The 57671-nt window shown below is 59.6% G+C and carries 51 protein-coding genes and 1 riboswitch (2 of these 52 only partly in view); of the genes, 10 read left to right on the forward strand and 41 right to left on the reverse strand.

Annotated elements, in window-relative coordinates; genetic code table 11:
- The 4 genes from gcvP to ACQZ48_RS12245 form a co-directional block, all read right to left on the reverse strand.
- On the reverse strand, positions 1-1899 hold the 5' portion of the coding sequence (gene gcvP, locus ACQZ48_RS12230) for an aminomethyl-transferring glycine dehydrogenase (protein WP_191217601.1). The gene continues 966 nt to the left of window position 1, outside the view; the window shows 1899 of its 2865 coding nt (coding positions 1-1899); the start codon lies at positions 1897-1899; its stop codon lies off the left edge, out of view.
- Complete coding sequence (gcvH, locus tag ACQZ48_RS12235; RefSeq protein ID WP_137410279.1) at positions 1899-2261, reverse strand: glycine cleavage system protein GcvH; 363 nt, start codon at positions 2259-2261, stop codon at positions 1899-1901. Before gcvH ends, gcvP begins: the two co-directional genes overlap by 1 nt.
- Before the next feature lie 28 nt (positions 2262-2289).
- Entirely contained in the window at positions 2290-3429 is a 1140-nt protein-coding gene (gene gcvT, locus ACQZ48_RS12240) for a glycine cleavage system aminomethyltransferase GcvT (protein WP_191217600.1), read from the reverse strand.
- Between the two features lie 151 nt (positions 3430-3580).
- Positions 3581-3668: riboswitch (glycine riboswitch) on the reverse strand.
- Between the two features lie 158 nt (positions 3669-3826).
- Positions 3827-4012 (reverse strand): DUF3008 family protein, encoded by a 186-nt coding sequence (locus ACQZ48_RS12245; protein WP_191217599.1) that lies wholly within the window; start codon positions 4010-4012, stop codon positions 3827-3829.
- Positions 4013-4184: 172 nt separating this feature from the next.
- Between ACQZ48_RS12245 and ACQZ48_RS12250 the strand changes: the two genes are divergently transcribed.
- A complete protein-coding gene (locus ACQZ48_RS12250) occupies positions 4185-4565 on the forward strand; it encodes a hypothetical protein (protein ID WP_077982929.1) in 381 nt (126 codons plus the stop codon).
- A gap of 87 nt (positions 4566-4652) precedes the next feature.
- A complete protein-coding gene (locus tag ACQZ48_RS12255) occupies positions 4653-5630 on the forward strand; it encodes a copper chaperone PCu(A)C (RefSeq protein WP_191217598.1) in 978 nt (325 codons plus the stop codon).
- A 234-nt stretch (positions 5631-5864) separates the two neighbouring features.
- On the opposite strand, the gene ACQZ48_RS12260 is transcribed toward ACQZ48_RS12255, so the two are convergent.
- The gene (locus tag ACQZ48_RS12260) at positions 5865-6167 is read right to left on the reverse strand and encodes a hypothetical protein (RefSeq protein WP_137410284.1); all 303 of its coding nucleotides are present in this window, start codon (positions 6165-6167) and stop codon (positions 5865-5867) included.
- A gap of 204 nt (positions 6168-6371) precedes the next feature.
- Between ACQZ48_RS12260 and crcB the strand changes: the two genes are divergently transcribed.
- The 6 genes from crcB to ACQZ48_RS12290 all read left to right on the forward strand — a co-directional run bounded on the left by crcB (position 6372) and on the right by ACQZ48_RS12290 (position 10492).
- The gene (crcB, locus tag ACQZ48_RS12265) at positions 6372-6749 is read left to right on the forward strand and encodes a fluoride efflux transporter CrcB (RefSeq protein ID WP_137410285.1); all 378 of its coding nucleotides are present in this window, start codon (positions 6372-6374) and stop codon (positions 6747-6749) included.
- Between the two features lie 66 nt (positions 6750-6815).
- Positions 6816-7805 carry an RluA family pseudouridine synthase gene (locus ACQZ48_RS12270; protein WP_035264040.1) on the forward strand — a complete coding sequence of 330 codons (990 nt, stop codon included), beginning with the start codon at positions 6816-6818 and terminating at the stop codon, positions 7803-7805.
- A gap of 6 nt (positions 7806-7811) precedes the next feature.
- A complete protein-coding gene (locus tag ACQZ48_RS12275) occupies positions 7812-8480 on the forward strand; it encodes an HAD family hydrolase (protein ID WP_077982321.1) in 669 nt (222 codons plus the stop codon).
- A gap of 29 nt (positions 8481-8509) precedes the next feature.
- On the forward strand, positions 8510-9304 hold the full coding sequence (locus tag ACQZ48_RS12280) for an ATP12 family chaperone protein (RefSeq protein ID WP_191217597.1): 795 nt from the start codon (positions 8510-8512) through the stop codon (positions 9302-9304).
- Positions 9305-9364: 60 nt separating this feature from the next.
- Positions 9365-9853, forward strand: coding sequence for a hypothetical protein (locus ACQZ48_RS12285; RefSeq protein ID WP_142912206.1), 489 nt, complete (start codon positions 9365-9367; stop codon positions 9851-9853).
- A 249-nt stretch (positions 9854-10102) separates the two neighbouring features.
- A complete protein-coding gene (locus tag ACQZ48_RS12290) occupies positions 10103-10492 on the forward strand; it encodes a RidA family protein (protein WP_142912207.1) in 390 nt (129 codons plus the stop codon).
- A 59-nt stretch (positions 10493-10551) separates the two neighbouring features.
- Here ACQZ48_RS12290 and fghA read toward each other — a convergent pair whose 3' ends face one another.
- From fghA to ACQZ48_RS12305, 3 genes are read right to left on the reverse strand one after another with little or no spacing between them, the layout of a single operon-like run.
- Positions 10552-11385: an S-formylglutathione hydrolase gene (gene fghA / locus ACQZ48_RS12295; RefSeq protein ID WP_448728844.1), complete on the reverse strand. Its 834-nt coding sequence runs from the start codon at positions 11383-11385 to the stop codon at positions 10552-10554.
- Positions 11386-11415: 30 nt separating this feature from the next.
- The gene (locus ACQZ48_RS12300; protein WP_137410290.1) at positions 11416-12075 is read right to left on the reverse strand and encodes a DUF1345 domain-containing protein; all 660 of its coding nucleotides are present in this window, start codon (positions 12073-12075) and stop codon (positions 11416-11418) included.
- 25 nt (positions 12076-12100) lie between these two features.
- Positions 12101-12556, reverse strand: coding sequence for a YaiI/YqxD family protein (locus ACQZ48_RS12305; RefSeq protein ID WP_448728845.1), 456 nt, complete (start codon positions 12554-12556; stop codon positions 12101-12103).
- Between the two features lie 166 nt (positions 12557-12722).
- Between ACQZ48_RS12305 and ACQZ48_RS12310 the strand changes: the two genes are divergently transcribed.
- Entirely contained in the window at positions 12723-13175 is a 453-nt protein-coding gene (locus tag ACQZ48_RS12310; protein WP_077982315.1) for a DUF5680 domain-containing protein, read from the forward strand.
- 291 nt (positions 13176-13466) lie between these two features.
- Positions 13467-14204, forward strand: coding sequence for a hypothetical protein (locus tag ACQZ48_RS12315; RefSeq protein ID WP_448728882.1), 738 nt, complete (start codon positions 13467-13469; stop codon positions 14202-14204).
- Between the two features lie 6 nt (positions 14205-14210).
- On the opposite strand, the gene ACQZ48_RS12320 is transcribed toward ACQZ48_RS12315, so the two are convergent.
- The 33 genes from ACQZ48_RS12320 to ACQZ48_RS12480 all read right to left on the reverse strand — a co-directional run.
- Entirely contained in the window at positions 14211-15638 is a 1428-nt protein-coding gene (locus ACQZ48_RS12320) for an ISNCY family transposase (protein WP_448728846.1), read from the reverse strand.
- Between the two features lie 660 nt (positions 15639-16298).
- Complete coding sequence (locus ACQZ48_RS12325) at positions 16299-17375, reverse strand: rolling circle replication-associated protein (RefSeq protein ID WP_448728847.1); 1077 nt, start codon at positions 17373-17375, stop codon at positions 16299-16301.
- A 164-nt stretch (positions 17376-17539) separates the two neighbouring features.
- Positions 17540-18040 carry a M15 family metallopeptidase gene (locus ACQZ48_RS12330; RefSeq protein WP_448728848.1) on the reverse strand — a complete coding sequence of 167 codons (501 nt, stop codon included), beginning with the start codon at positions 18038-18040 and terminating at the stop codon, positions 17540-17542.
- On the reverse strand, positions 18006-18647 hold the full coding sequence (locus ACQZ48_RS12335) for a hypothetical protein (protein ID WP_448728849.1): 642 nt from the start codon (positions 18645-18647) through the stop codon (positions 18006-18008). The genes ACQZ48_RS12330 and ACQZ48_RS12335 overlap by 35 nt, the downstream gene beginning before the upstream one ends.
- 3 nt (positions 18648-18650) lie before the next feature.
- Positions 18651-20099, reverse strand: a complete 1449-nt coding sequence (locus ACQZ48_RS12340; RefSeq protein WP_448728850.1) for a hypothetical protein — start codon at positions 20097-20099, stop codon at positions 18651-18653.
- 417 nt (positions 20100-20516) lie between these two features.
- On the reverse strand, positions 20517-21329 hold the full coding sequence (locus ACQZ48_RS12345) for a hypothetical protein (RefSeq protein WP_448728851.1): 813 nt from the start codon (positions 21327-21329) through the stop codon (positions 20517-20519).
- Positions 21330-21425: 96 nt separating this feature from the next.
- Entirely contained in the window at positions 21426-21623 is a 198-nt protein-coding gene (locus ACQZ48_RS12350) for a hypothetical protein (RefSeq protein WP_448728852.1), read from the reverse strand.
- 145 nt (positions 21624-21768) lie between these two features.
- Complete coding sequence (gene arsH, locus ACQZ48_RS12355) at positions 21769-22515, reverse strand: arsenical resistance protein ArsH (RefSeq protein WP_191217593.1); 747 nt, start codon at positions 22513-22515, stop codon at positions 21769-21771.
- Positions 22472-22894 (reverse strand): arsenate reductase (glutaredoxin), encoded by a 423-nt coding sequence (gene arsC / locus ACQZ48_RS12360; protein WP_191217592.1) that lies wholly within the window; start codon positions 22892-22894, stop codon positions 22472-22474. The genes arsH and arsC overlap by 44 nt, the downstream gene beginning before the upstream one ends.
- A gap of 2 nt (positions 22895-22896) precedes the next feature.
- Complete coding sequence (gene arsB / locus ACQZ48_RS12365) at positions 22897-23955, reverse strand: ACR3 family arsenite efflux transporter (protein ID WP_077982310.1); 1059 nt, start codon at positions 23953-23955, stop codon at positions 22897-22899.
- Complete coding sequence (locus ACQZ48_RS12370) at positions 23955-24482, reverse strand: arsenate reductase ArsC (protein WP_077982309.1); 528 nt, start codon at positions 24480-24482, stop codon at positions 23955-23957. The genes arsB and ACQZ48_RS12370 overlap by 1 nt, the downstream gene beginning before the upstream one ends.
- An 83-nt stretch (positions 24483-24565) precedes the next feature.
- Positions 24566-24919, reverse strand: coding sequence for an ArsR/SmtB family transcription factor (locus tag ACQZ48_RS12375; protein ID WP_137410292.1), 354 nt, complete (start codon positions 24917-24919; stop codon positions 24566-24568).
- Positions 24920-25020: 101 nt separating this feature from the next.
- Positions 25021-26250 (reverse strand): thioester reductase domain-containing protein, encoded by a 1230-nt coding sequence (locus ACQZ48_RS12380; protein WP_191217591.1) that lies wholly within the window; start codon positions 26248-26250, stop codon positions 25021-25023.
- Between the two features lie 13 nt (positions 26251-26263).
- Entirely contained in the window at positions 26264-27031 is a 768-nt protein-coding gene (locus tag ACQZ48_RS12385) for an SDR family NAD(P)-dependent oxidoreductase (protein WP_191217590.1), read from the reverse strand.
- The gene (locus ACQZ48_RS12390) at positions 27028-28392 is read right to left on the reverse strand and encodes an aspartate aminotransferase family protein (RefSeq protein ID WP_217004753.1); all 1365 of its coding nucleotides are present in this window, start codon (positions 28390-28392) and stop codon (positions 27028-27030) included. The genes ACQZ48_RS12385 and ACQZ48_RS12390 overlap by 4 nt, the downstream gene beginning before the upstream one ends.
- Before the next feature lie 26 nt (positions 28393-28418).
- Positions 28419-30083 (reverse strand): PfaD family polyunsaturated fatty acid/polyketide biosynthesis protein, encoded by a 1665-nt coding sequence (locus ACQZ48_RS12395; RefSeq protein ID WP_448728853.1) that lies wholly within the window; start codon positions 30081-30083, stop codon positions 28419-28421.
- Positions 30080-34243, reverse strand: a complete 4164-nt coding sequence (locus ACQZ48_RS12400; protein WP_448728854.1) for a hotdog fold thioesterase — start codon at positions 34241-34243, stop codon at positions 30080-30082. The genes ACQZ48_RS12395 and ACQZ48_RS12400 overlap by 4 nt, the downstream gene beginning before the upstream one ends.
- A gap of 142 nt (positions 34244-34385) precedes the next feature.
- Complete coding sequence (locus tag ACQZ48_RS12405) at positions 34386-36347, reverse strand: SDR family NAD(P)-dependent oxidoreductase (RefSeq protein ID WP_448728855.1); 1962 nt, start codon at positions 36345-36347, stop codon at positions 34386-34388.
- 48 nt (positions 36348-36395) lie between these two features.
- On the reverse strand, positions 36396-39704 hold the full coding sequence (locus tag ACQZ48_RS12410; RefSeq protein ID WP_448728883.1) for an acyltransferase domain-containing protein: 3309 nt from the start codon (positions 39702-39704) through the stop codon (positions 36396-36398).
- Positions 39689-41209 (reverse strand): beta-ketoacyl synthase N-terminal-like domain-containing protein, encoded by a 1521-nt coding sequence (locus ACQZ48_RS12415; protein WP_448728856.1) that lies wholly within the window; start codon positions 41207-41209, stop codon positions 39689-39691. The genes ACQZ48_RS12410 and ACQZ48_RS12415 overlap by 16 nt, the downstream gene beginning before the upstream one ends.
- Before the next feature lie 404 nt (positions 41210-41613).
- Positions 41614-42273, reverse strand: a complete 660-nt coding sequence (locus tag ACQZ48_RS12420) for a TetR/AcrR family transcriptional regulator (protein ID WP_448728857.1) — start codon at positions 42271-42273, stop codon at positions 41614-41616.
- Between the two features lie 136 nt (positions 42274-42409).
- On the reverse strand, positions 42410-43189 hold the full coding sequence (locus ACQZ48_RS12425; protein WP_448728858.1) for an amidohydrolase: 780 nt from the start codon (positions 43187-43189) through the stop codon (positions 42410-42412).
- Between the two features lie 23 nt (positions 43190-43212).
- Positions 43213-43977, reverse strand: coding sequence for a 4'-phosphopantetheinyl transferase family protein (locus ACQZ48_RS12430; RefSeq protein WP_137410296.1), 765 nt, complete (start codon positions 43975-43977; stop codon positions 43213-43215).
- Positions 43974-47096: an efflux RND transporter permease subunit gene (locus ACQZ48_RS12435; RefSeq protein WP_448728859.1), complete on the reverse strand. Its 3123-nt coding sequence runs from the start codon at positions 47094-47096 to the stop codon at positions 43974-43976. The genes ACQZ48_RS12430 and ACQZ48_RS12435 overlap by 4 nt, the downstream gene beginning before the upstream one ends.
- Entirely contained in the window at positions 47093-48172 is a 1080-nt protein-coding gene (locus ACQZ48_RS12440; protein WP_448728860.1) for an efflux RND transporter periplasmic adaptor subunit, read from the reverse strand. The genes ACQZ48_RS12435 and ACQZ48_RS12440 overlap by 4 nt, the downstream gene beginning before the upstream one ends.
- A gap of 265 nt (positions 48173-48437) precedes the next feature.
- Entirely contained in the window at positions 48438-49739 is a 1302-nt protein-coding gene (locus ACQZ48_RS12445) for an MFS transporter (protein ID WP_448728861.1), read from the reverse strand.
- Between the two features lie 492 nt (positions 49740-50231).
- Positions 50232-52013 (reverse strand): chloride channel protein, encoded by a 1782-nt coding sequence (locus ACQZ48_RS12450; RefSeq protein WP_448728862.1) that lies wholly within the window; start codon positions 52011-52013, stop codon positions 50232-50234.
- 21 nt (positions 52014-52034) lie between these two features.
- On the reverse strand, positions 52035-52859 hold the full coding sequence (locus tag ACQZ48_RS12455) for an MBL fold metallo-hydrolase (protein WP_191218286.1): 825 nt from the start codon (positions 52857-52859) through the stop codon (positions 52035-52037).
- Between the two features lie 2 nt (positions 52860-52861).
- Positions 52862-53644: a TatD family hydrolase gene (locus tag ACQZ48_RS12460; RefSeq protein ID WP_191218285.1), complete on the reverse strand. Its 783-nt coding sequence runs from the start codon at positions 53642-53644 to the stop codon at positions 52862-52864.
- Between the two features lie 11 nt (positions 53645-53655).
- A complete protein-coding gene (metG, locus tag ACQZ48_RS12465) occupies positions 53656-55206 on the reverse strand; it encodes a methionine--tRNA ligase (protein WP_448728863.1) in 1551 nt (516 codons plus the stop codon).
- Positions 55207-55317: 111 nt separating this feature from the next.
- Positions 55318-56343, reverse strand: coding sequence for a DNA polymerase III subunit delta' (locus tag ACQZ48_RS12470; protein ID WP_137410304.1), 1026 nt, complete (start codon positions 56341-56343; stop codon positions 55318-55320).
- The gene (gene tmk / locus ACQZ48_RS12475) at positions 56336-57010 is read right to left on the reverse strand and encodes a dTMP kinase (RefSeq protein ID WP_137410305.1); all 675 of its coding nucleotides are present in this window, start codon (positions 57008-57010) and stop codon (positions 56336-56338) included. Before tmk ends, ACQZ48_RS12470 begins: the two co-directional genes overlap by 8 nt.
- Before the next feature lie 137 nt (positions 57011-57147).
- Positions 57148-57671, reverse strand: the 3' portion of a protein-coding gene (locus tag ACQZ48_RS12480) for a D-alanyl-D-alanine carboxypeptidase family protein (protein WP_077982293.1). It continues 649 nt past the right edge of the window; 524 of the gene's 1173 nt are visible here — the last part of the coding sequence; the start codon falls outside the window, past its right edge; it ends in the stop codon at positions 57148-57150.

The raw sequence follows: 57671 nt of genomic DNA on the forward strand, positions 1-57671 counted from the left end.
TGCACGGAAATCATCGATATCGATGTCGCCGTTATCGCGTGCCTTCACCGGCACCACCTTCATACCGGCCATCTGCGCCGAGGCCGGGTTGGTGCCATGGGCGGACGTTGGAATGAGGCATATATCGCGATGGCTGTCGCCATTGGCCAAGTGATAGTTGCGGATGGTCAGAAGCCCCGCATATTCCCCCTGCGCGCCGGAATTCGGCTGCATGGAGAAGGCGTCGTAACCGGTGACCGAGCACAGCTTTTCCGAGAGGTCGTCAATCATCTCCTTGTAACCGAGCGCCTGATTGGCCGGCACGAAGGGATGAATGTCGGAAAATTCCGGCCAGGTGATCGGCAGCATTTCGGCCGTTGCGTTGAGCTTCATGGTGCACGAACCGAGCGGGATCATTGAGCGGTCCAGCGCCAGATCACGGTCCGAAAGGCGACGGATGTAACGGGTCATCTCGCTTTCGGCACGGTTCATGTGGAAGATCGGATGCGTCATGTACTGGCTGGTACGCAGCAGTTCCTTCGGCAGGCGATATTCCGGCTCGAAATCCGAGATCGAGAAATTGCCGCCGAATGCGCGCCAGACCGCCTCAAGCGTCGCGGGACGCGTGCGCTCGTCAAGGCTCATGCCGATCTTGGTCGCGCCGACCTTGCGCAGGTTCACACCTTCCGCAACGGCCGAGCGCAGGATGACGCCCTGCATATGACCGACTTCGACGGTGATCGTGTCGAAGAAGGTTTCCGGCTCGATGACGTAGCCAAGTTTTTCCAGGCCCTTGGCCATCAAAACGGCCTTCTGGTGGGTCTGCTGGGCAATCGCCTTGATGCCTTGCGGGCCGTGGAAGACGCCGTACATGGAGGCCATGACGGCCAGCAGCACCTGCGCCGTGCAGATGTTGGAAGTGGCCTTTTCGCGACGGATATGCTGCTCGCGCGTCTGCAGCGACAGGCGATAGGCGCGATTGCCGCGCGCATCGACCGAGACGCCAACCAGACGGCCGGGCATGGAACGCTTATGTGCGTCCTTGACCGACATGTAAGCCGCATGCGGGCCACCGTAACCGACAGGAACGCCGAAACGTTGCGAGGTGCCGATGGCGATGTCAGCACCCATTTCGCCGGGAGATTTCAGCAGCGTCAGCGCCAGCAGATCGGCGGCGACGGCGGCGATCGCGCCCGTCTGGTGCAGACGGGAAATCAGGCCCGAGAAATCGCTGACATGGCCGTGTGTGCCGGGATACTGGAAGATCGCGCCGAACACGTCGACGGGATCGAGATCGGTGAACGGGTTGCCGACGATCACCTTCCAGCCCAGCGGGGCCGCGCGGGTCTCGATCAGCGCAATGGTCTGCGGATGGCAATTGGCGTCCACGAAGAAGGCGGTCGCCTTGGATTTCGCGACGCGTTGGCACATGGACATGGCTTCGGCGGCCGCCGTCGCTTCATCGAGCAACGATGCATTGGCGACATCGAGACCGGTCAGATCGCAGACCATAGTCTGGTAGTTCAAGAGCGCCTCAAGGCGGCCCTGGCTGATTTCCGGCTGGTAGGGCGTGTAAGCCGTGTACCAGGCCGGGTTTTCCAGAATGTTGCGCTGGATGACCGGGGGCGTGATCGTGCCGTAATAACCCTGGCCGATCAGCGAGGTCAGTACCTGGTTCTTGTTGGCCGTTTCGCGCAGGCGGTCGAGCGCCTCGCGTTCGGTCAGCGCGGCACCCCAGGTCAGCGGCACCTTCTGGCGGATGGAGGAGGGGACGGTGGCGTCGATCAGTGCGTCGAGGCTCTTATAGCCGACAACCTTCAGCATCTCCGCCATTTCCGACGGCGACGGCCCGATGTGACGCCGGTTGGCGAAATCATAGGGCTGGTAGTCGGTAAAATGGAATTCGGTGGGCGTCGTCATTACGCGATCAGCTCCTTGTAGGCTGCTTCGTCGAGCAGCGTCTCGGCATCGGCCGGATTGGAGAGTTTCAACTTGAAGAACCAACCGGCACCCTGCGGGTCGGAATTGACCAGCGAGGGATCGTCGACAATGGCCTGATTGATCTCCACCACTTCGCCATCCAGCGGACAATAGACATCGGAAGCCGCCTTAACGGATTCAACGGTCGCTGCGTCGCCATCCTTGGAGAAGGTGGCGCCCACTTCTGGCAATTCGACGAAGACGAGGTCGCCAAGCTGTTCGGCGGCGTGGCTGGTAATGCCAACGGTGGCGACGTCGCCTTCGAACTTCAGCCATTCGTGTTCTGCGGTAAATTTCAGCATCGTGTTCTCTCCGGAGATGGAATGAGGATTAGCGTTTATAAGTGGGCTTGATGAAGGGCAGGACGGCGACGGTGACGGGCAAATATTTGCCACGCACTTCCGCGAAGATCGCCGTGCCGGGAGCCGCGTAGGAAACAGGCACGTAACCCATGGCGACGGGGCCTTCGACCGAGGGGCCGAAACCGCCTGAGGTGACTTCACCGATTTCCGTCTTGCCTTCGGCATCCGCAAAAAGCTTCGAATGGCCGCGCACCGGGGCCTTGCCTTCCGGCTTCAGACCGACACGCCGGCGCGATGTGCCGTCCTTGAGTTCGCCGAGAATGCGTTTCTCCCCCGGAAAACCGCCTTCGCGATCACCGCCGGCGCGGCGCGCCTTCTGGATCGCCCATTCGAGCGAGGCTTCGATGGGGGAGGTCGTGGTATCGATATCGTTGCCATAAAGACAAAGGCCAGCTTCCAAACGCAAGCTGTCGCGCGCGCCAAGCCCGATGGCTTCGCAATCGGGATGTTCGAGCAGGGCCTTGGCGATCTCTTCTGCCTTGTCCACAGGCACGGAGATTTCAAAACCGTCCTCGCCGGAATAACCGGAGCGGGAGACGATGCAGGGCACATCATGCAACGGCACTTCCTGCACATCCATGAATTTCATGTCGGATACGCCTGTCCAAAGCTCCGCCAGCACCTCTTCCGCGCGCGGTCCCTGAAGCGCGATCAGCGCCCGGTCATCGAGAAGCGTTATTTCGCAAGCATTGGAAAGATGCGCCTTCATATGGGCAACATCGGCATCCTTGCAGGCGGCGTTGACGACGACGAACAGGTGATCACCGCGATTGGTGATCATCAGATCATCCAGAATACAGCCGTTTTCATCGGTGAAGAAACCGTAACGCTGGCGGCCTTCCTTGAGGCCGAGAATATCCGCCGGCACCAGTTTTTCGAGGGCGAGCGCGGCATCTTCATTGTTGCCGGACTTCGCCTTCACGATCACCTGGCCCATATGGGACACGTCAAACAGGCCGGCTGAGGTGCGGGTCTGAAGATGCTCCTTCAACACACCGGCCGGATATTGCACCGGCATGTCGTAACCGGCAAAGGGCACCATGCGGGCGCCAAGCGATAGGTGCAGGGAATGCAGCGGCGTGGTTTTCAGCGCGGCGGTATCGTCCAAGGACGCCTCCAGGGTTGCGCGATATATCGCGCGGGCTCAGGTCATGGCGCGATGCGCCGGTTCAAGAGCCCCCTCTGTCCTTGTCGCCTGAGATTGTTATCCCTTCGGCGAGCCGTCCTTTAGATCAAGGTGGCTTCTCTCCAGAGTTCCGTCGTCACCGCTGGTCCTTTTGCCTGAGAGTTTCCGGGGCGGTTGCTCCTTCGGCACCGCATTGAAGCGGTTTCTCCCAACGGTGATGCGCGCTCATTATCTTCGAAGCCCGGCTATTGGCAAGGACCAAATGACGCATCTGAACAGATTCTTGCTCCATCTGCGTCATCGTCATAGCAGCCGTCTCGCCGAAAGGTTTGCAGATGCGTTTCAACGACCGGAATTCGGCCAGCGTAAAGATGCAATGCTAATCGGATTTTTTCTCCGGCAAGCCCTTCCGTTTCGTCGAGGCAAAATCCTCAAGTTCCTTTTCTGTCATATACTTCTCCATGCTTTTTGAAGCGCCTTGTAAACTTGATTTTTTCACTTCGCCGCGTTTGGCGGCGAGAGCTGCACCCGCGGCTTTCTGCTGGGCTTTCGATTTGGCTGGCATGGTTGCCTCCTTTGAAACGATGGCTCCAGCAGAAAAATGCCGGCTTGCATTGATTGTTCCCTCGCAACTATCGAGCCTGCGGCAAAATTCCCCTTTGAAATCGGCAGGAAAGCGAGATATCGCGTAGAGTATGGATACAGATCGAAAGAGACGGCTGGCAGAATTGGAGAAGATGCTTCGCATTTTCTGCGCTGCTCTGATGTTGTCGCTCGGTTTTGCCCACAAGCCCGCGCTTGCCGTCAGCTCTCAGGTTGTCCTTGACGAGAGTTACCGGCTGCCGGACGGCACCTTTGCGGAAATCTGTTTTGGTCATGGCGACGGCGTCAACGCTTCCCATACCAAGGAAGGCCCCGCCCATTCCCGCGACGCCATTCTGTTTTGCGAGGCCTGCCTCCTGGCCTCGTCCATTCTTCTGCCGACGCCTGATATGGCTGGCTGGCTGAGAACTGAATTTGCCTGGCTCGACAATCGCCTGCCTTCGGAATGGAGCTTCCGCTCCGTGCTGACGATCCAGAAACCCGCTGCGCGCGGCCCGCCAACCCTGTCCGACTGATTATTCGTTTTACGGTATCATCGCCGCCTTTGGCGGCACGGAGCGGCTGCGCGGACCCAGAGGGAGAGCAGTCGCAGGGACAAGCAAATGAAAACTACCAAGATCATCACATGCAGCCTTTTCGTCGCTTCGGTATCGACCGCGCAGGCTTTCGCCCACGCCACCTTCGTTGACGGTTCCGCCGAACAGGAAAGCACCGTCGTCGCGGCCCTCCAGGTGCCGCATGGCTGCGACGGCGGGCTCGCCACGACCGAAGTTCAGATCAAGCTGCCGGAAGGATTCATTTCCGCCAAGCCGCAGCCCAAGGCCGGCTGGGAACTGGAAATCATCAAGGGCGACTACCAGAAGACCTACAAGAACCACGGCAAGGAGATTAAAAGCGGACCGGTCGAGATCCGCTGGAAAGGTGGCAACCTGCCGGACGAGTTCTACGACACTTTCGCCGTGCAGGGCAAAATCTCCGGCGTTGAAGTGGGGCAGGACCTGCCGTTCAAGGTGACGCAGCTTTGCGACGACAAGGGCAAGGTCTCCTGGGATGAAGTCGCAGCCGCCGGTGTCGATCCGCATTCGCTGAAAAGCCCGGCGCCGACCATCAAGGTAACCGCGAAGTCGGAACATGCCGGTGGGCACGATCATTCCGCCATGGCCATGGATATGGATGTCGTGAAGGCCGGCAACCTCGAAGTATCCGATGGCGCAACCAAGGCGATGCTGCCGGGCCAGCCGGTCGGAGGCGGTTACGTCACCATCAAGAACACCGGCGACAGCGACGACAAGCTGGTTGGGGTCGAATCCTCTTCCGCCGGTCGCGCTGAAATCCACGAGATGGCCATGGTCAACGACGTCATGAAAATGCGCAAGCTTGATAAGGGTATCGTTATTCCCGCCGGCCAGACGGTGGAACTGAAGCCCGGCGGCCTGCACATGATGTTCTTCGATGTTAAAAAGCCTTTTGCCGAAGGCGACAAGGTGCCGGTGACGCTCATCTTCGAAAAGGCCGGCAAGGTCGAGATCGTGCTTTCGACGGGTGCAGCCAAGGGCGGCGGCGACCACCAGCATAATTGACCGATGAAAAACGGCTACCGGAACGCGTGACACGTCCGGTAGCCGCAAATTTTGATCTATCGTTTTTGTTCTTCGGCGCCTTGGCGGAAAAGGCAGGGGTCGCCCACGTGATTTTCCGGAACCCGGTCGTAAATCTCTAGAAGATCAGTCTGGCACCAGGCTGAATGTGGGGATCCCGTCTATATGTCGAAAAAATGAAGAAACAACATTAAAATACCTACGTATCCACCTGATCTATAAATTACTTTCAGATTTTGATGTAAGGCTGTTTTCCTCGTAAGCCTCCACGGCCTGCTCCAGTGTCGCCTGCGGCTCCTGACGCTGGCTGCTTGCTATCAGGAAATAGAGGGTGAGGGCCGGCGGCTTGATCGTCGTCATCAGGCCCCTGAGCTGGAAATCGTCGCCGTTTTCGGCCTTGCGCGCCAGTTCGTGAATGGCCTCTTCAATTTCACTCTTGCGCGGCGTGCGTTGCGGCGGTTTTACGGCCTCGAGTGCATAGGCCGCTGTATTCGCGGAAACGGAAAGAACCTGTGTCATCGAACCTCCGGTGATCTTAGCCGACCCTGAAAAACCGGAGATTAGCAGCTGCCCATTGTTGGAAGGCTAAATCGCGGAGCTGCAATTTAATCGTATTTTAATAACCGAAAGCACGGGACTTTGGGGTTTCGCCAGCAGTTCTCATGGTCTAAAAATGCCTTGGACCGCGCGGCCCGACGATTTCTTCCGGAGACACAATTTCCCATGATCAATATCGCCCTTGTCGCCGCAGGCGGCGCAATCGGTTCCGTGTTCCGTTATCTGGTCGGGGTCTTGTGTATGCGGTTGGCCGGACCGAATTTTCCATGGGGAACCCTTGCTGTGAACGTGGCCGGATCTTTCCTGATCGGTCTGCTGGTCGAGCTCGTGGCAAGGCGGTTGAATGCATCGATGGAAATGCGCCTGTTTCTCGTCACCGGCGTGCTCGGCGGCTTTACGACGTTCTCGTCGTTTTCGCTCGATGCGGTCTCGCTGTTCGAACGCGGCACACTCGGGCTTTCCGCCGTTTACGTGCTTGCAAGCCTTGTGGTTTCCATCGCTGCGGTTTTCGCCGGGCTGGCCTTGGGCCGCAGTTTGTTCTAAAGGCTTGGTCCAAACGGCGCGCTGGCGAACAGAGCGCGCGATCAGGACAGAAAGACTGGAAATTTCATGGCAGGTATCGAGCACATCAAGGTCGGGGCCGACGAGGCCGGTATGCGCCTCGATCGCTGGTTCAAGATTCATTATCCGGGACTTGGTTTCGGGCAGTTGCAGAAGCTTCTGCGCTCCGGCCAGGTGCGTGTGGACGGCGGCCGGGTGAAGACGGATGCGCGCGTGCAGCCGGGACAGATGGTGCGCGTTCCGCCGGTCGATTCCGATCTCAAGGTCAAAAGCGGCCCGATCGGATCGAAGGATCTCAAACATTCCGAAGATGGCGAGCTTCTCGCGCGCATGCTGCTGCATGAAGACGACAAGGTCTTCGTTTTCAACAAGCCGGCCGGCATCGCCGTGCAGGGCGGCTCCGGCGTCACCCGCCATATTGACGGGCTGCTGGAAGCCTGGACCAACCAGAAGGGCGAAAAGCCGCGTCTGGTACACCGCCTGGACCGCGATACGTCGGGCGTGCTGGTGGTTGCCCGCACCCGCGGCGCTGCGCAGAAGCTGACCGCCGCCTTCCGCGAGCGCGACACCAAGAAGACCTATTGGGCGCTGGTCAAGGGCGTGCCCCGCAAGCATCAGGACAAGATATCCACCTGGCTCGTCAAGGAACAGACGATGGATGGCGACCGTATGCGTATCGCCAAACATGGCGAGGAGGGGGCCGATCACGCCGTCTCCTATTACCGCGTCATCGATACCGCCGCGCAGAATCTCGCCTGGCTGGAAATGGAACCCTATACCGGCCGCACCCATCAGCTTCGCGTGCACGCGCTGCATATGGGCCACCCGATCATCGGCGATCCCAAATATTACATCGACGATCCGAACTGGGATTTTCCGGGCGGCATCCAGAAGCGCCTACATCTGCATGCGCGCCACATCGATATTCCGCATCCGAATGGCGGTCGGCTTCGGGTCAGCGCACCCCTGCCGCCGCATATGGTGCAAACCTGGAACCTGCTCGGTCTCGACGTGGCCGATGGCGATAGGGAAGACTGACAGCCCATGAAACTGGTTCTTTTCGATTGCGACGGAACGCTGGTGGATAGCGCCGGCCTGATCCATGCCGTCATGGCAGACACTTTCGCTGATTTCGGCAAGCCGCGCCCCGATATCTCCGAAACCAAGGCGATCATCGGACTGACGCTCGATATTGCCATCGCCCGCATGCTCGGCAAGACACATGTGGATGACGAGGCGCAGGCGATGACAGAACGCTACAGGGAAATCTATCATCCCCTGCGGGAGCGCTCGGAAATGACCGTGCCGCTTTTCGACGGTATCGCCCCGCTGATCGATGCGCTTTCGAAACGTGACGATGTGCTGATCGGGGCGGTGACCGGCAAGGGCCGGCGCGGTCTTACCCATATACTGCAGACCCACGGCCTCGCCGATCACTTCATCGTTTCGCGTACGGCGGATGATTGCCCCTCCAAACCGCATCCGGCCATGGTGATGGAATGCTGCCATGAAACCGGCATGGTTCCGGCCGATACTGTCGTAATAGGCGATGCGATTTACGACATGCAGATGGCCAAGGCTGCGGGCGCAAAAGCCATCGGTGTCGCCTGGGGCTATGCCTCGGTCGACGATCTCTGGAAGGCGGGCGCCGATGCGGTCGTCAACCACCCGCGCGAAATTCAGGCCTATGTTCCGGCCGATATTCTTGAATAACCTTTCTATCCGACTGACGAGGACGTGCCATGCGTGATCTCCTGAACGACCTTTCGGAGGGCCTGAGCCATCCCGACCCGATCCTGCGCGCGCAGATCCAGATGCAGAAGCCTCTGCCGAAGCGGTTCTACAAGGATGTCACCGTCGGCGAGGTGGAGGAGGGCGGCTTTACCATCCTTCTCGATGGCAAGCCGCTGCGCACCCCCGCCAAGAAGCCGCTGACCGTCCCGACGCGCGCGCTGGCGGAACTGCTTCGCGATGAATGGGATGCCCAGAAAGACGTGGTCAATCCGGTTGTCATGCCCGTCTCGCGGCATGTGAACACGGCCATTGATGGCGTCGCCAACGACACGCAGGCGGTTTTTGAGGACGTACTTCGTTTTTCTTCTTCCGATCTCCTCTGCTATAGGGCCGGCGACCCGGAAGCGCTGGTTGCGCGGCAGACGGACCACTGGGATCCCGTGCTGGACTGGGCGGCCAATGTGCTCGGCGCGCGTTTCCTTCTCGTAGAAGGCGTGATGCATCAGGACCAGCCGCGCGAAGCCATCGCCGCTTTTGCGGTAACGCTGAAGAAATACGACACACCGATTGCGCTTGCCGCTCTTCACACCATGACGTCGCTGACCGGCTCAGCCATTTTGGCGCTGGCGCTGGCGGAAGGGCACCTGAAGCTGGAAGAAACATGGGCGCTCGCCCATCTGGACGAGGACTGGACCGCCGAGCAATGGGGCGAGGACGAGGAGGCGCTGGAGCGCCGCGCCGTCAGGCTTGTCGACATGCGCGCGGCCCTCAATGTTCTGGAGTCGCTGAAGAGCGCCTCTTAACGCTTTTCTAACCCTGATCGTCGAACATGTGGCTACCTCACGTTAGGGGAGCCGCTGATCATGATTACCACGCTAAAACGCCTTGGCATTCTTGTGCTGGCGTGTTTCGTGCTCATGTCTTTCAGGCTGGAACCGGAAGCGACTAATACCGACCGGCTGCTTTACGACGTGCGCGGCGCGTTCGTCGCGGCACGCCCGGATGTCGCCCCGGCGCTGATGCAGTCCATCCATGCGCAGGTGCAAAATGCGATCAAAACCACGGCGCGTGGAGAAACAAGGCCGCGCGTGGTGCTGACCATCCGACTTGCATCCGTTACACGCGGTCCCTTCCTGTTCGGGGAAAGGGCGTCAGCCAAGGTTATCGTCCGCGCCGCCGCCGTTGCGACGGGAGAGGTAATTGCAGAAGCCAAATTCACCGCCACCGTCGTCAGCTTCGACGATCAGTCAATAGAGCAGGAACTTGCCTATGGCGTCGCCGAACGCGTGATCCGCGAATTCAGGCTGAACCGGCGCGCTCCGACGACGCTTGCGACGGCTCTGTTTCCATAAGCAGGACACAAAAGGCGAGGGCGTGACGGCTATTCGTCCGCATCTCAGCTTCAGAAATATCTCAAGCTTCAATCGGGCGCATCTTCTGTGCCTCTAAGTTCACATACGCCGCGTATACATAATTGACATGCGACGCGTATGTAATTATCTGGCATACGTAACGTATGTAAATGGACGTCCGAAGCCTTCTTTGAATAAGAGCAACGCTTCTCGCGTCCATGACCACTCCAGCCCATAGAGAGATCCACAATGACCGCACGCGAAGCAATTTTCCCCGCTAACAGGCATGCGCTTTACGAGGAGCATGGCTATTCCGCAGCTATCCGATCCGGTGACCTTCTTTTCGTTTCCGGCCAGGTCGGCAGCCGTGCCGATGGAACGCCTGAACCTGATTTTGGGCGACAGGTCCGGCTGGCCTTCGAAAATCTCAAGGCAACGCTTGAGGCGGCGGGCTGCACCTTCGACGACATTGTGGATGTGACGACGTTCCACACGGATCCGGAAAACCAGTTCGGAACGATCATGACCGTCAAGCAGGAGATTTTCAGCCAAAAGCCTTACCCGAACTGGACCGCCGTCGGCGTCAACTGGCTTGCCGGCTTCGATTTCGAGATCAAGGTCATTGCCCGTATCCCGTAATGTCAGGTTAGATATGAAGCGGCGGCGCTTAAAGGGCGCCGCCAACCTTCTCTCTATCCTTACCCCAGCCGCTCCGCATGCCACTTCAAATGGTCATCCATGAAAGTGGAGATGAAATAATAGGAGTGGTCGTAACGATCGTGCATGCGCAGCGTCAGGCCGATATCCGTGCCCTTGATCGCCTCTTCGAACAGCCAGGGGCGCAGGCCTTTTTCCAGGAAACTATCGGCTTTGCCCTGATCGATCAGAAATTCGGGAAACCGTGCGCCATCCTCGACCAGCGAGCAGGCGTCATAGCGACGCCATGCGGTCCTGTCAGCACCGAGATATTTTTCCAGCGCCGGTTCCGACCAGTCTGCGGAAGAGGGTGCAACGATGGGTGCAAAAGCCGAGCAGCTCTTGAAACGCTCGGGTTTTTTCAGCGCAATGGTCATCGCGCCATGACCGCCCATCGAATGGCCGAAAATGGCCTGGCGGCTCATATCCGCGCGGAAATGCTGGCCGATCAGGGCAGGCAGCTCTTCCGTCACATAGCTGTACATCTGGTAGTGCTCCGACCACGGCTCCTCCGTGGCGTCGAGATAAAAACCGGCGCCCTTGCCCATCTGCCAGTTGGTCAGCTCATCCGGCACGTCATTGCCGCGCGGGCTGGTATCCGGGCAGACGATGATAAGTCCGAGTTCAGACGCCATGCGGCGATATTCGCCCTTCTCCATGACATTGGCGTGGGTGCAGGTGAGGCCCGAGAGATACCAGACAACCGGGCAGGGCTCATGGATCGCCTTCGGCGGCACATAAACCGCAAAGGTCATCTCAGATTTCAGGGTTTCCGATGTATGCGAAAATACGCCCTGCATGCCGCCAAAGGCCGTATTTTGCGAAATAATGTTCATGAAGACAGTCCTCTTGAAAAGAAAATCGGTTCAGCCCGCAAGCGAGACGGCGGCATTCACCGCCGCCGCTACCAGAACCGTATTGAAAAAGAAAGAAACGATGGAGTGCAGCAACGTGACCTTACGCATGGCGGTCGTGGTTACGCCCACATCCGACGTCTGCGCCGTCATGCCGATCACCACGGCGAAATAGAGAAAGTCGTAGCCGCAGGGCTCCTTCGTCCCCGGAAAATCCATGCCGCCGCGATGCTGGGGCTTGCCGTCGGCCATCGCCGGCCGCCAGTAAAGATGAGCGTAGTGCAGGGCGGTCATGGTGTGGATGGTCAGCCAGCCGAAGATCACCGAGGCGAAGGCGATGAGCAGCGCCCAGACTGTTTCGCCGGTATGATTGAGGGCCTGAAACAGCGATACCACCGCGACGGCAACGGCAAGCAGCGTGACGGCGATGATGGCGACCGCAGGCAGATCATCGCTATCGGCATGGGCCTTCAGATGTTGCGCCGTCAACCCCGACAGGCGAAATGCAATCAAGGTGAGATAGGTCAGGAAGAACAGAACGGCCGCGATCTCGATCGCCAGCGGCGGCGCAAAAACCAGCGCCAGGCCAAGGCTCACGGCGCCGACCAAAAAAGCAATGACGAAAGGTTGATGGCGACGATAGCTGTTGCTTTTCATAGTGGCCGGGTTCATGGGTGGCGCCTCTCCGTTGGCGCCGTCATTTTTTGACACGGCGGCAGAAACGGTCAAGCGTCTCCAGAAAAGCCGAGCGGTCGCGCGGTGAAAAAGCCGCGTTATATCCCTTGCTTTCACCGGTTTCGCGCAGATGCGCGCCAAAATCGCGCATCGCCGTCGCCATCCCGATGTTCGACTGGTCAAAAACGCGGCCCGTCGGCCCGGTCACCAGCGCACCCTTGGCGACACAGCGACCGGCCAGCCGCACATCGGCGGTGATGACGATGTCGTTTTCGGCTGCATGATCGGCGATCCAGTCGTCCGCCGCGTCGAAACCGGCGGATACGATGACGTTTTTTACCATAGGATCGCGCGACGGACGCAGGCCGGAATTGGCAACGAAGGTCACTTCCAGCCCATGCCGCTCCGCCACCTTGAGAATCTCCGGCTTCACGGGGCAGGCATCGGCATCGACATAGATCTGCGGGTTTTGCGGCATGGACACTCTTTTCGGATAATTTCTGCCATGCTTCTAAGCGCAAACGGCGCGATTACCAAGCCCGCCATTGTTGAAATGCGGGTTCGACACAGGGCAGGGGCGCACTTGCGAACATCCCAAAAATCACTTATGTTCACTTTATGTTCTTGCTTCCCAAAGGTTTCCCATGCTGGAAGATTTCATCGTGCAGGCCAAGTCCGCGACGTATGTTGGCGGCGGCAACAACTCCGCGACGCCCACTCGCAAGGGATCGCACGATCTCGGTTATCGGAACGGCGACTGGCACTATATCGACAGCTATTTCGGGGGAACCGATTTCATAGGTCAGGAGGTCGTTTGGCATCAGGGAACGGCGGTGTGGGCGATGAGTTATTACGGCCGCATCCTCCGGCCCGACATGATCGATGGCGCCACGGCCGGCAGGGTCATCCAGAGGTCGCTTTCCACGCTCTATCGTGAGGGCCGCTTTCTCGGCGGCTTCACCCACCCGGTGGAGGATTTGGTCTATGTCGACACGAATGCCGGAGAGTTCCAGTCCTTCACCGGCTTGGAGCGCATTTACCGGGGACACGTCGAGACATACCGGCTCGATTATCATGGCGGAATGATAAAGCCGTAAAAGAGGCGAAGGATGGGACGATGATGTTTCAACGCTCCATCTCCAGGCTTCAAATCAGCCAAGCTGTTGTCAAAGCTGATTAGAGATGCGACGCCGCTGGCCCGTTAGAAATGCGACAATGGCTCCGACAATCAGCCCCCGACCGGACCGGCTGGGCCGGGTTGCAAGGGTAGGGAGGGGGCGGGTGATGACGCTCCCCTTCGGCTTTAGCTTCCTCAGTAGCAATTATCTGGTTGTCAGCTGATAATCGTTTTGCACCTGCATCGGGCGGGTAGGGATCAAAGCGACATGATGCTTCCGGAAATCAAGCTGCATGGTGACGTCGATGTCGCCGCGCTGTCACCACTTCTTCGCGGCATGCTTCTTTCGGTTGCCTATGCTGACGGTGAGGGGGGCATAGGATTGACGGCAACCGGCGCCATGAACCGCAAGTTCGTGCATTGGGCCGCTGTTAACTTCCTCTGGCCCGACTTTACAGCCGAAGATCTCTACAGCATGCACAAGGTGCTCAATGAACGCGACGTACCGCCACTCTGGGTCGTGCGGGACATGACCCGTCATCTGAAGCTGTTGCGTCGGAAAAAGGATGTGCTGCTGCCAACCAAACGCGGCCGGGAGTTTCTGCTGGACCCGAACGCCTTCTTTGATCTGATCGCCACGGATTATCTCTATTCCTATGTCCACGAAGCCGAACGGGAAGAGAAGGTCCAAGCACGGTTACGCTGGTGGCGCATGTTCCTCAATCTTCTCAATATCAAGGCCAGAGAAGGGTGCACGCCATTGCAGATTGTAAAAATCCTCAAGCCACACTTCGCCCCCCTGTCTGAGACCGAAATGACACTGGAAGCCTGGGAGCTGAAATCCGATGTCCAATATGGCGTGCTGAGGCGCCTGTGCTGGCTGGGCCTGCTCTACGAGGCACGAGAAGGGCTCACGCTCCTCCAGGATGGATCCTTCCACAAGACGCCACTTTGGTCCGCCTGCCTGCAGCTGGAATCGGATACACAAAGCGACATCGGGGTGCATTGAAACGTCTTATTCCGCCGCCGGCTGCTTCGATAATGCTTTCTCGCGCTTCGCAATCACCGCTGGATCGTTCATGAAATCCGTCCGCCGACCCGGCTTGCGGCCACGCTTCTTATACCCGTTCGCCGTGCTGCCGTCGCGAATGCCGAACATATGATCCGTCTGACCGGTGCGGCGAGGGCCGCCCTTGCTGCGTTGCTGTTCGCGACCAGCCTGCATCTCGGCAACCAGCGACAGCATGTCATCCAGTCGCTTGTTGTCTACGACTTCGGCGCGATGTACCGAGCGTAACGTGTCGAAGGTTCTATAGGGCAGGGCAAAGCTCTCGTGCATGATCTCGAGCCGGCCGTCGGGATAATCGCACACGATCACCTTCTCGCCCGCCAATGGCCTGGAAATCTCGGTCGGATCGAGAATGAACAGCACCTTGTCGTAACGCAGTGTCAGAGATTGCGACAGGGTGCGGACTTCCTTGCGGCACATGGCGCCATCGAGGTTCTCGTGATCGGCCAACGGCCTGTGCATGTCCTTCGGATTGCGCGGTTCCTTGCCGAAACGCGCGTTGAAATCTAAAATGAACTCAGGCGCATAGGCATTGGCTTCCTCGATCGTGTCGATGCCGCGAAGCCGCATCTCCTTGACCAGCCGGTCCTGCAACGTCTGGTTGGCACGTTCCACCCGGCCCTTGGCCTGCGGGGTATTGGCGCAGATGATGTCAATGTTCAGCTCATAAAGCGCCCGGCCGAACTGCGTTAGGCCGCTCGTTCGGTCTTTCTTCGACGCATGCAGCGAGCGGAAAACGCCGTGCTTGTCGCTGTAAAAAGCCAGCGGCTTGCCCCATTGCTGTAGATAGGCCTTCGTCGCATGCAGATAGTCGAATGTATTCTCCGAGCCAGCAAAGCGTAGATGCAGCAGCTTGCCAGTCGCGTCATCGATATAGACGAGCAGGGCGCATTTGGGCCCACGGTTCTCGAACCACCAGTGATGTGAGCCATCGATCTGCACCAGTTCGCCAAAGCAGTCACGTCGGCCGCGTGGCTGGAAAACCCGTTTCTTGCATTCCTGGCGCGAGATCCAGATGCCTGCCTCGGTCATCCATTGCCGCAGCGTCTCTTTGGCGACCGAGATCCGGTGCAGCTCGATCAGCTTCTCACGCGCTAGCGTTGGGCCGAAATCCAGATAGCGTTCGCGGATCAAATCCAGCGCCGCATTGCGCAATTCCTCGCTGTGGCGCCGATTGCTCGGCCGCGATCGCTTCTTCGAAACGAGCCCGGCCGGGCCATCCCGGTCATAGGCCTGCAGCAGCCGATGGACCTGACTTCGACTGAGGTCGAGCCGGTCCGCCGCCTGGACGACGCTCAGGCGTTCGTCACGGATCTTCTGGATAAGTTCGAGGCGATGCAATTCTTTCTGCGACATGGTGATCAAAAAGGACATGACGACTCCGACCGCTCATGGTCTCGACCAGGCTGAAGATCGTCATCCTTGCTCCCAACGTTGGCTTTGACCAGTGCGTCGAGAGGCGAGACTGTCGCATCTCTAACTGGCCCAACTGTCGCATTACTAAATAGCCCTTACAGCTGTTAATCGCATAAGATAGATTGTGGAATTTCAGGGGTTTAGTGACAGTGTATTTTCATACACTTGAGTAACACACGTTACATAATCTTGATGAACTGATTTGCCCCAACTCGTCAAGCTTTATAATGAACTTCCCAACACTTTATTAACACCACGGGACAAACGATTTTCTACCTCCGCCGCCGCCCTTGGAACGGGCTGCTTTTTTGCTGTCAGGACGCTTTTTACACACTGGTAGATCGCGCGCCTTTTCAGACGACTTCCTTACGTCAGGCTCAGGTGTGTTAGGAGCTAGAGACAGCGTAGAATGACGGCGGGGTTCCGTGGTTACCTGCTTTGGCTTCTTTACAGTCGCCCGAACTTGCTTCGCTCGAACAGGCGCAGGAGAGGGGAGAGACGAAAAAGGCCGAAGCGATGTTTTCACATCGACATAATTCGCCCTGGGGGATTTGCGCTTAATGGACACCGTGAAAGGTGTCCGAGCAATAGGCCTCACCTGAAAGGCGAGGGCAGGGCCTACAGGTCTATCGGGACTGTAGGAACGTGGGTTTGAAACCCGGCGAGACGCCACAGGCGTTCTGTCTCGTACGGGTTGTGACTTTTTGGCTTTATTTTTACGTGCCATCCGGCATCTCCCTCTTGATCGATTGAGAACCACAGCCGGACACCGGCAGTGGCGGTGAAGTAGCAGTTTGCTTTATCGCAGAACTGCACAATTGCCCCTTCAAATGGCGGGGCGACGGGGACAGGCCCCTTAGAGCGATGCTCTGAATAAAGAAATTCGTCATACACGGGCGTAGCACCGGTATCGAGGAAGTCCCAAATAATCTCACTGCGCGGAGGGAGATCACCGTGCTTTTCATCCCAAATGTCGATGAAATATTGCAGGAAGTTTTCCGCCGTTTTCCCGGTCATATGAAATTGAACCGGCTTGGCCGCTTCCCGAAACTGCTTATGTGTTTTGGCGCGAAGTGTCCGAGGGACACGGCGCACATCGGGGAAGCTGTAAATGAGGTTTTGCGGAGATAAACCCGCATCGAGATATTCATGCGCAAGGCGCTTGAAATACTCATGCCCAAGCGGCGGCTTCTTGGAAACCATCGGCCCCCAGCCTTGCTGCTCTTCATCAGCAGTGTCTTTCAGGAGGTACTTGCAAGCGTATCGCACCGCCTCAGGCGTGGACTTGTCCCAATAAGACCAGCCATGCGGCCAGTGTTTTTCCATGAAGTTTTCTCTAAGGACATGGTCAGGAACTGGACCCTGCCAATAGAGGATGATGTGCCAATGAGCGCGGCCCTTCATGGAGCCGTATTCGCCGACGACGAAATACCGAACGGGGAACCCGTCAACCCGGAGGTATTTCAGGTATTTCTGCACATCGGAGTAAGTCAGAACAGCCGCCCGAATATGATCGATATCGCCTGTTGTCCTGTCCTGCCCATAGGTCAGGGTAACGACATGCGAGGCTGTTGCAGTCTTACTTTCGGCAATGTTACGTCCAACCCAGTCATCGACTTTCGTTTCCCGACATTGCCAGCATTCGCGACAGGCCACTACACCAACATCGCTGATTTTCACCGGATTGATACACATTCGTTTTCGTGTCCTGTCACTAAATGCACCTATTACCAAGGGGAAGGTGGAACGCCGCGCCTACCTACCTCCCTCCAAGCATTAACCCATTCCGGGAGGTAGGTAGGCACGGCTACGCGCCCGCCGAGCTAGCGGCGGACACGCTTTTCAGACGCCAAAGAGGCTTAAAGTTTTACGGAGCGGCCAATGTCTCGCCAGTTGGCGAGTTCCCAATGGGCCGGATCGTAGAACGACCAATCACCGCCCCACTCGACCTTAATGCCGAGGGAGGCCGCGACTTCCTTGCCGATATGGCCGATAAGGTCCCACTGCTTCCGCGTGAGGTCCCATGCCTTCGTGCCGTGCACGATATCGACGGCAAGGCCGTAATTGTGGGCAGATTGCCCGGGCTTTGCCTTGCTCAGGCCACGGGCATAGAGCGACTGCTGATCCGCATCCCCGCGATAAACGCAGTGCGCGAACATGGGCACACCCAACTTCGCCATCCGCTTGATGAACACACGTTCAAACTCAAGCAGGGTAGGGTGCCCACGGGACCGGTCAGCACGATTGTGCTGACCCTTATGGCGTTCGCTCAGGAGGAATGACTTGTCGATCATCCCCCGAAGCTCAGAGGCGTATTTGTCGCCGTCAGGCGGCACCACCCGTTCCGGCTTGTCCGCCACTTGCGCCTCCCTGTTGTTCGCCTGCATTCGGGGCAAGGGCAGCCTCGCCGGGTTTTTCACCGCTTGTGCCTTGTGCTGGTACTTGTGCGCCAGCAGCGCCAGAAGCCGCTCCCGGAGCGTCGGACTTGACGATTTCTGCGGGCCTTCCATCTTCGATCTCCTTGATACGGCGGGCAAAGGCCGCTTCCAGTTCCGACGCCTGTTGCGCGGCACGGCGGTCAGCATTGAGTTGCATCCGGTACATCATTTCTTCCAGTTCCGGATTGCGATGACGCCGGTTTGCGATCTTCGTGAAGATCACCGGATCAACCACTTCCGAGAACGTAGGTTCGAGGTCCGCGCTGATGTAGTGCACAGCACCGGAACCATTTTCCGCGTAAACGCTGAAGGTTCCGGCAGCACTGAACTCGATTGTTTCCTGCCCAGCGGGCAGGGCGCAGAGGAAGCTTTCCACGCCGTCACGATCGACGATGAAGAACGCCGTTGCGGCCTCAAGATTGAAATCGATACGGACGCGCCTTTCAGCGACATCCGAACCGGCGAACACGATGGCCTTGTCCGAAGGAAGGACAGACCAACGGGAAAGAGAATTAAGCTTCACAACCATGGCTTACGCCTCCTTGTTGACACGGTCTTGCGGAGCGACCGCCAGAACCTTTTCGTAATCGTCCGTGGCTTCGACCAGATGGCCGCCGAACACGGTATTTCCTTCGATGAAGACATCGCCCTGAGTGACGACTTCGAAGGGGTCTTGATTGGTCACCACAAACGGCTTGGTGTGCATGTTGGTGCACAGATAGAAGTCCGTCGAAAGCGTGGGATTGAGTGTCTCCACAGCCCAAATGCGCTGGCGATCCTCGTCGAAGCCCGTATTGACCGTGGGACGGTAAAAGCGACCGCCGACACGCGGTGCGTCGATATTCCAGCGCCCATTGAGTGGCTCATAACCGAACGTAGCGTTCGGCGTGGCATGCGAAGTGTCGATGCGGCTGTTTTTGACAACATCAACCTTTTCGGGGTCGAGCGTGTCACGCAGGTACTGCGGCAGATCATCGACCGAAAGGCTGTTAAGCCATGGATCTTCCTGCCGCTCGAAAAGCTGATCTGGCGTGATTTCAGCCACGACCATGATAATGCCGCCCGTGTTGATACGGGGAAGCTGGATTGACATATCCAAGCCGGTCATGCCGTTGACCACGCTTTCCGTCAGGTTGCCGGCGTCCGACGCGTAACGCTTGGACATGCCGAAAATCGTCTTGCGATCCGAAAGCAGCATAGGCTGCTTGAACGCCTGATCGGGGATCGAAATGGCATCCATCAACAGATTGATGATGTGATCATCATGCATGTTGTACTGCTGGCGAAGCTTGGCAAAGGCTTGCGTCTTGCGCGCCATTTCGATGTTGGACAGCGAAACGGTAATGCCGTTTTCCTGCAGTTCGGCCCACACATCCGGGTAAAGCTGACCGTTGATAAGCTGCCCCTTAACGCCGAAGCCGCCACCGCCGCTGGCATGGCCCCACTCAATGATCGAGCCATACGGATAACTCGACACAGTACCGTCACTTTCCCGACCGGAAAAGCCGCTCGGATGCGTCATCGGCGTTGCCATTTTGAGAAGGCCCTTAACCGGCATACGGGCGTCAACGACATTCAACGGCACTTCGCCGTCAATCACAGCCTGATCGAAATCGGGGACGATATGAGCAAACCGCTCATGTGACCAGAACGCGGGAGCAAGGTCGGCGTCGAGGCGGTTACGAAGCGTCAAATCCGGCGAACGGTTCTTCGCCCGGAAATTCCAGATTTGATTGTACGCCTCGACATAGGACGAATTCACCATCTGATCAGAACGGCCATGAAGGCCGAGATAGCGGTAAATGTCGTTTGAGCCGTGAGCGCCGAAGGCGACCTGCTCAATGAACGGAACAACGGCTTCACCCTCCAACGGCGGCTTGCCTTCATACGAAAGGTTCAGCTGATCCATCGAGCCGTTGAAACGTTCGAGAGCCAGCATGGGCACGAAATATGCCATGCAACGCACATTGATAGCGTTCATTAGAACTTCCGCCGTTTCCATCATTTCGAAGGAGAAACGGAGGCGGCCAGAGCGAACCGCGTCTTCACGCAAAAGCGGGAAGGCGGCGAGGGGAACCATCTTGCCAGCGGGAAGGGACGTAAGCCCACGGGCAGACTGACGCCGCATCGTACGGGGAGCAACAAGCGCGTCCGTACGTGTGCGGCTATTTGCGATTGAATTTGGACCTGCCATTTTGGGTTCCTTTCTTGAACCTTTTGAAAAACTGCTTTAGCTTTGCGGCCCGCCGCATACAGGCGGGACAACGTTTTCGGGGATTTGCCATGTGGCCCATCGTTAGGTTTGGATTGAACTTTTTCGCAACAATCGGGATATTGTTCGCATTCGGGCTGCTTTGGCTTGCAATCACCGCTGGCGTTTTGAGCGCTATTTTCTAGCTCACCAGCCGCCGCCACCTCCGCTCGTGCGAGTGGACAGCCGACCCGTTTTCTTATTCGGACGAAGCCCAAAAAGGTCATCGACCCAACGGGCGGCAGAACGCAGCTTGCTGTCCTTCGGCAGCGGTTCACCCCAGCCGGTTTTCCGTCGCCCATAGTCCAAAAGGTCAGCGCCGCCAACAACGGCACCGCCGATCCAACTCCCCGGCTCGCCATAACGCTGTTCCCAAGTCGCAGCGTCAGACCAGTCCTTATTGACAGGCTCCGCTTGGAAAGGATTGGTGACATTAACGTCACCCGCCTGCCACTTCGCGGGCTGGCCAAGACCAGAGCGCGAGAGGGAAGCGCCAGCGCCAGAAGGCCGCCGCTCAAAATCGCTTTGAGCGAACGAACCAGCACCACGCGGAACACCGGACAAAGCAGACGCATTGAGCGCTGCAATCTGACTTTCCACAAGCCGGTATTCCTGTTCCCGCTTACTATCCGCGAACGGATCGAAGTTGGAGAGAAAATCGCCAAAGCCGGTCAAAGCATCGCCGATGGCAGAACCACCGACAGCCTGTTTCACAGGAGCTTGACGGGTGAGGGGCGTTGCAGACAGCGGAGCAAGGCCCGCAGCCGCATTGTACGAAGAACCACTACCGGAACGAAGCGCGGTCAGTGGATTGAAGCCCGCCTTCTCGGCGTCTTCGACAAGATGGGACAGAACCTGCCTTGAATATTCACGGGTTTCGTCCAACTGCGCACGATTGTAAGCGCGTTCCTCATCGCGATCTTCAAGCTGCCATTCGCGCTGCTGCTGCGCCGCACGCATATCATTTTCATATTGCTGCTGCGCTTGTTTCTTTTTCGAACTGCTTCCGAAAAGGCCACCGAGAAGACCAAGCCCGGCGCCTAGGAAATTCAGGAATTAACGACCCTCCTGTGTCTTGGACCTCAGGAAGCTGCCGACCAGATCAGCAGCAAGCAAGACACCGGCAAGAACCCACGTTTCAACGCGGGCAGCAATCGCCGGATCGGAGATTGACAGGCCGGAAACAGCGCCAGCGGCAAGAGCGCCAAGGCGCGCACCGAGGGGCTTCAGGAGAACAGAAACGATACCTTTCATGAACGATCCCTTTCAGATGTTCACGAAATTCCCCAATTAGATCGCATAAGATAGATTATGGAACTTATTTGATACTGTGGCTCTGGATTTCAGCCGCATTCAACCACGATTGAAAAGCACGAAACGTTGAACCGAACCCAGCCCGTCAGATTGATTTTAGCGAAACACGTTTCTCAAGTTCATCTGTCAACTCTTTGCGTTCGCTATATCGGTCTGTGAGATAGCTGGAAGCGTCACGCGTCAGCAGCGTCAATTTCACCAGTTCCTCACAGACGTCGACGACCCGGTCATAATAAGATGACGGCTTCATCCGGCCTTCCGCGTCGAATTCCTGATAGGCCTTTGCCACCGAGGATTGGTTTGGAATGGTAATCATCCGCATCCATCGGCCGAGAATTCGCATCTGGTTCACGGCATTGAAGGACTGGCTGCCGCCAGACACTTCCATGACGGCGAGTGTCTTGCCCTGTGTCGGCCGTACCGAACCGATTGCAAGAGGAATCCAGTCGATCTGCGACTTCATGATGCCGGTCATCGCGCCATGGCGTTCGGGGCTTACCCAGACCTGTCCTTCCGACCATTCTGAAAGTTCACGCAATTCCTGCACCTTGGCGTGGCTGACCGGCGCTTCATCGGGCAAAGGCAAGCCCTTCGGATCGAATATCCGAACCTCGCAACCGAGCCGTTCGAGCAGCCGCCCGGCCTCGAATGCCAGCAGACGGCTATAGGAGACTTCGCGCAGCGAGCCGTAAAGGATCAGGATGCGTGGTTTATGGGTCGAAAACACCGGACGCAGGGCGTCCGGGTCGATGCTGTGCAGGTGATGCCCCTGCAACGCGGGAAAACTATCAGGCAACGCGCTTTCCTTCACTGTCGAGGACCTGCTCGCCATCCTCCTTGAAGAACGGCCCTTTGAATGTGTCCGGCAGAATATCCAGCACGACCTCTGAAGGACGGGCGAGCCTGGTGCCGAGTGGCGTTACGACAAAGGGACGATTGATGAGGATCGGCGTTTCCATCATCGCATTGAGCAACTGATCGTCAGTCAGGTCCGGATTGTCGAGACCGAGCTCGGCATAAGGCGTCCCTTTTTTGCGCATGGCTTCGCGCACCGTCAGCCCCGCATTCGCAATCATGCGTGCAAGCTGCTCGCGTGTCGGCGGTTCCCGCAGATATTCGATCACGGTCGGCTCGATCCCTGCCGCGCGGATCAGCGCCAGCGTGTTGCGCGACGTCCCGCAGGACGGGTTGTGATAGATGGTGGCGTCCATGGTCATTGCCTTTCGGTCGTTATCGTTCGGGAAACGGCGGGTGCAGCCTCATACCAGTCCTTCGAGCGGTTCACGATCCAGACGACCGAAAGCATGACCGGAACTTCTATGAGGACGCCGACAACGGTTGCCAGCGCCGCACCCGACTGAAACCCGAACAGGCTGATGGCGGCCGCGACCGCGAGTTCGAAGAAGTTGCTGGCGCCAATGAGTGCGGAAGGCCCAGCGACGCAATGGCGCTCACCCGTCATGCGGTTCAGGACGTAGGCGAGCCCCGAATTCAGATAGACCTGGATGAGGATGGGGATGGCGAGGAGGCCGATGACGGCCGGCTGGGCAATGATCTGCTCGCCCTGAAATGCGAAGAGAAGAACCAGTGTCGCAAGCAGCGCCGCCAGCGAAATCGGCTGCAATTTCGCGAGAACGTAATCCAGCGTCCGTGAGGTTCCGTCAGCCATGAGCCGGCGCCTGACCAGTTGCGCGAGGATGACCGGAACGACAATATAAAGCGCAACGGAAAGAAGAAGCGTAGCCCACGGCACTGTAATGGCGGAAAGACCGAGCAGCAGGCCGACCACCGGAGCAAAAGCCACGACCATAATCGCATCGTTGAGCGCGACCTGCGACAACGTGAACAGCGGCTCACCCCGCGTAAGGTTGCTCCAGACGAAGACCATGGCCGTGCAAGGAGCCGCGGCAAGGATGATCAACCCGGCAATGTAGGAATCGATCTCACCGGCCGGAAGATAAGGGCGGAACAGCCAGCCGATGAAAAACCAGCCGAGCAGCGCCATCGAGAACGGCTTGACGGCCCAGTTGATGAACAAGGTCACGCCAATGCCGCGCCAGAACATGCCGACCTGCGAAAGAGACCGGAAATCGATCTTCAGCAGCATCGGAATGATCATCAGCCAGATCAGGATCGCAACCGGAATGTTCACTTTGGCGATCTCGGCCGCAGCGATGAGCTGAAAGACACCGGGCATCAGATGGCCGAGCGCCACACCGGCGACAATGCACAGAAACACCCAGACGGTCAGATAACGTTCGAACAGGGACATCAGGCCGACTTTCCTTCAGGATTGGTGGTTCCATCCAATGCACCGATCTGTCGAAGCCGGGTCTCCAGCGCCATACGATCGATGGATTGCAGCGGCAGGCTGACGAAAGCCGCGATCCTGTTCTTGAGGAAACGAGCGGCCTGCGCGAAGGCGCGCTGAACCTCGATCTCAGAGCCGACCGTAGCGGCGGGATCCTCTATCCCCCAATGGGCAGTCATCGGATGGCCGATCCAGACCGGACAGGCTTCGCCGGCGGCGCTGTCGCACACCGTGAAGATGAAATCCATCCGTGGCGCATCAGGTCCGGCAAACACGTCCCAGCTTTTCGAGGTGAACCCGCTGGTCGGATAACCCAGCACGGCCAGTTCCCTCAGGGCGTGAGGATTTACCTCTCCCTTCGGCTGGCTACCGGCCGAATAGGCATTGAACCTCCCCTCACCTTCCTTGGCGAGAATGGATTCGGCAAGAATGGAGCGAGCGGAATTGCCCGTGCACAAAAAGAGCACGTTATAGATCTTATCGGTCATGGTTTCGGTCCGTGGTTAGATCGGTGGCCTGGCAAGCCCCGCGATCGAAGCAGAAGAGATGATGGACACCAGCCAGGCGGCGTTCATGACGGCGTCGCCTGCAAGCTGCAGCAGGGCGTCAGCTCGGCAATCAACGGCGCGCAAAGCTCGGTCGAACCACCGCAGCAATCTTTCAGCAGAAACAGGGTCAGCAGGCGCAACCCGTCAAGATCGGCGCGATAGAGGATAGACCGGCTCTGCCGCTCACTCTTGACCAGACCGGCCCGGGAAAGCGTGGCGAGATGCGCCGACATCGTGTTCTGGGGAACGTCGAGAAGACGCGCAAGCTCACCGGCCGGAATGCCATCCGGCTCGTGGCGCACGAGAAGCCGGAAGGTCTCCAGTCGGGTAGATTGGGCGAGCGCGCCAAGCGCGGTGATTGCACTACTGTTATCCATAAATCCAGAATAATGGATATATTGAATGTGTCAAGTACCGAATATCGTCATGGTCGACAGGTTGGGCGAAGGAATCCCCCTCGCCCTGCCCCTGCATGCGCTTAAACCAGCTTCGCGTCGTAAAGCCGTTCCATGAAACCGCGCGGCACGACGGTCCTGGAAATTTCGGCCAGCGGAAAGCCGCTACCGGCGAGCGGCAGAAAACCTTTTTCGAAGGCATAGTCGAGATAGCGCATCATCAGCATGACATCGCATTCATGGCAGCTTATCCCGCTTCCCGCGAGCGCCTTCCGGGTGTTGGCAGTATCGTATTTGCCGCTGTCGCGTACATAGTCGCCATTTCCCAGCATTGACAGCAGATCGGTGAAGACCGAGCTGTATGCCTTGCCCTCCCGCAGCATCCGGCCCTGATTGAGCGCATCGAAATAATTGTCGCGCGAGAGTTCGCGGATCACGTAGCCGCAATCGCGCACCTGTTCCACCAACGTATTCCAGTCGATGGGCTTCGGGTTGACGAGATTGAAGGTGCGGCGGTTATGCGCACGCCAGTTCATGGCGAGGTGAAGGCTTGCCCGCGCCACATAATCGACCGGCGTGATGTCGAAATCCTCATCAGACGCGAAGGTGAAGCCGGTTTCCACGATGGCGCGCACCGCTTCGTAATAAATGCCCTTCACCTTGGTCTGCGTCAACGGATAACGCCCGGTGCGGCTGTCGCCCCAGATATTGCCCGGCCGCACGATAATGAAATCGAGGCCCTTTTGCCCGGCGGCATGCATCAGCTTTTCCGACTCGAATTTGGAGCGTTCATAATCCATGTCGGGAAAACGCTGACCGACATCGACCGCATCCTCATAAAGCGTGAAATCCTCATAGATCTTGTCGCCAATGACGCTGAAGCTCGATGTGTGCAAAAGGGGAATTTTCCCCTCGAGGCACAGCTCCACCATGTTAGCCGAACCGCCGACATTGACCGGCGCGATCCTGCTGTAGGAGGCGATCAGATTGACATTGGCCGCGCAATGCAGCGCAAGGTCGATCCTGGCGGCAAGATCGCGCCACATCTGCCGTTGCAAGCCTAGATTGGACCGGGAAACATCGCCGAGAACCGGCACGATGCGCGCGTCGGCCTCCTGCTTCAGGCTTCGCTCCTCATCGTAGCAGAACAAAACGCTTTCAATCTTGCTTTTTGCCTCTGCCGCATCGGTCGCGCGTACAAGGCAATAAATCGTCGCTTTCGTCGCGCTCAATAGTTCCTGCAGCAGACGGCCGCCCATCACGCCGGTGGCGCCGGTCAGCAGGATGTTTTCTACATCATTCCCATATGTCATCGCCGATCTCCGTTCACAGCGTTCCGACCCGCATGCCGCCATCCATGGGGATCACCGCGGCATTGAGATAATTGGTTTTGCAGGTGGCAAGGAAAGTCACGACTTCCGCCACATCCTCAGGCGTGCCCCAGCGCCCGACCGGCACGATGGAGCGCACCAGACGTTCATCGGCCACCGTGTCGTTGATGCCTTCCTGTTCGAAAGGCTTCGACATGTTGGTCTTGCAGATACCCGGCGCAATCGCCGTGACGCTGATGTTGAACTGGCCAAGCTCCTGCGCCCAGGATTCCGAAGCCTTGATGAGGCCAGCCTTGGAGGCGGCATAAGCCGCCCCGCCCCCTGCCCCCCAGATGCCCGCAATCGAGGCGATATTGATGACGCGCCCGTAACGCTGGCGCACCATGGAGCGCGTGAATACGCCGGTGCAGTTGAACGCGCCCGCAAGGTTGACGTCGATGACCTTGCGGGACTGCGTCTGGCTGCGATCATTGACGCAATAGGTGCGGTCGAGAATGCCGGCATTATTGACCAGCGCGGTCACCGGCAGTCCCATTTTATCGGCAATAGCGCCCGACGCCTGCTCGACGCTGCCATGGTTCGTCACATCCATGGCGAAAATGCCGAGCCGCTCGGGATTGCCGGCCTCCCGCGCAAGACGTTGCAGCGCGGCGACGTCGATATCCGTTGCCGCCACAGCATAACCCACCTCCAGCAATGAGAGGGTAATGGCGGCGCCGAAGCCCCCGGAAGCACCTGTCACGACCGCAACTTGCTGGCTCACGCGACTTCCTCGTCCTTGAAGGCGATTTCCATGACCTTGCGCGCATTGACGAGCGCATCGGAAATGCGTTCCTCGAAGAAATGCACATCGTCCTGGTTCATCAGGAGGTTGGAATAGATGCGCGAGAGCGGCGAGAACTGGATGCCGTGGCGCTTGCTCACCTCGCGGATGATGATGTCGCAGAATTTCACCTTGTGCGAATAGCCCTCGGAACGATCCACCGGCTCTTCCTGCGAGTGATAGACCAGCGCCGTCGGCATGCCCTGAATGACGAGCGGCATGCCGGCAGCCTTCGCCGCCCTTGTAAAGACGCCCGAGATCTGCTCGGTGTAGCGGCGCATCCGGTCGTAGCAACCGGGATCCTTTTCAACGATGTCGAAAGTCGCCTTGATCGCAGCGAGACCCAGCGGATAACCGTTGAACGTGCCGGCATGGATGACCTTGCCGCGCGTATAGAGGTCCATGATGTCGCGCCGGCCGGCGATGGCGGAAATCGGCATCGAACCGCCGCCGAGCGCCTTGCCGAAGGTGGCGAGATGCGGCGTCACACCGAGAATATCCTGCGCACCGCCGAGGCCGAGGCGCACGCCAGTAATGATCTCGTCGAAGATCAGAACGATATTATTCTCTTCGCACAGTTCCTTCGTCCGCTCCAGATAACCTTCGACCGGGAAGATACCGCCGCCATTGATGCAGATCGGCTCCATCAGCACGGCCGCGATCTCATTACCGTAACGGCGGATGGTGGCTTCCAGCGCATCGATATCGTTCCACGGCAGCATGAAGCTCTGGCTTTCAAGCACACCTTCCGCACGGCCGAGCGTATCGAGCATGTCGCCCTGGTATTTCTCCGGCACGGGAAAATCGAGATTGTCCTTCTTGCGGAAACCCATGACGTTGTCGGCATTACCGTGATAATGGCCATGGAAGCGGATGAAACGGTTCTTGCCGGTAAAACCGCGCGCTAGCCGCAGCGCATTCTGCACCGCCTCCGTGCCGCTGAGGCAAAAGCGCACCATCTCGGCGCAGGGGATGTGCTTGATCATCAACTCCGCCACCTCGATCTCCAGATCGCAGGTATCGACGGACGTGACCTTTTCCATGTAGTGGATCAGCGCCTCATTATAGGCCTCGTTGTGGTGACCGACGAAAAGCGCGCCGAATTTGCAGAACAAATCCAGATGTTCGTTGCCATCCAGATCCCATACGCGGGAATTGCGGCCCTTGTTGAAGGGCACGACGAAGGCGCGCTCGGCATCGCCGAAATTATAGTGGGTGCCGCCCGGCATCAGTTCCCAGAGCCGCTTGTAGAAATCGCGCGAAATCTTCAGCGTCAGCTTGCTGTCTGTATCTGTGATCATGGCTGTGCTTTCTCCAGTTGGGCCGGCTATGCTGCCGGGACGGTTCCGATTGGCAGGGAGGAGTTTGGTGAGGACGGCATGAGCTGCGGCGCGGAATGGCCCGCCCAAGGCCGGTAACGATAAAGCGCTTCCGGCACCGGCATGCCCGCATGTTTAAGGGCGGCAAGCCGCGCCAGATAGGCCGCATTGCGCATCATAAGATCAGCGATTGTGAAGACTGAGCGGCTTTCAACCGCCTCATAGGGGCTGCCGCGCAGCCACTCGTTGATCGCGCCCATGGCCGGGCCGCACCATATCTGGTAGTCGACCGCGCGGGCTTTCGCCCCGGAAATCGCCCAGCGGGAGGATTGGCCGAGATACCACTGGAAGACCAGCGCCATACGTTTCTTCGGATGCGCTTCCGCCGCTTCGAGAATTTTGGGATTGCCGCGCGCCTTGAAAAACTGCCGTGTCTCCTCCCAGACCTGCGGCAGCGATTTCTGGAAAATCACGCTCTCCAGACCGGCGATCTCGGCGGCCGGAATATCTTCGAGGCCGTCATATTGCTTGTAGAGATTATAGAGTTTCTGCGCACGCATGGCATACATGGTGCCCCCCTTCAGCACCTGCACCTTGGAGCCGATCTCGAACATGTCGGCGGATGGCGCCATCGCCACATCGTCCATTTTGGCGCGTCCGAGCAGCGATTTCACCTGTGGCGAGGTGCCTGCCTCGATGCAGGCCTGGTTGATCGAACCGGTGCAGACATAGGCCGCGCCCATGGCGAAAGCGGCGTAAACCGCCTGCGGATTGCCGATACCGCCCGCCGCACCGATACGGACGCGGAACGCCTCGCCGCGGGTTTCGACGATGTCGTCACGCAACGCCGCAATGGAAGGAAAGGCGCAGCTCAGCACGCCATTATCGGTATGGCCGCCGGAATTGGCCTCGACGGTGATATCGTCTGCCATCGGCACCTCGCCCGCCATCTCCGCCTGATCGGCAGATATCAGGCCGTCCTCCACCAGCCTCGCCAATATTTTTTCCGGGGCCGGATGGATGAAATGCTGCGCCACCTCGCGCCGCGAAACCTTGGCGATGATGCGGTGGCGGATGTCGATGCCGTCCTGCCCATTTCGGGCAAGCCCGGACGCACGCCAGTAAACAACGGCCGGCGACAGGTTCATATAGGCTGATGCTTCCACAACCCTGACGCCGTGGCGGATGCACAGGCGCACCACGTCCATCTCCCATTCGGCATCGCCGGGATTGTGAAGAAGATTCACGCCCCAGGGTCCATGTGGGAGAGCCGCGCCGATGCGCGCCAGCGCCGATGCGACACGCTCGCGGCCGAGCCCGCCCGCACCGAGAAAGCCGAGAAGCCCCTGCCGGCCTAGCGCAATCACCATGTCCTCGGAATTGATGCCATTCGCCATTGCGCCGGCGTAATAGGCCATGCGCACGCCGTAATCGTGAAGGAAGGCTGGATCGCCGAGCTGCTGCGGTTCCAGCGCCGGCACCATGCCCTCGCACGCCTGCGCGTCGTTGCATGTCGTTTCAAGCGACAGCCGGTCGCCTGCATTCACCACATAGAGCCGGCGGCCGAGATCGGCGAGAAGCCGGCCGGTCGTCTCGATGGAAGCGGGGCTACCGGCCTGTTTTCGCCATGCCCGCAGAAGCGGTTTGGAATTGATGTGCAGGTTCTCTTTCATGCTGCGGCCACCCATGATGATTGGTCGTTGCGGCGACGGGAAAAACCGGCGCCGAGATTGTCGCAAATGCCGATGACATTGTCCTTGTGGATGATCTCGGCGACGAAAACGAAGGATGCGGCCTCCAGCGTGACGCCATCCTCGCCATAGGCGACGTCGATCGATTTGCAGGTCAGCCGGTAGCGCAGCATATCGCGCTGCGGCTTAACCTCGCCGCGGAACTTGGCGCTGTATTGGTGATCGGTCAGCGTGTGGCCATGGAGGCCGGGAGCCGAATAAAGCCCGAGATAGGCGAGGTAGAATTTGAGGAGCTGTTCGCAGCCTTCCACCAGAAGCGTTCCGGGCAGGCAGGGGTCGTTCTTGAAATGCGCCCTGAAAGCCCAATGGTCGGGATCGATATCGCGCTCGCCCACCACCAAGCCGAGGCCAAACGCCCCGCCTTTCGGGTCGACGGAGACGACCCGGTCGAGCATCCGCGCCATTGGCGTCCAGAGCTTTGGCGGAACGGCGTCGGTTCGATAGTCGGGTCCGAAGCAGCCGACGGGATCGCCAGCGCCCAGCGCCTCGATCTCGGCATTGCCGAAATGCTGTTTCGCGCAGGTGAGAAGCGGCGTGAACGGGTTTCGCACCGGGCCGTCATTCTTGAGGAAAGGCGCTGGATCCACGCCCTTGGACCGTTCCAGATCGCGCGGCAGGAAGAAGCCGGAATTCGCCTCCAGACGGAAGACGGGCCGCTCATCCGCAAGGCACCAATATTCATAGGAGACCAGAATATTGCGGCCGACCTTGAGGAAGGATTTGATATCGACCCGCCCACGCAGCAATTCGCCGGTGCGCGGCATTTCGCCGTAAACGAAGGTGCGGCTGTCCACCGCCCGATAGCGCAACTCGCCCCTGAAGAGTTGGTCGCAGCCGATGAGCGTGAAGGCGACGATCATCGCATGCGAGGATTCCAGCGCCACGAAAGCCGGAACCTTGTCCTCGCACATGAACCAGGCGTCGTCAGGCAGATCGAGTTCCCATTCGATGCGGCACGGCTCCAGCGCTCCTGCTTTTGCGGTCGTATCGGTGATGCGGGACGCGAACATATAGGGCAGTGACGGCATACGTGTGCGGATCGCGTAGCTATCGGCCAGTGCATAATCCGGCCCGAGCACGCGGCTCACCAAACCGTCCGTCAGCTCGACCAGTTGCGCTTCGTCGAACAGCACGGGGCGCGAAGGCACGACCGTTTCGCTGGCTATCATATCGCGCAGGCGACGATAGAACCCCTGTTCCGTTTGCATGAAGCGCAGATTTGTGCGGGCATTGCGGACCGCCTGCCTCTGCTGCCAGTCCAGCGGCAGGCGTTGGAGGCAGTCGGTAACCGGTTTGGGGAAAGATTCGGCCACCACCGCCGGGGACGGCCGATGCGGCGTCCCGAACCGTGATTTTTGAAAGAGGGCGATATTGGCGGGATCGAGAATGACCTCGGGGATGGTGCGTTCCCGTCCGGTGAAAACCCTGACCAGCAGCGGATCGGCCGCCGGCGCCTTCACCGATGGACCCGTGGCATGCGGCCGCGCCGAGGCCGGACTTTCGAGCACGATATGCGCATAGGCCCGGTCGACACCCATGCCGCTGACGGCCGCCAGCTGCCGCCCGTTCGTGGATCGCGGCGACAGGCCGTAATGTAGAGCCAGCGCCGTGTTGATCAGGCTGAGCATGCCGGACGCCGCACCGAGATGTCCGTAATTATTCTTGGAACTTCCAACCGGAACCGACGTGCCATAGACCTTTTCCAGCCCATCCGCCTCGACGCGCGCCTCCGCGTCCTGCGCCATGCTGTAGCGCTCGATATAGCTGATATCCGCAGGTGCGACGCCCGCTTTTTGCAGGCAGGCCTGCGCCGTGCGGGCCACCGCATCCGCCGATGGCAGGAAGCTCACGCCGGGGGTCGTGTCGTGCTGAATTTCGAGCCCGCGCAGGCGCGCATAGGCACGGCCAACCGCCCCGCTCCCGGCCTTTTCCAGCATCAGCACGCCGCAGCCCTCGCCCACCGGCTGGCTGCGATGGGGTGTGGCATAGACCATGTTTTCCAGCCCGCCATCGCAGGCGCTGCTGGCCAGAATGACGGCGTCGACCATATTTTCGGAGAGCATGTAGCGTGCCAGTTGCAGCCCCTTGAAAGCCGAGCTTTCATGCGAGCAGAGTGCGAAGGCCGGACCGTCGAGCCGCAGATGCGCTGCGACACGGCTTGCCGCAATATTGCCGACCCCGCCGGTGATGCCTTCGGGGAAGGGTTCCGGAAAAAGGCTGTCCTTGACGATCCCCTGCAGCGCCTGCATCTGCTCGGCGGAAAGCGTAATGCCCCACCGATCGAGGCTATCTTGCAATTGCCAACCGATCTCGTTGCGCGCCTGATAGCGCAGGCAACTATGATCGACATCCCTTGCGACGATCACCGCAATATTGCGTCTCTGACCGTCGAGCGCATAACCCGCATCGAGAAAAGCCCGCTCGGCCACTGGCAACAAGAAGGCATGGGCGAGAAGATGATTGCCGATGACCTTGGGCGGCAGCTTGAAATGGCGGCAATCGAAATCGAAGCTCTCGATATAACCGCCCTCCGGCGCTTCATCCATGCCGCCGATGGCGAGAATATCGCGGCGCTGCTCGAGGCCGAGCCAGCGCGTGCGCGGCAGGGGCTGGAACCATTGGCGTCCGGTGGTGATGGTCTCGCGGAAGATTTCCACATTGTCAGTTCCCGGTAGGGCCATGGCGATGCCGACAATATCCAGTTCTGCCGGAGCCACGACCCGCGTGCTCGCGGCGACCGGAACGGCCCCATCGGCAACATGTTCGCGCAGCACCATATGGCCGTTCACACCGCCGAAACCGAAGGCGTTGATGCCGGCGCGGCGTGGTTTTCCCCCCTTTGCCCAGGGGTGGTTTTCCCGCACGATATGGTCGCGGTTGACGAGGCCCTTCGGCGTGGCGACGAGGTTCTCGATATCCAGCGTCGCCGGTATCAGATCATGGCGCATGGCCAGAAGCACTTTCAGAAGGCTCGCCATGCCGGATGCGGTGAGGCTGTGGCCGTTATTGGCCTTGTTTGCGCCAAGAAGCGGCAGCGCGGTTTCGCCGAAGAAACGCTCGATGGTGGAAAGCTCCACCTGATCGCCGGCCGGCGTGCCGGTCGCATGACATTCCAGATAGTCGATGTCGGGCGAAATGCCGGCATAGGCGCGCTGCAGCGCCAGCATCTGCCCATGCGGGTCCGGCAGCAGCATATGTTTGGCGCCGCCATCGTTGGAAACGCCGATCGCCTCGATAACGCCGTAAATCCGGTCTCCGTCACGGAGTGCATCCTCGTAACGTTTCAGCGCCACGATGCCAGCGCCCTCCCCGGCCTTCAGCCCCTGCGAAGCGCGGTCGAAGGGAACGGAACGCCCATCGGACGGAAACGCCTGCAACACGTTGAAGCCGTGGTCGAGATAAATATGATCGGCATGGCAGACCGCGCCGGCCAGCATCATGTCGGCGCTGCCGTCGAGAAGGTAGGAACTCGCGACGCGGATAGCATAAAGCGCCGAGGAGCAGGCCGCATCGATGGCATAGGTCGGGCCGGACAGGCCGAGCGCCAGAGCCGCGATGGTGGCATTGTGGCTGCCGGTCATGAGGTTGAGACCGGAAAGACCCGAGGCATCCCAATAGGAGGCGAAATTAAAATCCGACCTGTCGAGCAATTCGCGCAGATAAGGCTCGAGGATGCGATGGTAAAAACCCGACATCAGCCGTTTGCCCGAATGGGTCGGCATGCCGATATTGCCGGCAATCAGGCCGCAGCGCTGCGGCGACGAGCCGCTATCCTCAAGCGCCTGCCGTGCGGCATGCATCGTCCAGTGAAACAGCGGATCAAGCGCGCGAAGCTCATTTGGCGGCAGCCGGTAACCCTCGGCATCGAAACGGAAGTCACGCACATGTCCATTGCGAGTATAGCAGATGTGGTCTGGCGTTCCCGGCTCGGGATGATGATAAAGGGCGGGATCGACGCCCAGTTCGACGGCGGAAAGCGGGGAGGTGCAGTCCCTGCCCTCGACCAGATTGCGCCAGTAACGGTCCGGCGAATCCGCTCCTGGGAAAACGCATCCGAGTCCCGTGATTGCTATCTGTCCCATCGCCATAGTCCTTCGTCAAATTGCGCGCAGAAGAGAGCGTTCCCGGCCTGAACGACCAGAAGCGGAATGTGGAATGCGTCTCTCTGCCTGTTGTTACGGGTGCCCCGGAAAGCCTTCGCTTTTCCGAAGAATTGTTGGGCGGCTATTCAGCCGCCTCGACCTTTTCTTCACGTCCCACCAGCCGCTCGCGCAATTGCCGGGAAATGGTGAACTGGACATCCGACAGCCGGAAATGGAGCTGCCCCACGTCGTCATGCACGGCGATATCCACCAGCAGGCTTGCCTGTGTGAGGGATTTGATCGTCATGGAGAGGAAGAACGGTTCACCGAAACCGAGCGTGGCGAACCGGTCGACACGGCCGATGGCGGAAGGCAATCCGGCATAGTCGCTGCCGAGGATCAACCACAGCCACGGCGCCTGCATGAAGACGTCGCCGATATAGGCGTTGAAGGATGTGGTGCGGAACCGCCCCTGCATCGCTTCTTCCACCGGCGTGAGCTCACAGGCGAGCGTCAGGCCATGGTCGCCGCCATTCAGCACCTCCCGCAGCCCCCGGAAACTTGGACCGTGGAACAGCAGCGGGCCTTCCTGCGGCGTGCCATAGAGCGGATAACCCAGCGGCTCATCATCTTTGCGCAGATCAAAGGAACCGAGGCGCGGGCGAAGGCTCATTTCACGGCTCAGGACCACGGTGCCGATATAGCGGTTGTGACGTTCGGAACCAGACCCGCTGGAAACCGAGATCGTCAGCGCATGCCGGTCGCCGGCAGCCAGGCCATGGGTCGCCACCGCCGGTTCGATCTGCGCTTCCAGAAGGCAGGTTTCCCCGCTCTGCAAAGCAACGCCCTTGATAACCTTGAAGCCGAGCAGGGTCTCGAAACGGTAGCCGGGCAACATGTCTTCGGCGAGCTTCACCAGCCAGCTCGCCGCAGCCGTCGCCGGCAGGACGAACCGCCCGTCGACCATATGGTCGGCAAGGAAAGGCGCGGTCCCGAGATCGACATTGCGCTCGACGATGCGTGATGCCGTTACCGTCTTGACCGTCCGCGCCACCTTGTAGCTGTCGCCACCCACCAGGATTTGCGCACCGTCGCCGGAGCCGAATTCGTCGGCGAAGAACTTGATACCCGTTTCCACCGGAATGATCGCCAGCCCGCGCTCGCCATAGGTTTTCTTGAGCACGTCATTGACCATGCCGCTATCCCACGGACCCCAGCCGATGCTGCGGACGAAAGCATCGGGATAGTTCGCCTTGAACATATGCGCGAACTTGTTCAGCGCCTCGTTCGCCATGGCATAGTCGGTCTGCCCGGCATTGCCGAAGAAACCCGAGACGGACGAAAACAGCACCAGATGTTTCATCGCCTCCGGCCGGAGCGCCTGCATGAGGTTTTGCAGGCCGCGCACCTTGGTATCGAAAACGGCGGTGAAATCCTCAGCCGTCTTTTTCTCGATGCGCTTGTCGGCCAAAAGGCCAGCGCCATGGACGATGCCGGTGATCTTGCCGAGGGTTTCCTCGACGGCGACGACCGTGCGCTCGACATCTCTGGCGTCGGCGATATCGCAGGCGAAATAAGCCGCCTTGCCGCCAAGCTCCTCGATCTTCGCCAGCGTCTGGCGAATATGTGCCGCATGGCGCAGGCCATTCAGCATCTTTTCGACTTTCACCGGCGTCGGCTGCTCGCCTTCGGCCTGCATGGCTGCAATCGCCGCCGCCTTGAGGGCCTCATCGCCCTCGATGCCCTCGGCCCATTCGGGCAGCGGCGCATCGATATCCGTGCGTCCCAGCAGGGCGAAACGGACCGGGTGACGTTCGGCCAATGCAATCACGCAATCGGCGGTAATTCCGCGCGCTCCGCCGCTGACGAGCAGCACGCTGTCCGCATTGAGCCCGGTCTCCTGCTGGGTAGTCACCGGTTCGGCGCGGCCTGTCAGGGTCATACGGGATCCTTCAGAACCGCGTCCAACCTCCACCAGCGCTGTCTGCGGGTCTTCCAGCTCCTCGATGATGAGGTCGGCCGCTTCTTCAGCCGTGAGGTCCGGATCAATATCCACCCAGCGGCAAAAGACGTCTTCCCATTCGACGGCGAGCGATTTCGCCAATCCGCCGACACTCGCGCCGGCCGCGTTGAAGAGGCCCCTGCCCGCCGTTCACAGCCCACCGTCATATTGGCTGACGGCGAAGAAGGTGCTGCGCCCCTCTGCATGCGTCAGTCGCGGTTGCAGGACGCCGGCCATGGTGAATAGCGTCTCGGCGGCGTCATAACCGACCTCGGCAAAGACTTCACCGAGCGATGCCGCTCCAGTTGCAGGTTGCAGATGGATGAAGCCGCCAATCGGACCTTCTGCCTGTTCGATTTCGGCGATCAAAGTCTCGATGGCCGCTTTGCCGCGGTCCTTGAGACTGTAATCTCTCACACACTCCACGGCCGTTCCGGCAGCTTGCTGCTTTGCGGTTCTTTTGCCCTTTGCCGGTTTTGCGGGCGCGGACAATTGAATACGGGTGACTTTCTGCCCCTGCCCCATCAGGCGCGCGGCCAATATCTCGCTCAATCCCTTGCCGTCATCGACGATAAGCCAGATGCGGCCGGCGGCGAGCGCCAGCGGCATTCTGTCCGGCCGCGAAAGGTCCTGACGCACCACAAGGTGACGATAGACGACAGGGGCGGCGATAACCGGCTGAGCAAGAGGCGCGAATGCATCCTGCTCAGCCAAAGCTTTTTTTGGTTGGGAGTCCTCCTCGTCGCCCGTGCCGGAGAGCTTCGTGGATGTCACCACGCCGAGACGCTGGAGGGTAACGACGGAAGCACCGACCGCGGCAGACGCGCTGGCGGGGGCGGCAGGCTTCGGCGTTTCCGTAACGGCGGTCACGGGTGACACGCCTTTGATATCGGCCAGCAATTCGCCGATGGTGCGCAGGAAGAACTGCGTCATCTTGGCGATATTGCTCATGGTTTCGATATCGAAATTCTCGTCGTTGCGGTTCTTGTCCGCATCTTCCAGAAGCCGCGTGCCATTCGACAGACGGTCGAACATCGCGCCGAAAATTTCCAGACGTTTGATGGAGTCTATGCCGAGATCGGCCTCCAAATCCATCTGGTCGCCGATCATATCGATCGGATAGCCCGTGCGCTCGCTGACGATTTCCGTCAATTCACGCACCAGCCGCTCCTCGGTGATCCCTTCAAGCATCGCAATTCTCGCCTGATCCTCGGGGCTGAGAGTCCGAGCCGCCACCGCTAACGGCGTTACGACTTCTGCGGCGGGTGTGACGGCGGGCGACGAGCCTTTGATGCCGGCGAGCAATTCTTCGACCGTGCGCAGGAAGAACTGCGTCATCTTGGCGATATTGCTCATGGTTTCGATATCGAAATTCTCGTCGTTGCGGTTCTTGTCCGCGTCGTCCAGAAGCCGCGTGCCATTCGACAGACGGTCGAACATCGCGCCGAAAATTTCCAGACGTTTGATGGAGTCGATACCGAGATCGGCCTCCAAATCCATCTGGTCGCCGATCATGTCGACCGGATATCCCGTGCGCTCGCTGACGATTTCCGTTAATTCGCGGATCAGCCGCTCTTCGGTTATGGCTTCAAGGACTGCGATTCGCGACTGATCCTCGGCGCTGAGAAACGGAGCCTGCGCAGCCACCGGCATTGACTGAGGAACGGACATTGTCGGCACAACCGGTTTCGGAGCGACAATGGCCGTAACCGGGGCAGCGGACGGCTGCGTAGCCGACACAATGGCGGGCTTTGTCTCCGTCTGCGGCGCGGGCGCCAAACTCTGATGATGCGGCAATGCCAGCGGTTCCGCCGGTTTCGGCATCTCCAGCGTGTTCGGCAAAAGGGCAGGCACAGGCGCACGGCTGCGGACCGCCTCGCCGCTCATCAGCGACATCTGGTTGTCGAAATATCGCTCATGGTTGGAATGGTAGAGTTCCTGATTGCGCTCGAGCAATTGCAGGCTGCGGGCCAGACTTGCGGTCATGCTCTCCATCTGCGGATGGCCATGGAACTTCTCCAGCAGGCTGTGCTGCTTGCTGACCAGAGACCCCAGCATGTCGATATAATCTTTCTGGTTGGTCTGGAACTGCTGGTGAAGCTGGCTGAGCAAATTCTGGCTTTCGATCTGCCTGTCCATCTGGTCCAGCTTCGGAATATTCTCGGATTGGCGCGTCATTGTTATCTCGATCCTGTCAGTGGCATGGGAGGGCTGAGTGGAGGAGGACAAATTGGGGGAGACGGGTTCTGCAACCAGTGCGGGAGCGTTCTGTACGGGCTGAGGCGCGGTTTGGGGCGGCGGATAAACGGACGGTTCGGTCCCGCCTCGGGCCGTGCGCTCGGCGAGGAATTTCTCCACCACGCGCGTATCGTGGCGCAACGCATGTTCACGTCGCTTGCGGTTCTTCTCGGTTAGGTAAAAACCGCCCTGAAGGGTAAAGCTGGAAGCCTGCCTGGACGGCCGCTCCTCCGGCGAACGCTTGCGGGCGTAAGGGTCAGCCGCGGAAAGGGGCACGCCCTCCACCACCAGCTTCGCCAGCGCCCTGCGCAATTGCACTGATTCTTCGCCATTGGCGCTTGGATTGAGCGAAACCACCGCATGCGGCTTGCCCTTTAGAATGTCGGCGGTCAGTTTGCCGAGAATGCCCTTGGGACCGATCTCGACGAACAGATAACCGCCATCGGCGTAGAGCCGCTCGATCATTTCGCGAAAACGCACCGGCTGTACGAGCTGCCGCACCAGCGCATCGCGATAATGCGCGGGGTCATCGCCGTAGGGTTCGGCCGTCGCGCTCGAATAAAGCGCGCAGCGCGGTCTTGTGAATTCGACGCCGGCAATACCTTCCCGGTAGGGATCGGCCGCATGGCTGACATAGGACGTGTGGAAGGCTGTCGAAACGGGCAGGGTCTGGCTGCGGCGGCCACGCTGCGAAAGCCAGGCATGAGCGCGCGCAATGGCTTCCGTGGAACCGCCGAAAACAAGCTGTTCCGGTGCATTGTCATTGGCGATCACGATATCCGGGACGGCGGCAAGCAATTCTCCTGCCTCCTCTTGACGCATCTGCGCGGCGAGCATCGCACCCGGATCGGCAAGGCCGCTCGGCATCTCGACGGCGCGGCCGCGCGCTATCGAGGCACGGTGAAAATCCGCATCCGAAAGCACGCCCGCCGCCCAGAGCGCGGTCAACTCGCCATAGCTGTGCCCGGCGACAAAATCAGGCGCAAAGCCGAGACGTCGCAGCAGCCGGAAGTAGCCGGCGCTCACCGCACCGATGGCCGGTTGCGCATTGGCGGTGCGGGTCAGCTCGCGGGCCTGCGCGAGAGTTTCCTCATCGGAAAAGGCCGGCTGGGGGTAAATGACAGCCGACAAAGGCGGAAAGCCGGCAGCGAGCGCCACGGCATCGGCCTCCTCCACCGCCTGACGCAGCTCAGGATAATCAAGGGTCACGCCCGCGCCCATATTGACATATTGCGCGCCCTGCCCCGGGAAAAGCGCAACGATACGGCCTGCAACCGGCGCCGCCTCGGGCCGGTAATAGATGCCAGCCGGATGTTCGAACGCCTTGTCAGGCCCGGATTGCAGCAGGGGCACGGCCTGCGCCAGAAGTTCATGCGCTTCTTCCGGCGTCGCTGCCGCGAAAGCGAGACGGGCGGAGGATGGCGCAGGGGCGAGCCTGCCGCCATCCGCCAGATGGGCTTCGAAAAAGGCAGCCTTCGCCTCCCCGAAGGCTGCGAAAGAGCGCCTAGGCACGTCGCCTCCAGCAAGGCGGGTGTCGGCGCATGAAACGCCAGAACCTGCGCCGACCGGCTCAGCCTATAGGCCTCTTCGCGCGTTTCCGCTTCGTATTCTTCCAGAATGACGTGGAAATTGGTGCCGCCGAAACCGAAGGCGCTGAGCGCCCCGCGCCGCAATTCGCCGCCCGGCGGGCGCATCCACGGGCGCGCCAGCGTATTGATGTAGAACGGCCGGGTCAGAGCCTCTGTCGGTTCCTCCACATTGATCGTCGGCGGCAGAACCTTGTGATAAAGGCCGAGCGCCCGGATCACCGCATAGATGCGGTCGCCGTCACGCTCGGCGTCCAAAAGCCGCTTCAGCACCAGATAACCGACGCCATCGCCCAGCATCATGCCGTCCGATTTCTTGTCGAAGGGCCGCGATCGGTTGCTTTTCGATAAAGCCGGCGTTTTGCTGAAGCACAGGAAAGAGAAAATCGAATTTTCGAGATTGACGCCGCCGGTCAGAACGGCGTCGCAGCTGCCATCCGTCAATTCACCGATAGCGGCCTTGATGGCGGCGAGACTGCTCGCGCAGGCGGCGTCGACCATATAGGACGTGCCGCCGAGATCGAAATAGCTGGCGATGCGGCCACAGGCCACATTGCCGAGAAAGCCGGGAAAACTATCCTCGTTCCATTCCAGCGACAGGCCCTGCAATCGCTCGACCGTGTCTTCCGCCACCTCCGCGGACAAACCGCTATTGAGGAGGATATTACGCAGGAACGGGATTTGCTGACGCACCGCCAGTGAAAACGCCGTATTGCCGTTGCCGGAGCCGCCCAGAATGACGCCGATCCGGTCGCGGTCGACCTTGTCGGCCCCCGGCCCCAGGAGACCAGCATCCGCCATGGCCTGTTTAGCAACATGCAGCGCGAAAAGCTGCGCCGTGCTGATCGATTGCAGCATCAGCGGCGGCAACTTGAAACCGACCGGATCGAAATTGATCGGTGGCACAAAGCCGGCCTTGCGGCCATAGACTTTGTCGGCAGCGCGTGGATCGGGATCGTAATAATCCTCCGGTTTCCAATATTCCACCGGATCGACCGTTTCGACGTCGCGGATCGCGTCGTGACCGTTCACGATATTGGACCAGAAATCATAAAGATCGGCCGCATCGGGAAAATGGCTGGCCATGCCGACGATCGCGATATCCAGAGGGGGCGGTGTAGGTGTGTGGTTCTGCAGCATCACAATAATAGTCCTTCCCTGGGGACGGAAAGCAACGCTCCCGTCAGAGACAAGAAAATCAGGATGTAATTCGAAATAATCGCGTCTTAGCGCGTAATTAGGCGAAATCAATACTCCGATATCGGAATATTTATTAAGTATATTCGTAAGTTAATTTCGAACTTAAGTGTCTGATACCGTATAAAACACATATTCATTCAATTGAAAAGCATTAATATACTTTACGTTGAAATTTCATAATTCAGACATCTTTGGTTGAGTTGGTGAAAACTAGCTGTCAAAATCCACGCATCAACGATCGGATTTCTCATAGATACAAGCGAGCCAGCCGCCGCATGTCGGCGGCTGCCGGAGACATAAAATGAAAACCGCAGTCCGGTTTTCCAGGACTATTCGGTACGGGCCTATGCCCCAGCCGTTGCCGGCATCGCACATTGGCAGGTTTCATCCGCTGCTTTGGAATATCGCCGTGCCGATAGGAAGCGGCCGACGATCAGATGCATCATCTCAGCTTCTTTAAGTGGCTGGAAATCGGGATCGACCGCCAGACGCGAGAAAACACCGTCTATCAACGCCGCGATCCAGGTGGCGGCCCGCTCGGCGTCGAGGTTGGTGTCGATCTGTCCCCGTTCCATTCCCTTGCGCACAAGATCGGCGATGCCCGCGCGAATTTCCTGATCTGCGGTGCGTACAAGCGCATGAATGGCTGGGTTGCGAATGGCTTCGGAAGCGATTTCCAGCACCAGCCGGGCATAGGTCGGATCGGTCGCAAGCTCCAGCGAGGCGTCGACGAAACCCAAAATCGCACCGAACTGATCGTCCGCCGCGCCGAGTTCGGCAAAATAGTCAGCGGTTTCCCGACGTTCTTCGGCAACGATCGTTTCAATGATCGCTTCCTTGCTGTCGAAATAGTGGAAGAGATTGCCGGAGCTCATGCCAACCGCCGCGCAAATCTGCGCCGTGGTGGTCTGGTGAAAGCCGTTTTGCGCGAAGCAGGTAATGGCGGCTTCAAGAATTTGCTGCCGCCTGGCTTCATGCTTGGCTGGATCCAGCTTGCGGGCCATGATTGCTCCCATAAATTAATTGAGCGCTTAGTCCATTAATTATATCGCGGCCCCTTGTCAACCCGCTCCTACCCGTAAGAGGCGAATGGAGGGCGGAGGAGCACCCGCCCCGACCGAATTTCGGTTGCCAGCGGCATCAGGCGGTCAATTCAAAGCGTTCGCATTCGCGCAAAAAAGGCAGTTTCGTCCGGGTTTCATCCAGCAATTGACGGGAGAGCCGCTGCTGATGCACGGTTGCGTTCACATTGGCGTGAAAACATGTCTCGCCCAGGGGGTCGATGACCATGCTGTCGCCGTCATAGGAGAGATCATTGCCGTCGATACCGATGCGGTTGACGCCGATGACATAGGACTGGTTTTCGATGGCCCGGGCCGGCAGCAGCGTTTTCCAGTGGGAGGCCCGCCGGGCGGGCCAGCTCGCTATATAGATCGCAGCATCATATTGGCCGCGATTGCGCGACCAGACCGGGAAGCGCAGATCGAAACAGATGAAAGGCGCGATGCTCCAGCCCTTTAGCTCGATCAACTGCTGCGCCTGCCCCGGCGTATAATGCTCGTGCTCGCCTGCATAGGTGAACAGATGCCGCTTGTCGTAATGAATGAGCGTGCCGTCGGGACGCGCCCAGATCAGCCGATTGAAATAACGGCCGTCTTCGGCAATCGCTACGCTGCCGACGATATCCGCGTCATGCCGGCGTGCGGTTTCCAGCAACCAATTTACTGCCTGCCCGTCCATGGGTTCCGCCACGGCCTTCGGGTTCATGCTGAAACCTGTGGTGAACATCTCCGGCAGGACGATCAGATCCGTCGTCTCGATCTCATTGAGATGCCGGTCGAACTGCTGCAAATTCCGCTCGATGTTTTCCCAGGCCAGATCGGCCTGCACAAGCGTTACGCGAAGATCCTTGTCACTCATCTATATCTCCCTGAAATATGGGTTTAACGACAAACAAGCCAGGTGCGGACAAAACTGCCCGCCACCGAAAAGCGTATGGAAAAACGGCGTCCCGCCGGAAGTGAGCGATGTAGCGGGCGCGTCAGTTCCAGCCGCAGTTCATCGCGACCGGGTTTTTCGAAAAGACGCGCCGCCTGGAAATCGAAATGGCGTCCAACCACCGGATAAAGCGCCTTGAACAGCGTCTCCTTGGCGGAAAACACCAGAAAAGGCAGTATGCTTGCGTCACATTCCTCCAGTTCGGCAATCAGCCTGCGCTCCAGCGGCGCCAGGGCGCGCTTCAGGATGATCTCCGTTACCGCCCCTGGCTCAATCTTTTCTATATCGACACCGACCCTGACATCGTGCTCCTGCGTTACCATGCACACGCAGATGCCGTGGGAATGGCTGATCGAGCCGCTTATGCCTGAAGGCCATACCGGCTCGCGCCTGTTGCCGATGCCGATCGGCTGAGGGTCATGCCCGAAAAGCGTGAGCGCCGCCTGCCCCAGAAAACGGCCCGCGAGAAACTCCGCCTGCCGCTTGGGAACCGCTTCCGCCAGCAGTTTCGGCATCGCCACGTCCAGCCGGTCGAACAGGGCCATCCGGTAGAATGGCAGGTGATATTGCACCTCGAGCGCGATGACGTCTTCCGATCCGGTATCGAGAAAAACCGGGCCGGACAGAAACCCCTCGGATCGCCCGGCGGCGGCGATATGCTCGTGTATGGCGGTCGCCGTCAGGCCTGAGACCGGAGCGTCTGTCATCATCCATGCCCCTGCGCAGTTTCAGCCACGCCAGCGGCTATCCGGCGCTCCGCCGCTGCCCGGTCTGCGGCGGTCACGGAGGTGAGACGTTGCAGCCTGCGGCTGAGCCAGCCGCGCAGATCGTCCATATAGGTGAAGACGACGGGCACGAAGACGAGGCTCAGCAGGGTGGACGTAATGAGGCCGCCGATCACGGCAATCGCCATGGGCGCGCGGAAACCGGCATCCGCCCCCACCCCCAGCGCCGCCGGCATCATGCCAGCAACCATGGCAAGCGTGGTCATGATGATCGGACGGGCGCGCTCGACGCCGGATTCCACCAGCGCCCTTTGGCGGCTGAGCCCGCCCTTGCGCTTCTCGATGGCGAATTCCACCAGCAGAATGGAGTTCTTGGTGACAATACCCATCAGCATCAGCAAGCCGATGACCGCCGGCAGATCGAGCGCGCCGCCATAAAGCAGCAGACCGACAATTGCGCCGCCCACCGAAAGCGGCAATGCCACGAGGATGGTGATCGGCTGAAGAAAATCCTTGAAGAGAACGATCAGCACGGCCAGCACCATCATGAGGCCGAACAGCATGGCGGCGCTGAAACTCTGGAACATCTCACCGATATATTCGGCATCGCCATATTGCACCTGCCGCACGCCGGCCGGAAGCGAGGTCACGGCGTCGAGCGCATTGATGCGCTCCAGCGCGGCGCCAAGCGGAATGCCCGCGAGATCGGCGCTGACGGTCACCCGGCGCATGCGGTCGAAGCGGTTGAGCTGCCCCGGCCCTTCCGAGACCGAAAGATCGGCCACCGATAACAGCGGCAGGCTGCCATTCGCCACCGACACCCTGAGCATGCCGAGCGTATCGAGGTTGCTCTGCGCGCGCCGGTCGATCATCACGCGGATCGGCACCTGCCGGTCGCCGATATTGAACTTGGCGGAATTGGCGTCCGTATCGCCAGTCGTGGCAATACGCGTGACGGCGGCGATGGATTGCGTGGAAACGCCAAGCCGAGCCGCCTCGTCAAAACGCGGCCTGACCTGCAATTCCGCCCGCGGCAGGGGTTCGGCGGTCTGCACATTGGCAATTCCCTCGATGCCGCGCATGCCGGTTTCCACGGCAAGAGCCGCAGTGGCCAGCTTCTCCGGCTCGTCGCCGACGAGGATGACGGAAATATCGCGCGCCGCATTTTCATTCTGGAAAGCGAAGCGGATATTGGGTGTGCGAGCAATCAGGTCTGCTGCACCAAGCTCGAACTGACGCTGGGAAAGCGTACGCTCGGAGGCTGGCACGAGATTGACCAGCAGGGAGGCGCGGGCAACGTCGGGGCCGTCATCCGTCCTGCCGATGGAGGCGAAGACGCTTTTAACCTCCGGCATTTCCCGGAGCGCCGTCGTTATCGACTGCACGGCACTGTCGGTATCGCGCAGCGTCGAATCCGGCGGCAGCTCGATCAGAATACGCGACAGGCTGCGGTCGTCGCTCGGCAGGAAGCCTGAGGGCAGAAGCGGCACCAGCAGGAAGGAACCGACGAGCACCAGAACGCCGATGCCGCAGGTTTTCAGCCGATGGCGAAGCGCAAGTTCCAGAAGCGCTACGTAACCCCGGCCCATGCGGGACTTCGGCGCACCGCGTTCTTCGTGCTTCACCGCCTTCGGTACGAGAATATAGGCGGCCATCAGCGGCGTCACGAGACGCGCCACCAGCATGCTGGCGAGCACGGCAACCGACACGGTCAGGCCGAACTGCTTGAAATATTGGCCAATGACGCCGCCGATGAAGCTGACCGGCAGAAACACCGCGACGATGGTGGCGGTGATGGCAAGAACCGCAAAACCGATCTGATCGGCCGCATCGATGGATGCCTGAAACGGCCGCTTGCCCATATGCAGATGCCGGTCGATATTTTCCACCTCAACAATCGCATCATCCACGAGAACGCCGATCACCAACGTCAGTGCCAGGAGGGTGATGCTGTTGAGAGTGAAATCGAACCACAACATCACCGTGAAGGTGGGCAGGATCGAAAGCGGCATGGCGACGGCCGCAATCAGCGTCGCCCGCCAGTCGCGCAGGAAGAGGAAGACAATGACGACGGTCAGCGCAGCACCTTCGATCAGTGTCTCCATGGCAACCTGATAACTCGCCCGGGTATAATCGACGGTCGAAAGCACCCGGTCGATCTCGACGCCGGGATAGATGGCGACCAACCGGGCAATCGTGGCATTGACGGCGTCTTCGACTGCCGTGTCGCTCGACCCCTTGGCGCGGAACACCGAAAAGCCGACCACCGGCTCACCGTCGAGGCGCGACAGTTCACGCGGCTCAGCCGCGCCATCCGTCACCTTTCCGAGCGTGGCGAGCGTCGTCCATTGGCCGTTCGGCAGGCTGATCGGCCGCTCCGCCAGCTCGCCGGCGCTGATCGCGCCGCCGACGGCGCGGATCGACTGTTCCTTCTCGTTGAGCCGGCTTCTGCCGCCGGGCACATTGGTGTTGAAGGCCTGAACCTGATTGTTGATATCCTCGGCATTGATGCCGAAAGCGGTGAGTTGGTCTGGATCGAGCTGGACGGTAATTTCACGGCTGACGCCGCCAATGCGCTGCACCCGCTGCACGCCCTTGGTCGTCAGCAATTCGCGGCCAATGGCCTCGTCAACGAACCAGGAAAGATCGACGGGCGACATTTGCGGGGCGCGAACCGCAAAATAAAGGATCGCGCCACCCTCGACATCGAGGCTGGCGATTGTCGGTTCCTCGATATCGCGCGGCATTTCGGAGCGGATCTGCGAGACGGCCTGACGCACATCGTTGGTGGCGCGGGCCGTATCGATGCCGAGCTGGAATTCCACCGTCGTGGTGGAAAGCCCGTCACCGATGGTCGACTGGATATGCCTTATGCCGGCAAGGCCCGAAATCGCACCTTCGACCCGCCGCGTCACCTGCGTTTCAAGCTCAGCCGGGGCCGCGCCCGCCTGAACGATGGAGACCGTGACAATCGGAAAATCGACGCGCGGATTGGCGTTGACCGGCAGCTTCATGAAGGACTGGATGCCGATAAGCGTCAGAAGCAGGAAAAGGACGATGATGGGGATGGGACGGCGGATGGCCCATGAGGAAATATTGGTCATCGCCGCCCCTCCTCTTTCTGTGCGATTTCGCTGATGCCGACGATCTCATCGCCGTCGCGCAGGAAGGCGCTGGCGCTTTCCACGACGCGCTCGCCCGCGCTCAACCCTTCAAGGATTTCAACGACGCCGTTCTGCGCCTGCCCCACACGAACGGCACGGCGTGCCACCTTGTTCTCACCATCGACCACCACAAGCTGGGCCGCACCTTCGCGGCGCAGCCGCAATGCTGCTTCAGGAACGGAGACGAGGAAGCGGCGTTCGCCGAGATCGACCTTGCCGCGCGCGAAGGCACCTACCCTCAGATCGGCGGCCGGTTGAACGGCGATGCGCACGATGCCGAGACGGCTTTGTGTGTTGACCGCCGGTTCGACGACCCGGATGGTCCCCTGAATGGCGCGGCCGACGCCATTGACCGCGATCGCTACGGATTGGCCGGTCTGCAGGGACGGCAGCACCCGTTCCGGCGCTTCGGCCAGAAACTCCAGTTCGCCATCCTGCAACAGGCGAAACAGCGGCTCCGTACCATCGGGCATCGCGCCGATACGGGCATGGCGTTGTGTGATGAGGCCGGGTTTCGGCGAAAGAATCTCGGTCCGCTCCAGCTCGAGAAGGTGCTGGGTCAGTTGCGCCTGTGCACCCGCCAGTTCGGCACGGGCGCCCTCGATCTTTGCCTGCGACATGGCCGCGGCGGCGCGGCGCTGGCCAAGCTGTTCCTTGCTGACGCTGGAGCCGGAAAGCCCTTCGGCGCGGCGCAGATTCTCGCTCGCCTCTATCTCAGCCGCCTCGGCCTCGGCAAGTGCGGCGCGGGCGCGGGCGACGGTTGCTTCTGTCTGTTCAACCTGGGCCGCGAGTGTCTTGCTTTCCAGCCGCGCCAGCAATTGCCCGGCCGCAACCGTGTCGCCGACATCGACGAAAACCTCGACGATGCGCTGGCCAGTGACGGCCGTACCGATGGAAATATCGTTGCGGGCGGCGAGAAGCCCGGCAACATCCTGCCCGGCGTTGAAACCATAAGGCGCTGCGATGACGACGGACACATGCGGCCGTACCTTGACGGGCGTCATGGTCTGACTCACGGCGGGCGCCTCCTCAACCGGCGATATCAGCCAGGTAGCACCGCCTGCAAGTCCAATGGCTAGCAGCGTCCACCAGAGCAGGCGTCTGGAAGGCCGTCGTCCTGTCGTTTCTCCGAGCAATGGCCGAGGATTTGTGGGCTGGTGGTTTGGGAAAGAGGAATTCAGGTCGTTCATGGCAGGACGGGTCCGGGTTCGAACATCGGGTGTGGCAAAAACTGCGGCGCACGGATGGTTTGATTGCATCGCAAAAAAGGTGGAGGCCCGATCATGGCGGCGATTTCTTCAGCGCGCGCGCGACCGGGTTGAGGAAAACCCAGAGCAGCAGCAGACAGAGCGTGGCGCTGAGCCCCCACAAGAACCGGGCAGCGCCGGCGGCCTCAAGGCCGAAACCGGCGATCAGCACGGCAAGCGGCGTCGCCGTCATCGCAATCGCCGCCGTGGTTCCAAGCACGCTGCCGCGGATTGCAGCCGGCGCGCGTTTCAGAAATATCGCATTGGCGAGCGGGCCGAGCGCCCCGGTGGAAAGACCGACCAGGGCCGCCGCGATGAGCAGCAAGGGACCGCTCTGAAGGAAAGCGACGAGGCCGATGGAGAGCGTCGCGCCGGATATGCCTGCGAGCAGGACGGCCCGGCCGTTCCAGGAGTGGCCGCGAATGGCGAAAACCAACGCCGACAAAGCCGCCCCTGCCCCGGAAACCGAGAGAAACAGCCCGAGATTAAGGACATCCGCTCCGCTGGCCTTGAACAGCACCGGCAGGACAACGGCGTTGAGCGCCCCGAAAACCGCCAGCATCACCATGGCGACGATGAGCAGAAGACGCAGAATCGGCTCCGTGAGCAGAAAGCGCAGACCCGCAAAAGTCGCATCGCCGCGATCCGCATCGACGGACTTGCGCATATGACGCGGCAAACAGATCGCGCCGATCACGGCAGCGAGCAGCGAACAGGCCGCCGTGATCATCAAGGCATATTCCATCCCGAAAGCGGCAATGGCGATCCCCGCGACCGGCGGACCGAAAATCATCGCCGCGTTATCAAGCAACTCATCTATCGAGGTGACCCGCTCGATCGGCATCCGGGCGATGCGAGCAAGTTCCGGCACTCTTGCATCATGGGCGATCATACCCGGACCGTCGAGCAGCGCCCCGACCACGATCAGGCAGAGTAGCAGGCCTATATCCATCTGCCCGGTCATCATCAGAAAGGGAATGGCCGCGACGCTCAGGGCGCTAGCGAGATCGGCGGTTACCGCAACGATACGCGAACCGAAACGGTCGACGACGGGGCCGCCGCAGAAAGCGCCGATAACCAGCGGTATCATGCCCGCCGCCGCCGCTATCCCCGTCCATGCGGCATTGCCGGTCAGGGACAGCACGATCCAGGGCAGCGCAACGGCCGCCACCGCATTGCCGAAAAGCGACAGCCCCCCGGCAAGGATGACGCCATAAAGCGGCGCACGGCGATGCGGAAGACCGAGCCCGCGAAACCCGGGCTCCGAAACCATTTCGAGTTCGCCGCAGGGCGCCGCAAAAGGCGTCGTCTCAACCGTGCTGCTTTTCGAAGGCATCGTTTTCTCCAAGTTTCATCGGCGCCCGTTCTGCAGATAAGAATGAAGGCAGTCAAAAATATCTGGCCACTCGAGCTTCGGGACCGGACGGGGTGCGAACAATCCCACGTCATCTTCCCCGACTGGCCCATTTCCAGTTCGACAAATCATTAATTAAGTAGTCAGTCTATTTATTCTGCGGACTGTTTTTTTGTCAAGCAGGCGTTGAGAAAAATGACATGACAGCGAAAAATGCCGTGGGGGAGCACGGGTTCAGTGCCGTCGGACGTTGAACCAGAGGCTGACTTTGGTGGAGTTGTTGTGCATCACATACGCGACACATTGGCTCCCTGGAGTGGAGAAGTCCTCCGTCCCATTTCTGTGTCGGCCACAGAAATCCGGCCGACGCGCGTCTGCGCGTCGAAAAGACCGTTCCAAGCCAAGGATTAAAGATGATGAGAAATTAAAAAGTATAATTATATCAATATATAAAAACGATAATCTAATGTAACATCAAAACTCACCCGATGCCTCCCGGCGTCTTAAATCCAGTTCTTCGCTATAGCGCCTCAGCGTATGGCTTTCAGTCAGCAATCCGACAGGACGATTTTCGATCTTGTCATTGACGACAACCAGCGCTTCGCTCTCCGCCGCATCAAAGGCTGCCGCCGCTTGCCGGGCATTCATGGTCGGCAGCAACACGTCGTTCTTGTAATGCAGATAGGTTTCGAGGCTGATTTTGCTGGGGTCGCGATCCATCGGGTCGGCGTAGATTTCCGGGACAAGGATGATGCCGGCATAACGCCCGTCATCATGGGTCATGATCACCCGTTGCGTGGAGCCGAGCGGGAACTTCTCCTTGAAGGCCGGAAGCCCCATGCTGACATTGGCCTTGCGGATATCGGCGCGCATCATCTTGCCGACCGTCAGGTCGCGGATCCAGCCGATATCGTGGGCGCTGCGAATGCTCTCGCCCCGCAGGTGAAAACGCCAGGTGGCGAAGGAATAACCGAAGGTGGTGCGCACCACGAGCGAGGTGGTGATGACGGCGGCAAGCACCAGAGCCGTGATCTGGAAGTCGCCTGTCAGTTCCAGCGCCAGAAACGTCATCGTCAGCGGGCCGCCGATGATGGCGGCGGCAAAGGCGCTCATGCCAATCACGGCATAAACGATGGGCGCGGTCGATCCATAACCGATATAGGGTGCGCAAAGCGCGAAAATCTTGCCGAGCAACGAGCCCATGAACAGCGACGCGAAAAAGAGGCCGCCGCGGAAGTTCGAGCCGATGGAAATGGCGCTGGCCGCTGCCTTCAGCAAAAACAGCCCGGCCACCCCATATATCGTCAGTTCGGCATCGATGTTGAGATGCAGTGCGCCATGGCCGCTCGACAGTACCTGCGGTGAAATCAGCGCTAGAGCACCCACCGCCACGCCGCCTATCGTGGGACGCAGCCAGCCCGGAATGGCGCTTTTACGCGCAGTTTCTTCGATGAAGGACACTGCCTGCATCAGCACGATGCCAATGGCCGCACACACGACGCCGAGAAAGATGGCGGGCACATAATCGGCCGGCGTCACACGGCTGGCATCGACAATATCGATCGAGATGCCATGGCCACCGATAATTCCGATGACCGTCGTCGCCACCAGCGCCGCGACGATGAGCGGCGCAAGCGTCACCACGGTATAGGTGCCGATAATGAGTTCGATGGCGTAGAACGCCCCGGTCAGAGGCGCGTTGAAGGCCGCAGCAATAGCGCCCGCCGCACCACAGCCGACAAGAATACGCATGTCCCCTCGCCGCAGTTTCAGCTTGATGCCGATCTTCGAGGCAACGCCGCTGGCGATCTGCGTGTAGCCGGCCTCAAGCCCGACAGAAGCGCCAAAACCATTGGAGACGATATTCTGCACGCACACGATGATGCTGTCCGTTAGCGACAGGCGACCGCCATGCAGCGCATTCGCCTCGATGGGGTCGATCATGGGTTTTTTGCGTGTCTTCGAAAGAATGAAGATGATTATGCCGAGCACGATGCCGCCGACGATCGGCCCGGCGAGCACGATACGGCCGGAGAGATCGCTGCTGCTCAGCCGCTCGACGCCGAAAACCATAACATGCAGCGCCGTGCTCAGGGCGCCGATCAACGCCACCAGAAGGCCCGCTGCAATGCCGATCAAGACGGCAAGAAGCACCAGCCCCACTTCACCGCGCCGAAACATCGCCCGCAGGCGGCTGGCGCGCAGATTGTCGAAAAAGCTCGCCATACTGGGTGCACGGAAAGGCTTGGTCGACATGTTATTCCTTCTCAGGCGGCGTCAGGCTGCTTCGATCTCGATTTCGAAACGCATCTGATCATAAGCCGGTTCAACATGATCAGGCGTTTCACGCATCACCGTGTCATAATCGAGCGGAATATGCATGTGGGTCAAGATCGCCCGTTTGGGTGCGAATGCCTCGATCCAGCCGAGCGCCTGTTCCAGCGAAAAATGGCTGGGGTGATATCGATACTGCAAGGCATCGATGACGAGCACGTCGAGGCCGGTAAGCTTGGGCAAGCTTTCCGCCGGAAAATCGCTGACATCGGTGCAATAGGCAACGTCGCCGATGCGAAAACCAAGCGAATGCACGTCCCCATGCTGCTGCATATGCACCTTGAAGGGGATCGGCCCGCCCGCCCCGTCGATAATAACAGGCTCGTCGATATCGGCGATAAGCTGCGGCCTGACGATCGGTGGATAGCTGCTGCCCGCCGGCGTCTCCAGGCAATAGGCAAAACCGTCGCGGATTCGCGCCATGGTGACGGGATCGGCCCAGATCGGGATGCGGTGTTTCTGGAGAGCGAAATAGATGCGCAGATCATCGATGCCGTGCAGATGGTCGGCGTGGGCGTGGGTGTAAAGCACGGCATCGACGGCTTCCACCTTGGCGGCGATCATCTGCTCGCGAAAATCCGGGCCGGTGTCGATGACGACGGTGGTCTTGCCACCGTCAGGGCCGATCTGCTCCACCATAAAGGCCGCGCGCGTGCGCCGATTTTTCGGATTATCAGGGTCGCAGGCACCCCAGTCACCGTTGATGCGCGGCACGCCGGGCGATGACGCGCAACCGAGAACCGTGAAGCGACGACGGTAGATTGCCACACCTACACCCTTGTCATCTTGGAGAAGCAACGGAAGGCGTTTTCGGTGGTGATTTCGGCCATGCGCTCGAAGGAAATACCATGCACTTCGGCCAGAACTTCCGCCGTGTTGACTACATAGGACGGCTCGTTGCGTTTTCCGCGCCAGCGCTTCGGCGCAAGATAGGGCGCGTCGGTTTCAACGAGCAGCCTGTCCAGCGGCACGGTGGCGGCAATATCGCGGATATCCTGCGATTTCGGGAAGGTCAGGATGCCGGAAAAAGACACGTAACCACCCAGCTCGACGCCCGCTTTCGCCAGCTCCGGACCGGCGGAAAAGCAGTGCAGGATAAAGGGGAATGCGCCCTTCCCGCTTTCGGCGCGCAGAATAGCGGCCATATCGTCATCGGCACTGCGGCTGTGGATGACGAGCGGCAGCTTCGTTCTTCTTGCCGCCTCTATGTGGCGAATAAGGCCGGTCTTCTGGTCTTCCGGCTTCTGCGTATCGTAGAAATAATCCAGACCCGCCTCACCGATCGCCACGATCTTGTCATGGCTCTCCGCGAGCCGCACAAGCTCGTCGGCGGAAATATCCAGTTCCTCGTCGGCATTGTTGGGATGCGTACCGACCGAACAGAAGACCGACGGATATTTTTCCGCGATCTTCAAAAGCTCCGGCAGCCGACGCACCCGGGTCGAGATCGTCACCATCTGGGCGACGCCAGAAGCATGGGCGCGTGCGATAATGTCGTCGCGCTCGGCCTCGAAATCGGGAAAATCCAGATGACAATGGGTATCGATCAGCATGGTTGTCGCCTTTAAGCTTCCGGCGCGACATAACGCGGGAAAACCGGCTTCGGTGCTTCCAGCGGCGTGCCCGGAACCAGACGGCCAGCTGCGCCCAAAGCAGCGAAATCACGTTTATCGGCAGGCGCAGCGACGAGATCGAGCAGCTTCTCGCAGGATTCCGGCATGAAGGGCTGCAGGAGAATGCCGATCTGGCGCACCACTTCCGCCGTAACGTAAAGCACGGTGCCCATGCGCCCAGGGTCGGTCTTTTTCAGCGCCCACGGCTCCTGCGAGGCGAAATAGCGGTCGGTTTCCGAGACGACGGCGATGATGGCCGCAAGCGCACGGTGGATGAGCTGTTTACCCATCTCCTCGCGGCAAATCTCAAGCAGCCCATCGGCGGAGCCAAGCATCGCCTTGTCTTCTTCGGTGAACTCACCGGGCGTCGGGATCTGGCCGTCGCAATTCTTGACAATCATCGAGAGTGAACGGCTGGCGAGATTGCCGATGCCATTGGCAAGATCGGCATTGATACGGGTGGCGATGCCCTCTTCGCTATAGCTGCCATCCTGGCCGAAGGAGACTTCGCGCAGGAAGAAATAACGGACCTGATCGAGACCGAAATGGTTTACCAGATTGGCTGGATCGACGACGTTGCCGAGCGACTTCGACATCTTCTCGCCCTTGTTGAGCAGGAAGCCGTGCGCATAGACCCGCTTGGGCAGCGGCAGCTTGGCGCTCATCAGAAAGGCCGGCCAATAGACCGCGTGGAAACGGATGATGTCCTTGCCTATGATATGCACGTCGGCGGGCCAATATTTCGCACGCGGGCCGTTTTTATCCTCGATGTAACCGGTCGCGGTGATGTAGTTGGTCAGCGCATCGACCCAGACATACATGACGTGCTTCGGATCGTTAGGAACCTTGATGCCCCAGTCAAAGGTGGTGCGGGAAATCGACAGGTCCTTAAGACCGGATTTCACGAACGAAATGATCTCGTTGCGACGCTCGGCCGGACCGATGAAGTCAGGGTTCTCCTCGTAGAGCTTCAGGAGTTTATCCTGATATTCGGAGAGCTTGAAGAAGTAGCTTTCCTCTTCCACCCATTCGACCGGCGTGCCCTGCGGCCCGTAACGGACGCCATCGGCGCGCACTTCCGTCTCGTCCTCGGCGTAATAGGCCTCGTCGCGCACCGAGTACCAGCCGGCATAGCTGTCCTTGTAGATGTCACCGCTACCGGCCATCAGGTTCCAGATATTGCGCGAGGTCTCGTGGTGACGCTCTTCCGTGGTGCGGATGAAATCGTCATTCGAGGCGTTGAGCAGCTTGCCCATCTCGCGGAACTGGTCGGAGTTGCGCTGGGCGAGATCTTCCGGCGAAATACCTTCCGCCCGCGCCGTCTGCTGCATCTTCTGGCCATGTTCGTCGGTGCCGGTCAGGAAGAAAACATCCATTCCGTCCAGGCGCTGAAAGCGTGCCATGGCGTCCGTCGCAATCAACTCATAGGCATGGCCGATATGCGGCTTGCCGTTGGGATAGGAGATCGCGGTGGTGATGTAGAACGGTGTCTTGTCTGTCATGACGGTCTATCGACTTTACAGGCTGTTTTTTGGATAGACCGCTCTTAAACCATTGTTCGCAGCAGCGAAACAACAACTTCCCCATTTCGGGTATGATTCATATCCCGGCGCCTAAACCGAACGAATATCTTCCAGAATGGAAAGCACCATCTGCTTCTTGTCGAGATTATAGGCCTGCGCCACAGTGATGCGCTCCGAAAGCGTCGAGGAAAGCCGTGCATGTTTTTCTGCCGCCGCAAGGTCACCCGCCATTGCCGCCGCCCGCGCTCGCGCCATCAGCTCTTCCGTCACATGCTCCATGAAGAATCCGAGAACGATGTCGCCATCTTTCTGCGCCAGAACCTCGGCAAGCTTGTGCATGCGCTTGCGCGCGCCCGGCCCTTCGGCAGTCATCACTTCGGCAAAGACCTCGACAATGTCGGAACCGCCATAATTCATCAGTTTCAGCGCCTGCGCCACGCTGCCCTTGGCGGCGGCAAGCAGAGCGTCGCGTTTCTCACCTTCGGGGCTGATGTCGAGTTGATCGAGCGCTTGCACCATCGCCGCATCGGAAAGCGGCACGAGCCGGAGCGGCATGCAGCGCGAACGGATGGTCGGCAGCAATTTTCCCGGTGCATGCGAAAGCACGAGGAACATCGCCCGCTTCGGCGGCTCCTCCAGTATTTTCAGGATGGCATTGGCGGCGTTCCGGTTAAGATCGTCGGCAGGATCGATGATGACGATGCGCCAGTTGCCCGTGCCGGATGTCTGCGAAAAGAAGTGCCCTGCCCGCCGCACCTCGTCCACCGTAATGGCGGATTTCACACGGCCCGTCTTTTCGTCCACAGGACGGGTCAGATGCAGCAGATTGTGCGAGGCGCCGGAGGTGATCTGCCGGCTGACCAGTGATTGCGGATCGGGATCGGCAAGGAAATCCGGCGCGGATGCGGGATCGGGATGGGTCAGCACATGATTGGCGAAACGAAAAGCGAGCGTCGCCTTGCCGATCCCCTCCGGTCCCTCGATCAGAATGGCGTGATGGCCTTTGCCGGAACGATAGGATTGCGCAAGAAAGGCCTCCGCCTCCTCGTGCCCGAAAAGCCTCGTGTTCTGCTGCGGCGCAATCGCGCCGTCGAGAACGCCCTGAACCTCACTCATGCGCGGCGTCCGCAGCTTTTCCCGCACGCTCGAGCAACGGCTCGACAAAGGACATGACATCCTCCGTCACCTTTTCCTGCGGCTGGTCGGCGTTCACGATCCGGCAACGACGCGGCTCGGCGAGCGCAATATCCAGATAGGCCTCACGACGCTTCTCGTGGGTCTCGATTTCCTCTTTTTCGAACCGATCCGGCGTAGCACCCTCATCCGCCCGTTTTCTGGCGCGGGCGAGCCCCTTTTCGGCGGCGATATCGAAGATCAGCGTCAACTCCGGCACGACGCCATCGATGGCTATCCGTTGCAGCGTCTCGATGAAATCAGGCTCCAGATTGCCGGTCGTGCCCTGATAGACACGCGAGGAATCAAGAAAGCGGTCGCAGAGCACGATCTCGCCGCGCGCAAGCGCCGGACGAATGACCTCTTCGACATGGTCGTTGCGCGCCGCCGCAAACAGGATTGCTTCCATGCGCACCCCGAAGGACTCTGCCGCACCCGAGAGCAGAACATGCCGAACGGCCTCCGCACCCGGCGAGCCGCCCGGCTCACGCGTCACGACCACCTCGAAACCACGGCCGCGAAGCGCCTCGGCAAGCGTGCGAATCTGCGTCGACTTGCCGGCGCCTTCGCCGCCTTCGAAGCTGATGAACAATCCGGTCTTTTCGGCCAATGTCACGTCCTGCGAGGAATTCACGTCAATGTTGAAATGCCTGTTTACAGCATCGAACGGAAAAGTGTGAAGCGCTTTTCAGAAAATCCGATGCCTGAACAAAAGCATAGGAACAAGGCCGCCCGTGCAACAGGTTTTCAGAGCCAGAACAGCAGCAGTTCCTTCAGCGCGCCTGTCGCATTCTGGGTGAGCGACCCCTTGCCGACCGCCGCCTTCGTATAAAGCGGCACTTCCCGCAACAGGCGCTCGCCCGAAAAAATCTTAAGCGTTCCGGCATTTGCACCGACGTCCAGCGGCGCATTCAGGGGCCAGCGATAGACGATCCGGCCGGAAATACGGTCCGGATTATTGACCGGCACAAGCACGCTCACATCTTCCTTCGGCGAAAGATCGATATGCGAAACATCGCCGCCATAAACGCTGACAGACCCGACGGCTTCGTCCCTGCTGAAGAGATGGCGTTTTTCAAAGGCGGTCAGGCCCCAGTCCACCACCCGGCGGGCCTCTTCCTGCCGCGTCTTGTCGTCCGCGATGCCGCCAAGCGCCAGATAGACCCGGCGGCCTCCCCGCTCGGCCGAAACGACAGCCGCAAAACCGCTGCCTTCCGCAAAACCGAGACCGAGACCGTCGATACCGCTCCCGGGCATCAGGAGCGTATTCT

This window comes from Agrobacterium sp. 22-209-1 (genome assembly GCF_053522485.1).

Coding starts and splice junctions, on each gene's coding strand:
- gcvH (WP_137410279.1), bottom strand. CDS start 2,261: ATGCTGAAATTTACCGCAGAACACGAATGGCTGAAGTTCGAAGGCGAC.
- ACQZ48_RS12245 (WP_191217599.1), bottom strand. CDS start 4,012: ATGCCAGCCAAATCGAAAGCCCAGCAGAAAGCCGCGGGTGCAGCTCTC.
- ACQZ48_RS12250 (WP_077982929.1), top strand. CDS start 4,185: ATGCTTCGCATTTTCTGCGCTGCTCTGATGTTGTCGCTCGGTTTTGCC.
- ACQZ48_RS12255 (WP_191217598.1), top strand. CDS start 4,653: ATGAAAACTACCAAGATCATCACATGCAGCCTTTTCGTCGCTTCGGTA.
- ACQZ48_RS12260 (WP_137410284.1), bottom strand. CDS start 6,167: ATGACACAGGTTCTTTCCGTTTCCGCGAATACAGCGGCCTATGCACTC.
- crcB (WP_137410285.1), top strand. CDS start 6,372: ATGATCAATATCGCCCTTGTCGCCGCAGGCGGCGCAATCGGTTCCGTG.
- ACQZ48_RS12270 (WP_035264040.1), top strand. CDS start 6,816: ATGGCAGGTATCGAGCACATCAAGGTCGGGGCCGACGAGGCCGGTATG.
- ACQZ48_RS12275 (WP_077982321.1), top strand. CDS start 7,812: ATGAAACTGGTTCTTTTCGATTGCGACGGAACGCTGGTGGATAGCGCC.
- ACQZ48_RS12280 (WP_191217597.1), top strand. CDS start 8,510: ATGCGTGATCTCCTGAACGACCTTTCGGAGGGCCTGAGCCATCCCGAC.
- ACQZ48_RS12285 (WP_142912206.1), top strand. CDS start 9,365: ATGATTACCACGCTAAAACGCCTTGGCATTCTTGTGCTGGCGTGTTTC.
- ACQZ48_RS12290 (WP_142912207.1), top strand. CDS start 10,103: ATGACCGCACGCGAAGCAATTTTCCCCGCTAACAGGCATGCGCTTTAC.
- fghA (WP_448728844.1), bottom strand. CDS start 11,385: ATGAACATTATTTCGCAAAATACGGCCTTTGGCGGCATGCAGGGCGTA.
- ACQZ48_RS12300 (WP_137410290.1), bottom strand. CDS start 12,075: ATGAACCCGGCCACTATGAAAAGCAACAGCTATCGTCGCCATCAACCT.
- ACQZ48_RS12305 (WP_448728845.1), bottom strand. CDS start 12,556: ATGCCGCAAAACCCGCAGATCTATGTCGATGCCGATGCCTGCCCCGTG.
- ACQZ48_RS12310 (WP_077982315.1), top strand. CDS start 12,723: ATGCTGGAAGATTTCATCGTGCAGGCCAAGTCCGCGACGTATGTTGGC.
- ACQZ48_RS12315 (WP_448728882.1), top strand. CDS start 13,467: ATGCTTCCGGAAATCAAGCTGCATGGTGACGTCGATGTCGCCGCGCTG.
- ACQZ48_RS12320 (WP_448728846.1), bottom strand. CDS start 15,638: ATGTCCTTTTTGATCACCATGTCGCAGAAAGAATTGCATCGCCTCGAA.
- ACQZ48_RS12325 (WP_448728847.1), bottom strand. CDS start 17,375: ATGTGTATCAATCCGGTGAAAATCAGCGATGTTGGTGTAGTGGCCTGT.
- ACQZ48_RS12335 (WP_448728849.1), bottom strand. CDS start 18,647: ATGGTTGTGAAGCTTAATTCTCTTTCCCGTTGGTCTGTCCTTCCTTCG.
- ACQZ48_RS12340 (WP_448728850.1), bottom strand. CDS start 20,099: ATGAACGCTATCAATGTGCGTTGCATGGCATATTTCGTGCCCATGCTG.
- ACQZ48_RS12345 (WP_448728851.1), bottom strand. CDS start 21,329: ATGCGTGCGGCGCAGCAGCAGCGCGAATGGCAGCTTGAAGATCGCGAT.
- ACQZ48_RS12350 (WP_448728852.1), bottom strand. CDS start 21,623: ATGAAAGGTATCGTTTCTGTTCTCCTGAAGCCCCTCGGTGCGCGCCTT.
- arsH (WP_191217593.1), bottom strand. CDS start 22,515: ATGGCGAGCAGGTCCTCGACAGTGAAGGAAAGCGCGTTGCCTGATAGT.
- arsC (WP_191217592.1), bottom strand. CDS start 22,894: ATGGACGCCACCATCTATCACAACCCGTCCTGCGGGACGTCGCGCAAC.
- arsB (WP_077982310.1), bottom strand. CDS start 23,955: ATGTCCCTGTTCGAACGTTATCTGACCGTCTGGGTGTTTCTGTGCATT.
- ACQZ48_RS12370 (WP_077982309.1), bottom strand. CDS start 24,482: ATGACCGATAAGATCTATAACGTGCTCTTTTTGTGCACGGGCAATTCC.
- ACQZ48_RS12375 (WP_137410292.1), bottom strand. CDS start 24,919: ATGGATAACAGTAGTGCAATCACCGCGCTTGGCGCGCTCGCCCAATCT.
- ACQZ48_RS12380 (WP_191217591.1), bottom strand. CDS start 26,250: ATGACATATGGGAATGATGTAGAAAACATCCTGCTGACCGGCGCCACC.
- ACQZ48_RS12390 (WP_217004753.1), bottom strand. CDS start 28,392: ATGATCACAGATACAGACAGCAAGCTGACGCTGAAGATTTCGCGCGAT.
- ACQZ48_RS12395 (WP_448728853.1), bottom strand. CDS start 30,083: ATGAAAGAGAACCTGCACATCAATTCCAAACCGCTTCTGCGGGCATGG.
- ACQZ48_RS12400 (WP_448728854.1), bottom strand. CDS start 34,243: ATGGGACAGATAGCAATCACGGGACTCGGATGCGTTTTCCCAGGAGCG.
- ACQZ48_RS12410 (WP_448728883.1), bottom strand. CDS start 39,704: ATGGGCGCGGGCGTGACCCTTGATTATCCTGAGCTGCGTCAGGCGGTG.
- ACQZ48_RS12415 (WP_448728856.1), bottom strand. CDS start 41,209: ATGCTGCAGAACCACACACCTACACCGCCCCCTCTGGATATCGCGATC.
- ACQZ48_RS12420 (WP_448728857.1), bottom strand. CDS start 42,273: ATGGCCCGCAAGCTGGATCCAGCCAAGCATGAAGCCAGGCGGCAGCAA.
- ACQZ48_RS12425 (WP_448728858.1), bottom strand. CDS start 43,189: ATGAGTGACAAGGATCTTCGCGTAACGCTTGTGCAGGCCGATCTGGCC.
- ACQZ48_RS12430 (WP_137410296.1), bottom strand. CDS start 43,977: ATGATGACAGACGCTCCGGTCTCAGGCCTGACGGCGACCGCCATACAC.
- ACQZ48_RS12435 (WP_448728859.1), bottom strand. CDS start 47,096: ATGACCAATATTTCCTCATGGGCCATCCGCCGTCCCATCCCCATCATC.
- ACQZ48_RS12445 (WP_448728861.1), bottom strand. CDS start 49,739: ATGCCTTCGAAAAGCAGCACGGTTGAGACGACGCCTTTTGCGGCGCCC.
- ACQZ48_RS12450 (WP_448728862.1), bottom strand. CDS start 52,013: ATGTCGACCAAGCCTTTCCGTGCACCCAGTATGGCGAGCTTTTTCGAC.
- ACQZ48_RS12460 (WP_191218285.1), bottom strand. CDS start 53,644: ATGCTGATCGATACCCATTGTCATCTGGATTTTCCCGATTTCGAGGCC.
- metG (WP_448728863.1), bottom strand. CDS start 55,206: ATGACAGACAAGACACCGTTCTACATCACCACCGCGATCTCCTATCCC.
- ACQZ48_RS12470 (WP_137410304.1), bottom strand. CDS start 56,343: ATGAGTGAGGTTCAGGGCGTTCTCGACGGCGCGATTGCGCCGCAGCAG.